Annotated in this window: 47 protein-coding genes and 1 tRNA gene (1 of these 48 only partly in view); 31 read left to right on the top strand and 17 right to left on the bottom strand. The window is 72.0% G+C overall.

Annotated features, from left to right (window positions below):
• Positions 1 to 585: 585 nt before the first annotated feature.
• The 6 genes from OXR63_RS09470 to OXR63_RS09445 form a co-directional block, all read right to left on the bottom strand.
• Complete coding sequence (locus tag OXR63_RS09470) at positions 586 to 1,344, bottom strand: ABC transporter ATP-binding protein (protein ID WP_267422270.1); 759 nt, start codon at positions 1,342 to 1,344, stop codon at positions 586 to 588.
• Complete coding sequence (locus OXR63_RS09465; protein WP_267422268.1) at positions 1,341 to 2,150, bottom strand: ATP-binding cassette domain-containing protein; 810 nt, start codon at positions 2,148 to 2,150, stop codon at positions 1,341 to 1,343. Before OXR63_RS09465 ends, OXR63_RS09470 begins: the two co-directional genes overlap by 4 nt.
• The gene (locus OXR63_RS09460; protein ID WP_267422266.1) at positions 2,147 to 3,079 is read right to left on the bottom strand and encodes an ABC transporter permease; all 933 of its coding nucleotides are present in this window, start codon (positions 3,077 to 3,079) and stop codon (positions 2,147 to 2,149) included. The genes OXR63_RS09465 and OXR63_RS09460 overlap by 4 nt, the downstream gene beginning before the upstream one ends.
• Positions 3,076 to 4,038, bottom strand: coding sequence for an ABC transporter permease (locus OXR63_RS09455; RefSeq protein ID WP_194661327.1), 963 nt, complete (start codon positions 4,036 to 4,038; stop codon positions 3,076 to 3,078). Before OXR63_RS09455 ends, OXR63_RS09460 begins: the two co-directional genes overlap by 4 nt.
• A gap of 61 nt (positions 4,039 to 4,099) precedes the next feature.
• The gene (locus OXR63_RS09450) at positions 4,100 to 5,602 is read right to left on the bottom strand and encodes an ABC transporter substrate-binding protein (RefSeq protein WP_267422263.1); all 1,503 of its coding nucleotides are present in this window, start codon (positions 5,600 to 5,602) and stop codon (positions 4,100 to 4,102) included.
• An 88-nt stretch (positions 5,603 to 5,690) separates the two neighbouring features.
• Entirely contained in the window at positions 5,691 to 6,431 is a 741-nt protein-coding gene (locus OXR63_RS09445; protein WP_267422261.1) for a DUF1684 domain-containing protein, read from the bottom strand.
• A 233-nt stretch (positions 6,432 to 6,664) separates the two neighbouring features.
• Here OXR63_RS09445 and OXR63_RS09440 point away from each other — a divergent pair, with 233 nt between their 5' ends.
• Complete coding sequence (locus OXR63_RS09440) at positions 6,665 to 7,675, top strand: SPFH domain-containing protein (protein WP_267422258.1); 1,011 nt, start codon at positions 6,665 to 6,667, stop codon at positions 7,673 to 7,675.
• Between the two features lie 74 nt (positions 7,676 to 7,749).
• On the opposite strand, the gene OXR63_RS09435 is transcribed toward OXR63_RS09440, so the two are convergent.
• Positions 7,750 to 8,331: a TetR/AcrR family transcriptional regulator gene (locus OXR63_RS09435; RefSeq protein WP_267422255.1), complete on the bottom strand. Its 582-nt coding sequence runs from the start codon at positions 8,329 to 8,331 to the stop codon at positions 7,750 to 7,752.
• Between the two features lie 93 nt (positions 8,332 to 8,424).
• On the opposite strand from OXR63_RS09435, the gene OXR63_RS09430 reads away from it, so the two are divergent.
• The 7 genes from OXR63_RS09430 (at position 8,425) to OXR63_RS09400 (ending at position 14,176) form a co-directional block, all read left to right on the top strand.
• Positions 8,425 to 8,739 carry a hypothetical protein gene (locus OXR63_RS09430; protein WP_267422253.1) on the top strand — a complete coding sequence of 105 codons (315 nt, stop codon included), beginning with the start codon at positions 8,425 to 8,427 and terminating at the stop codon, positions 8,737 to 8,739.
• A 51-nt stretch (positions 8,740 to 8,790) separates the two neighbouring features.
• Entirely contained in the window at positions 8,791 to 9,243 is a 453-nt protein-coding gene (locus OXR63_RS09425; protein ID WP_267422251.1) for a nuclear transport factor 2 family protein, read from the top strand.
• Positions 9,244 to 9,383: 140 nt separating this feature from the next.
• Entirely contained in the window at positions 9,384 to 9,812 is a 429-nt protein-coding gene (locus OXR63_RS09420) for a DoxX family protein (RefSeq protein WP_267422249.1), read from the top strand.
• 145 nt (positions 9,813 to 9,957) lie between these two features.
• Entirely contained in the window at positions 9,958 to 10,938 is a 981-nt protein-coding gene (gene phnD / locus OXR63_RS09415) for a phosphate/phosphite/phosphonate ABC transporter substrate-binding protein (protein WP_267422247.1), read from the top strand.
• A 30-nt stretch (positions 10,939 to 10,968) separates the two neighbouring features.
• Positions 10,969 to 11,814, top strand: coding sequence for a phosphonate ABC transporter ATP-binding protein (gene phnC, locus OXR63_RS09410; RefSeq protein WP_267422245.1), 846 nt, complete (start codon positions 10,969 to 10,971; stop codon positions 11,812 to 11,814).
• Complete coding sequence (locus tag OXR63_RS09405; RefSeq protein WP_267422243.1) at positions 11,811 to 13,535, top strand: PhnE/PtxC family ABC transporter permease; 1,725 nt, start codon at positions 11,811 to 11,813, stop codon at positions 13,533 to 13,535. Before phnC ends, OXR63_RS09405 begins: the two co-directional genes overlap by 4 nt.
• The gene (locus OXR63_RS09400; RefSeq protein WP_267422241.1) at positions 13,532 to 14,176 is read left to right on the top strand and encodes a DapH/DapD/GlmU-related protein; all 645 of its coding nucleotides are present in this window, start codon (positions 13,532 to 13,534) and stop codon (positions 14,174 to 14,176) included. The genes OXR63_RS09405 and OXR63_RS09400 overlap by 4 nt, the downstream gene beginning before the upstream one ends.
• Positions 14,177 to 14,199: 23 nt before the next feature.
• Here OXR63_RS09400 and phnF read toward each other — a convergent pair whose 3' ends face one another.
• The gene (gene phnF, locus OXR63_RS09395; protein WP_267422239.1) at positions 14,200 to 14,955 is read right to left on the bottom strand and encodes a phosphonate metabolism transcriptional regulator PhnF; all 756 of its coding nucleotides are present in this window, start codon (positions 14,953 to 14,955) and stop codon (positions 14,200 to 14,202) included.
• 153 nt (positions 14,956 to 15,108) lie between these two features.
• On the opposite strand from phnF, the gene phnG reads away from it, so the two are divergent.
• From phnG to OXR63_RS09345, 10 genes are read left to right on the top strand one after another with little or no spacing between them, the layout of a single operon-like run.
• A complete protein-coding gene (gene phnG, locus OXR63_RS09390; protein WP_267422237.1) occupies positions 15,109 to 15,591 on the top strand; it encodes a phosphonate C-P lyase system protein PhnG in 483 nt (160 codons plus the stop codon).
• Positions 15,588 to 16,208, top strand: a complete 621-nt coding sequence (gene phnH / locus OXR63_RS09385) for a phosphonate C-P lyase system protein PhnH (protein WP_267422235.1) — start codon at positions 15,588 to 15,590, stop codon at positions 16,206 to 16,208. The genes phnG and phnH overlap by 4 nt, the downstream gene beginning before the upstream one ends.
• Positions 16,208 to 17,347, top strand: a complete 1,140-nt coding sequence (locus OXR63_RS09380) for a carbon-phosphorus lyase complex subunit PhnI (RefSeq protein WP_267422233.1) — start codon at positions 16,208 to 16,210, stop codon at positions 17,345 to 17,347. Before phnH ends, OXR63_RS09380 begins: the two co-directional genes overlap by 1 nt.
• Complete coding sequence (locus OXR63_RS09375; protein WP_267422231.1) at positions 17,344 to 18,264, top strand: alpha-D-ribose 1-methylphosphonate 5-phosphate C-P-lyase PhnJ; 921 nt, start codon at positions 17,344 to 17,346, stop codon at positions 18,262 to 18,264. The genes OXR63_RS09380 and OXR63_RS09375 overlap by 4 nt, the downstream gene beginning before the upstream one ends.
• Positions 18,261 to 19,040: a phosphonate C-P lyase system protein PhnK gene (gene phnK / locus OXR63_RS09370; RefSeq protein WP_194661344.1), complete on the top strand. Its 780-nt coding sequence runs from the start codon at positions 18,261 to 18,263 to the stop codon at positions 19,038 to 19,040. The genes OXR63_RS09375 and phnK overlap by 4 nt, the downstream gene beginning before the upstream one ends.
• Positions 19,041 to 19,047: 7 nt before the next feature.
• Complete coding sequence (gene phnL, locus OXR63_RS09365) at positions 19,048 to 19,773, top strand: phosphonate C-P lyase system protein PhnL (RefSeq protein ID WP_267422228.1); 726 nt, start codon at positions 19,048 to 19,050, stop codon at positions 19,771 to 19,773.
• Positions 19,770 to 20,519 carry a DUF1045 domain-containing protein gene (locus OXR63_RS09360; RefSeq protein WP_267422227.1) on the top strand — a complete coding sequence of 250 codons (750 nt, stop codon included), beginning with the start codon at positions 19,770 to 19,772 and terminating at the stop codon, positions 20,517 to 20,519. Before phnL ends, OXR63_RS09360 begins: the two co-directional genes overlap by 4 nt.
• Positions 20,516 to 21,691 carry an alpha-D-ribose 1-methylphosphonate 5-triphosphate diphosphatase gene (locus OXR63_RS09355; protein ID WP_267422226.1) on the top strand — a complete coding sequence of 392 codons (1,176 nt, stop codon included), beginning with the start codon at positions 20,516 to 20,518 and terminating at the stop codon, positions 21,689 to 21,691. Before OXR63_RS09360 ends, OXR63_RS09355 begins: the two co-directional genes overlap by 4 nt.
• Complete coding sequence (phnN, locus tag OXR63_RS09350) at positions 21,688 to 22,278, top strand: phosphonate metabolism protein/1,5-bisphosphokinase (PRPP-forming) PhnN (protein WP_267422225.1); 591 nt, start codon at positions 21,688 to 21,690, stop codon at positions 22,276 to 22,278. The genes OXR63_RS09355 and phnN overlap by 4 nt, the downstream gene beginning before the upstream one ends.
• Positions 22,275 to 23,159 (top strand): oxidoreductase, encoded by an 885-nt coding sequence (locus OXR63_RS09345; protein WP_267422224.1) that lies wholly within the window; start codon positions 22,275 to 22,277, stop codon positions 23,157 to 23,159. Before phnN ends, OXR63_RS09345 begins: the two co-directional genes overlap by 4 nt.
• A 40-nt stretch (positions 23,160 to 23,199) precedes the next feature.
• On the opposite strand, the gene OXR63_RS09340 is transcribed toward OXR63_RS09345, so the two are convergent.
• Both OXR63_RS09340 and OXR63_RS09335 read right to left on the bottom strand, forming a co-directional pair.
• Positions 23,200 to 24,414, bottom strand: coding sequence for an MFS transporter (locus OXR63_RS09340; RefSeq protein ID WP_267422223.1), 1,215 nt, complete (start codon positions 24,412 to 24,414; stop codon positions 23,200 to 23,202).
• Between the two features lie 65 nt (positions 24,415 to 24,479).
• Positions 24,480 to 24,896, bottom strand: coding sequence for an arsenate reductase ArsC (locus OXR63_RS09335; protein ID WP_267422222.1), 417 nt, complete (start codon positions 24,894 to 24,896; stop codon positions 24,480 to 24,482).
• Between the two features lie 78 nt (positions 24,897 to 24,974).
• Here OXR63_RS09335 and OXR63_RS09330 point away from each other — a divergent pair, with 78 nt between their 5' ends.
• Positions 24,975 to 25,328 (top strand): ArsR/SmtB family transcription factor, encoded by a 354-nt coding sequence (locus tag OXR63_RS09330; protein WP_267422221.1) that lies wholly within the window; start codon positions 24,975 to 24,977, stop codon positions 25,326 to 25,328.
• Positions 25,329 to 25,350: 22 nt separating this feature from the next.
• Here OXR63_RS09330 and OXR63_RS09325 read toward each other — a convergent pair whose 3' ends face one another.
• Complete coding sequence (locus tag OXR63_RS09325; protein ID WP_267422220.1) at positions 25,351 to 26,049, bottom strand: HAD family hydrolase; 699 nt, start codon at positions 26,047 to 26,049, stop codon at positions 25,351 to 25,353.
• 83 nt (positions 26,050 to 26,132) lie between these two features.
• On the opposite strand from OXR63_RS09325, the gene OXR63_RS09320 reads away from it, so the two are divergent.
• The 10 genes from OXR63_RS09320 to OXR63_RS09275 all read left to right on the top strand — a co-directional run bounded on the left by OXR63_RS09320 (position 26,133) and on the right by OXR63_RS09275 (position 36,364).
• The gene (locus tag OXR63_RS09320; RefSeq protein ID WP_267422218.1) at positions 26,133 to 27,002 is read left to right on the top strand and encodes an alpha/beta fold hydrolase; all 870 of its coding nucleotides are present in this window, start codon (positions 26,133 to 26,135) and stop codon (positions 27,000 to 27,002) included.
• A 148-nt stretch (positions 27,003 to 27,150) separates the two neighbouring features.
• The gene (locus OXR63_RS09315) at positions 27,151 to 28,056 is read left to right on the top strand and encodes a carbon-nitrogen hydrolase family protein (protein WP_267422217.1); all 906 of its coding nucleotides are present in this window, start codon (positions 27,151 to 27,153) and stop codon (positions 28,054 to 28,056) included.
• Positions 28,049 to 28,348, top strand: coding sequence for an MSMEG_0570 family nitrogen starvation response protein (locus OXR63_RS09310; protein ID WP_267422215.1), 300 nt, complete (start codon positions 28,049 to 28,051; stop codon positions 28,346 to 28,348). Before OXR63_RS09315 ends, OXR63_RS09310 begins: the two co-directional genes overlap by 8 nt.
• On the top strand, positions 28,345 to 29,640 hold the full coding sequence (locus OXR63_RS09305; RefSeq protein WP_267422214.1) for an MSMEG_0569 family flavin-dependent oxidoreductase: 1,296 nt from the start codon (positions 28,345 to 28,347) through the stop codon (positions 29,638 to 29,640). The genes OXR63_RS09310 and OXR63_RS09305 overlap by 4 nt, the downstream gene beginning before the upstream one ends.
• Positions 29,641 to 29,665: 25 nt before the next feature.
• Positions 29,666 to 30,514, top strand: a complete 849-nt coding sequence (locus OXR63_RS09300) for a carbon-nitrogen hydrolase family protein (RefSeq protein ID WP_267422213.1) — start codon at positions 29,666 to 29,668, stop codon at positions 30,512 to 30,514.
• A 203-nt stretch (positions 30,515 to 30,717) separates the two neighbouring features.
• Positions 30,718 to 31,266 (top strand): MSMEG_0572/Sll0783 family nitrogen starvation response protein, encoded by a 549-nt coding sequence (locus OXR63_RS09295; protein WP_267422211.1) that lies wholly within the window; start codon positions 30,718 to 30,720, stop codon positions 31,264 to 31,266.
• A 3-nt stretch (positions 31,267 to 31,269) separates the two neighbouring features.
• A complete protein-coding gene (locus tag OXR63_RS09290) occupies positions 31,270 to 32,343 on the top strand; it encodes an MSMEG_0568 family radical SAM protein (RefSeq protein ID WP_267422209.1) in 1,074 nt (357 codons plus the stop codon).
• A 1-nt stretch (position 32,344) separates the two neighbouring features.
• Positions 32,345 to 33,784, top strand: coding sequence for an MSMEG_0567/sll0787 family protein (locus OXR63_RS09285; protein ID WP_267422207.1), 1,440 nt, complete (start codon positions 32,345 to 32,347; stop codon positions 33,782 to 33,784).
• 13 nt (positions 33,785 to 33,797) lie between these two features.
• Complete coding sequence (locus OXR63_RS09280) at positions 33,798 to 34,943, top strand: MSMEG_0565 family glycosyltransferase (RefSeq protein ID WP_267422206.1); 1,146 nt, start codon at positions 33,798 to 33,800, stop codon at positions 34,941 to 34,943.
• Positions 34,943 to 36,364: an AMP-binding protein gene (locus tag OXR63_RS09275; RefSeq protein ID WP_267422205.1), complete on the top strand. Its 1,422-nt coding sequence runs from the start codon at positions 34,943 to 34,945 to the stop codon at positions 36,362 to 36,364. Before OXR63_RS09280 ends, OXR63_RS09275 begins: the two co-directional genes overlap by 1 nt.
• A gap of 16 nt (positions 36,365 to 36,380) precedes the next feature.
• On the opposite strand, the gene OXR63_RS09270 is transcribed toward OXR63_RS09275, so the two are convergent.
• From OXR63_RS09270 to OXR63_RS09245, 6 genes are all read right to left on the bottom strand, one after another.
• On the bottom strand, positions 36,381 to 37,022 hold the full coding sequence (locus tag OXR63_RS09270) for a hypothetical protein (RefSeq protein ID WP_267422203.1): 642 nt from the start codon (positions 37,020 to 37,022) through the stop codon (positions 36,381 to 36,383).
• 79 nt (positions 37,023 to 37,101) lie between these two features.
• Complete coding sequence (locus OXR63_RS09265) at positions 37,102 to 37,971, bottom strand: SMP-30/gluconolactonase/LRE family protein (RefSeq protein ID WP_267422202.1); 870 nt, start codon at positions 37,969 to 37,971, stop codon at positions 37,102 to 37,104.
• A 99-nt stretch (positions 37,972 to 38,070) separates the two neighbouring features.
• Entirely contained in the window at positions 38,071 to 39,348 is a 1,278-nt protein-coding gene (locus OXR63_RS09260; protein ID WP_267422201.1) for an FAD-binding oxidoreductase, read from the bottom strand.
• A 17-nt stretch (positions 39,349 to 39,365) separates the two neighbouring features.
• Positions 39,366 to 40,142, bottom strand: coding sequence for an SDR family NAD(P)-dependent oxidoreductase (locus OXR63_RS09255; protein WP_267422199.1), 777 nt, complete (start codon positions 40,140 to 40,142; stop codon positions 39,366 to 39,368).
• Positions 40,139 to 40,642, bottom strand: a complete 504-nt coding sequence (locus OXR63_RS09250) for a MarR family winged helix-turn-helix transcriptional regulator (RefSeq protein WP_267422196.1) — start codon at positions 40,640 to 40,642, stop codon at positions 40,139 to 40,141. The genes OXR63_RS09255 and OXR63_RS09250 overlap by 4 nt, the downstream gene beginning before the upstream one ends.
• A 297-nt stretch (positions 40,643 to 40,939) precedes the next feature.
• Positions 40,940 to 41,011 (bottom strand) — tRNA-Gln (locus tag OXR63_RS09245).
• A 520-nt stretch (positions 41,012 to 41,531) separates the two neighbouring features.
• Here OXR63_RS09245 and OXR63_RS09240 point away from each other — a divergent pair.
• Positions 41,532 to 42,152 carry a hypothetical protein gene (locus OXR63_RS09240; RefSeq protein ID WP_267422193.1) on the top strand — a complete coding sequence of 207 codons (621 nt, stop codon included), beginning with the start codon at positions 41,532 to 41,534 and terminating at the stop codon, positions 42,150 to 42,152.
• Positions 42,153 to 42,184: 32 nt separating this feature from the next.
• Positions 42,185 to 42,348 carry the start of a MarR family winged helix-turn-helix transcriptional regulator gene (locus OXR63_RS09235; RefSeq protein ID WP_267422190.1) on the top strand. The gene runs 331 nt beyond the window's last position, so only the first 164 of its 495 coding nucleotides appear in the window; it begins with the start codon at positions 42,185 to 42,187; the stop codon falls past the right edge of the window.

Here is a 42,348-nt window from a genome sequence, read left to right as displayed (position 1 = left end):
GAAGGCGCTGCAGCTCGAGGGTGACAACGCGATCCTGACCGGCACCACCGTCCACATCTCCGCCGACGCCGCGAAGCTGCTCAACAGCACCTTCAAGACCGACGCCGTCAAGGCAGGCCTGCTCGTCGGGACCGCCACCATCACCGCCCAGATCAAGTAACACCCCCGCACCACAGCAGCACAGAACCACACACGAGAACGCCGTCCCCGGTCGGGGGCGGCGTTCTCTGCGTTGCGCAGGAGTTCGGGCGGTACAGGCGCACCGGATGCTGGTTTCCCTCCGCGGCGATGACGGATCCGGTCGTCTCGGCCCGACGTTCCCGAACCAGATCCGTCACCCCGCCGACAACGAACCACCGCACCCACAGGTCAGCGCGGAGACCGAAGGACCCACCACGCTCGAATCAACCCATCACGGGCGCGATGGGAAGCGGAAACGCGCGTCGGGGGTCGGAACGAACGACCTCCTACGCGCGAAACGACCTCCTACGCGCGAAACGACCTTCCATGCGCGGAACGACCTTCCACGCGCCCAACAACTCACGACGCGCGGAACCACCCGCCCGCGTCAGCGCGGAACGCGCGTCAGCGCGGCACCGCGTCGAGCAGCGCCCGCGTGTAGTCCGACTCCGGAGCGGCCAGCACCCGGGCCGTGTCACCCTGCTCCACGACGCGCCCGCCACGGAGCACCACGGTCGCCGCACACAGCCGCGCGACCACGGCCAGGTCGTGGGAGACGAGCACGATCGTCATGCCGTGCTCCTCGGCGAGCCGCTCGAACAGCTCGAGCACCGCGACCCTCGTCGTCAGGTCGAGCGCGCTGACGGGTTCGTCGGCCACGAGCACGCGCGGCCCGGACACCACGGCGCGGGCGATGGCGATGCGCTGGCGCTGTCCGCCGGAGAACTCGTGCGGGTAGCGACGGCCGGCATCGGCGTCGAGCCCGACGTCACGCAGGGCTGCGGCGACGCGGTCGGTGGCCTCGGAGCCGGAGGCCACGCCGAGGGACCGGAGCGGCTCCCCCACGATGCGGTCGACGCGCTGCCGTGGGTCGAGGGAGGAGTACGGGTCCTGGAACACCGGCTGCACGGCCGTGCGGAAGCGGTGCATGCCGGCGCGGTCCCGCAGGTCGAGCGCCGAGCCGTCGAAGGACACCGTGCCGGAGTCGGGCGATGCGAGCCCGAGGAGCATCCGGAGGACCGTGGTCTTGCCGGCGCCGGACTCCCCGACGATGCCGAGGTGCTGCCCGGGCTGGACGGCGAACGACACGGCGTCGAGGGCGAGCCCGGCGTGGCGCCCCGGGTACCGGAACGCGACGTCGTCGAGGGCGAGCAGGGCGGTCACCGGGGACCTCCTCGGCCGCGGTCGAGCGCGTCCTGCAGGGTCCGGGCGCTGCCGACGAGCCGCTGCGTGTACGGGTGGCTCGGCGCGGCGATGACGTCCCGCACGGGTCCCTGCTCGACGGCACGCCCGTGCTCGAGCACGAGCACCCGGTCGACCGTGCGTGCGACGACGGACAGGTCGTGGCTGATGAAGAGCATGCCCATGCCGCGGTCGGCGACGGCGCGGTCGAGCAGGTCGAGCACCTCCGCCTGCACCGTGACGTCGAGCGCCGTGGTGGGCTCGTCGGCGATGAGGACCCGTGGTCGACAGGCCAGCGCCATCGCGATCGCCACGCGCTGCCGCTGTCCGCCGGAGAGCTCCCACGGGAACGCACGGGACACCCGGTCGGGGTCCGGCAGGGCGACGTCGACGACGGCCTCGCGCACGGCGGAGCGCAGGGCCTCACCACGCAGCCCCCGGTGTCGCCGCAGCGGCTCGGCGATCTGGTCGCCCGCGCGCATGATCGGGTCGAGCGCGGTCATCGGCTCCTGGAACACGGGCGCGACCACAGCCCCGCGCACGCCACGCAGCGCACGCTCGGAGGCTCCGACCACCTCGACCTCGCCGACCCGGATGGACCCGGTGACCGTCAACGCGGACGGCAGCAGCCCGAGCACGGCGAGCGCGGTGAGCGACTTGCCGCTGCCGGACTCCCCGACGATGCCGAGGCGGCCGCCGTCCTCGACGGCGAAGGAGACGCCGTCGACGAGTGCCACACCGTCGGCGGTGGTGATGCGCAGGTCGGTGACCTCGATGGCGGGGCTCATCCGAGCCTCCTGTCCGTGTCGTCGGGGGTGGCCGCGACCGGCGCGACGGTCCCGACTCCGTCACCACCCACCGTCGTCCCGGCCGGGAGGCTCGGTGCGGCTCCGCGCGTCGCTCGCCGTCCGCGGCGGGTCGGGTCCGCGACGTCGCGCAGGCCGTCCGCCAGGAGGTTCGCGCCGATGACCAGCGCGACGAGCGCGAGGCCGGGGGCGAGGACGCCGGCCGGCGCCTCGAAGGCGGTCTGCTGGGCGTCCTGGAGCATGCGGCCCCACGACGCGTTGGGCGGCGGGGCGCCGAGGCCGAGGTAGGACAGGCTCGCCTCGGCGAGGACCGCGAGCCCGAACTGCAGCGCGAGGTTGACGGCCAGGGTCGGCCAGATGTTCGGCAGCACGTGTTCGGTGACCACGCGCGCCCACGAGGTTCCGGAGGTCCTGGACGCGGTGACGTACTCCTGTCGGAGGACCCGTCGGGCCAGGATCCGGACCAGTCGGGCGACGACGGCGGTCATCACGAGGCCGATGGCGATGATCGCGGTGCCGAGGGAGGCGCCCCGGGCGGCGACGAGGAGCATCGCGACGAGCAGCGTCGGGAACGCGATCACGATGTCGAGGACGGCGGACAGGGTGTCGTCGAGCCAGGGTCGCGCGAACGCGGCGGCCAGGCCGACGGCGGTGCCGAGGACGCCGCCGACCAGGACCGCGCCGAGCCCGGTGGCGAGGGCGATCCGCGCGCCGATGAGCAGCTGGGTGGCGAGGTCGCGGCCGAGGGTGTCGGTGCCGAGCCAGTGCGCGCCGCCGGGCGGGGTGAGCCGTCCGCCGGACGTGTCGTACAGCGAGTACGGCAGCCAGATGAGCGAGACGACCGCGGCGACGACGACCAGGCCGACGAGCACGATGCCCACGGTCAGGGACACCGAGCGGCGGGCGTTCATCGGTTCCCCGAGACGCTCGAGCGCAGGCGCGGGTCGACGATGCGCTGCACGACGTCGGCGATGAAGCCGATCACGAGCACGGCGACGGTGGACACCAGGAGCACGCCCTGGATGCTCGGGTAGTCGTGCTGCTCGATCCCGGTGATGAGCATGCTGCCGAGACCGGGCAGGGCGAAGACGCTCTCGACGACGACCGCGCCGAGGAACGTCGACGCGAGCTCGATGCCGAGGACCGCGATGACGGGGACGACCGCGGACCGGACGCCGTGGCGCAGGAACGCCGATGCGGTGGAGGCCCCGAGCGCCCTGGCGGTGCGGATGTGGTCGGCGCCGAGGACGTCGAGCACCGCGCTCCGGACGTAGCGGGCGATCGACGCGGTCATCACGACGGCCACGGTGATGATCGGCAGCGCCAGCGACTGGAGCGCGTCGCCGGGGTACGTCCAGTCGTCGCGGGGGAAGCCGCTCGACGGCAGGAGCCCCCACTGCAGCGACACGACCTGCACGAGCAGGATGCCGATCCAGAAGACGGGCACCGCGATGCCGAGCTGCGTGATGCCGGAGAGCAGCACCCCGTACCAGCGGTCGGCGCGGGCAGCGGCGACGAACCCGACGACGCTGGCCACCACCACGGCGACGACGAACGCGATGAGCGTCAGCGGCACGGTGACGACCAGGCGCTGCGCGAGGTCCGGCAGCACCGGCAGGCCGCTCGTGAAGGACGTCCCGAGGTCGAGGTGCAGCATCTGCCCGAACCAGTGCACGAACTGCTGCGCAAGCGGCTGGTCGGAGCCGACCGCCCGCCGTGCCGCTGCGACCTGGTCGGGTGTGGCGTTCGCCGCGAGGAGGGCGTTCGCCGGGTCACCGGGCAGGATCCGCAGGAGCGCGAACACCACGACCAGGGACGCCGCGAGCGACAGCACGAGGATGCCGAGGCGGCGGAGGACGTACGCGGTCATGGGGTGGTGCGGATCCTGCCTGGTGGGTGTCGGTGCGGGTCGGCGCGTTGGCCGTCCGCGACTAGGAGACGGTGATGCCGGAGACGGGGAACTGCGAGTTCAGCCCGTTCTTCCAGTATCCCGTGACGTCCTTGTCCGACACGACGATCTGCGGGTACAGGTACAGCCAGTCGCTCGCCGCGTCCTTGGCGATCTGCTCGTTCGCCTGCTTGAGCAGCTCGGTCTGCTGATCCTCGGACGTGGCCTGCTCGGCGTCGGCGATGTCCTGCTGCACGTCGGCGTTGTCGTACCCGAAGTAGAAGTCCGGGTCACCGTAGAAGACGACGTCACGGTCGTTGACGTGCTCCTGCAGCGTCGCCTCGAAGTCGTGCTGCTGGTACACCTTCGTGTACCACTCGTCGGCGCTGATCGTGTTGATGTCGACGGTCACGCCGACCTTCTTCAGCGCGCTCTGCAGGTACTGCGCGACCGCGGGGTGCGGGTCGTACGAGGGGGTGTCGAGCGTGAACGTGAAGCCGTCGGCGTGACCGGCCTGCGCGAGGAGGTCCTTCGCCTTGGCCGGGTCGTACGCGTTGACGCTCGTCAGGTCCTGGTACCAGGGGTCGGTCGGCGGGACCATCGACCCGTTCACCGTGCCGTAGTCACCCCAGATCGCCTTGAGCAGGGCCTTGCGGTCGACGGCGGCCGAGATCGCCTGGCGGAGCTTGACGTCCGTGAACGGCCCCTTCGCGTCGTTGAACGCCAGGAGCTCCTTCGTGGTCGAGTCACCCTCGCTCACCGTGTACTTGGACTTGTCTGCCGTGAACCGGGAGAGCGCGTCCGGGGACTGGATGCTCGTGACGACGTCGACGCGGCCGCTGGCCAGGGCGTTCGAGAGCGTGGAGGCGCTGGTGAAGTAGTCGAACTCGACGCCGCCGTTCGCGGGCTTCTTCCCCCAGTAGTCCGTGAAGGGCACGAGGGTGAGCGACGAACCGCGCTTGAACGTGCCCAGCGTGTACGGCCCGGTGCCGTTCTCCTCGGTCTTGAGCTTCGTCGCGTCCGCCGGCACGATCCACACGTACGACAGGTTGTAGACGAACGAGATCGAACGCTTCGCGAGCGTGACCTCGACGGTGTCGTCGTCCGGGGTGGCGATCGACTTCACCACGGACAGGCTCGACTTCCGCGACGACTGCGAGTCCTCGGCGGTCACGCGCTCGATCGAGCTCTTGACGTCGGCGCTGGTCAGCGTGCCACCGTCGTGGAACTTCACGCCCTTGCGGAGCGTGAACGTGTAGGTCAGGCCGTCGGAGGACGTCTTGTACGCCGTGGCGAGCAGCGGGGTGACCTTGCCGTCGTCGCCGAGGCGGAACAGGCCCTCGTAGACGTTGTCCTGGAAGGCCTCGTTGACGCCCTGGCCACCGCCGTCGACGTTGGAGAGGTTGGTCGGCTCGTAGAGGGAGCCGATCGCAACGGTGGCGTCGGCGCCGGAGGACGAGCCGCCGTTCGAGGACGAGCAGCCGGCGAGGGCGAGGCTCAGGGCGATGCCGGATGCGACGAGCGCGGCTGCGGTGCGGGACTTCACGGGACTCCTGGTCGTTCGGGGTCGGGTTCGGGGTGTGGGGATGGTGCTCGGTGGGGCGACGGCCGGTGCCGGGGTCGCTCCCGGTCGGTCAGGCCTGGTGCGCGACGTACCGTTCGCCGGCGTGGACCGGCACGTGCAGGCGGTTCTGGAACGGCGGCAACGGGCAGTTGTACTGGTCGCTGAACCCGCACGGCGGCACGAAGGCCTGGTTGAAGTCGAGGACGACGTCGGACTCCTCGCCCGTCGACGACCCGGCCGGACGCTCCACGAACAGGAAGCGGCCGGTGCCGTAGGTCCGGTCGGCGTCGTCGGTGCTGCGGTTCGTCGGGTCGCCGAAGACCAGGAGCAGGGTGCCGTCGTCGTCGAAGGCACTCAGTGTGTACGAGCGGCCGTCGATCGTCGCCGTGATGTCGCCGGGGACGACCAGGTCCCGCGTGGCACCGGCGGCGTCGCGGAGGTGCTCGTAGGGGATGGTGCGACCGGGCTCGGCGGGCGTGAAGTGCGCCGTGATGCGCCAGGCCGGGTCGTACGGGAAGACCGGGACCTCGACGAACGACCGGTTCGCCGGGGACTCGGCGTCCCACAGGCGGTAGCCGTGCTCGGGTGCCCCGGTGTCGAGGTCCTTCCGGTGCACCACGGTCGCGACGACGCTCGCCGGCTGGCCGTCGAGCACCGCCTCGAGGTCGGGCTCGGCGCCGTCCGGCAGCCACACCGTGGACACGAGTGCGAGGTCACCCTGCGGGCCGGTCACCCGCTGGCGGCGGGCCTCACGCCAGGCGTGCCAGGAGTCGGGGGCGTCGTTCGTCGTGTGCGCGTCGGTGATGCTCATCGGGATCGACAATCGCAGAGTGGCGTTCGGTATTCCCCCGTCGCGTCACACGGAGCAACACGTGTCGGGCGCCGAGTCTCGCTCGGGCGGACAGGTTGCGGGCGCCGGCCGGCGCAGAGTGTCCGCCTGGCCGAGTCTCGCCGGTGGCGCTTCTCGCCGTCGGCCGCACTGGGGTCACGGCGGGCCGCTCGGCTGCGGCAGACTGCAGGGACCCGAATCCAGGAGTGTTCTTCATGTTCGTCGCCGCCATCGTCTTCCTCGTCGCCGCGCTCGTCGCGCTGTCCTTCCGGGGGCGGACCTACACGACCCCGGAGCGCCCGGCCACCCCCGGCCGCGAGGCCCGCCCCGCGCTCACCACCCGTCGCCCGAACACGGTCGCCACGTGGACCGCCGTCAGCGCCGGTGTGCTGTTCGTCGGGTTCACCATCGCGAGCACCGTCTACGCGCAGGACACGGGCGAGTCGAAGGTGCAGGTCGACATCTCCGGCAACATCGTCGGGCAGACCACGGACTCCGGGTTCCACTTCAAGGCCCCGTGGGCGACGCTGCACACGTTCAACATCCGCAACCAGACCGTCACGTACATCAACTCCGTGAACGGCTCCGAGTCGGACAACAACGGCAACATCCGCTCCGGCCCCTTCGTCACCGTGCAGGACCAGGACGGTGTCTCCTCGAACGTCAGCCTGAACCTGCAGTACAGCATCGACGCCAAGTCGGTCACCGACATCTACCGGTCCTACAAGACCGAGGAGAACTTCAAGACGCAGTTCATCGGCAACTCCGTGCGCAGCGTCGTCCGCCAGGTGCCGAACGACTTCACCACCATCGAGCTCATCACCAAGCGCGGCTCGGTCGAGAAGTCGATGATCCAGGCGCTCGAGAAGCGCTGGAAGGGCTCCGGCGTGCACGTCGACAACTTCTCGCTGCAGGAGATCACGCCGCCGAAGGCCGTCACCGACTCGTACGCCGCGGCGCAGCAGGCCCAGATCCAGGTGACGAAGGAGCGCGCGCTGCTCGACGCCAAGAAGGTGCAGGCACAGCAGCAGGTCGCCGAGGCGCAGGGTCAGGCCGACGCGAACAAGGTGCTCAACGCACAGCCGCTCTCCGACGCCGCGCTGAAGCAACGCGAGATCGAGGCCCTGAAGAGCGCGGGCGACAACGGCTCGCTCATCGTGGTGCCGCAGGGCAGCGACAACATCCTCAGCCTGCCGGGGACCGACCGGGGATCGTCGACCAAGTGACGGTCGGGCCCGTCCCGGCCCGCTGACGGACAGGAGGCTCGTGGCGGCGCCGCCACGAGCCTCCTGTCCGCCGCTCACCGGACGACCCGATCGAAGACCCCGACGAGCTGGTCGGCGAGCGCCGTGGCATCGGCGCCGCCACCGAGTGACTGCAGCGCGCCGTCGCGCACGAGGGCGACCAGGCCGTGCGCGAACGCCCAGCTGACCAGCGCCATGACCGGCGGCACGCCGTCGGGCTGCCCCTCGACGGCGATGGTCGTGGTCGCCGACGCCAGGACCCCGATGCTCTCGGCCTGCGCCGCCTGCAGGGCCGGGTCGTCGGGGTGGAGCTCGTCCGGGCGGAACATCAGCTCGAACAGCGCCGGGTGCTCGAGCCCGAAGTGCACGTAGGCGCGTCCGAGGTCCCCGAGGCCGGGTGCGTCGCCCGCGCCGACCGCGCGCAGTCGGCCGGTCAGCTCGGTGAACCCCGCGGTCGCGATCGCCGTCAGCAGCCCGGCGCGGTCACCGAAGAAGTACTTCGGCGCGGCGTGGGAGACCTCCGCCCGCCGCGCGATGCCCCGCAGGCTGACGCCCGCGAGCCCCCGCTCGGTCAGCTCGGCCCGTGCGGCGGCGACGAGCCGGTCGCGTGCGTCCCCTGGAGTGCTGTCGTCGGTCATGGAACGATCTTGACGATTGTGGTTGACAGTGTCAAGCGAGGGGTGCATGCTGGTGTCACTTGACAGCGTCAACCACACTGAAGGAAGCAGCACATGTCGAACACCGCCACCACCTCCATCGCCTCCCGCGGCAGCATCCGCTCGATCGCCTCGGCCGCATCCCGTGAGTCGATCGCCTCAGCGGCCAGCGCCGGCTCCGCCGCCAGCGCCGCGTCGTTCGGGTCCGCCTTCAGCGCCGCGTCGTTTGCCTCGGCGTTCTCCTTCGGGTCTGCGTTCTCGTTCGGCTCGCTGTTCTCCATCGGGTCCGTCGGCTCCGTGCTCTCCATCGGATCAGTCGGGGAGTTCGGTGCCGTGTTCGGCGTCCCGGTCCTGCCGACCCTGCTCCGCGCCGCCGGCCTGGTCGCCTGACCTCCGCCCACCAGCCACCCGACCCCCACGACCCCGACAGGACTCGCCACCATGTACCACGCACTCGTGAAGCGCCTCGCCGCGAAGAACTTCGAGCTCATCAACACCAAGGGCCACGCCGAACTCCTCGCCTCCTGCACCCCGGACATCAGCCACCGGTTCGGCGGCGACCACGCCCTCGGGGGTCAGCGCCACACCCGGGACGCCCTGGCGACGTGGCTCGACCGCCTCGGCCGGCTCGTCCCCTCCCTGCGCCTGACGATCACCGACATGTGGGTCAAGGGCTGGCCCTGGGACACCACCGTCATCATCCGCTGGACCGGTACCGCGACCTTCCCGGACGGCTCCCCGTACCACCAGCACGGCGTCCACGTCGTGTCGCTCCGCTGGGGCAAGGTCACCGCGATCGACGCCAACGAGGACTCCCAGGCCGTCACCGAACTCATGGCAGCCCTCGCCGCCTCCGGCGTCGAGGAGGCTGCCGCAGCCCCCGTGCTCAGCTGAGCCGGTGGCGGACTGGAGGCTCGTGGCGGCGCCGCCACGAGCCTCCAGTCCGGCACTGACCGGCCCCGGCGCCCACGGCGGCCCGTGTTAGGTTGTGCACAACCTTGTTCTGGTCCTCCCCGTGAAAGGCGCTGCCCCTGATGTCGTCCCGACTCCGCCCCACCCGCTCGACGAAGCCCCGAACCGTGGTGCGCATCCTGCTCGGCGCGGCCATCACCTGGGCCGGGATCAGCCACCTGACGGTCGCGCGGCAGGAGTTCCGGGCGCAGGTGCCCGAGTTCGTGCCCCTCGACCCCGACGTCACCGTCCTGGCGTCGGGCATCGCGGAGATCTCCCTCGGCGCCGCGCTCGTGCTCCTGGTCCGCCGACAGGCCACGGTCGGCTGGGTCGCGGCCGCGTTCTTCGCCGCGGTCTTCCCGGGGAACATCGCGCAGTGGATGCACCACCGCGACGGCTTCGGCCTGGACACCGACACCAAGCGGTTCGTCCGGCTCCTGTTCCAGCCCGTCCTGATCGCCGTCGTGCTCTGGGCCACGAACGCCCTCCGGACCGGACGCCGGAAGCGCTGACCGCAGGGGGAGTTGTCCAGATTTCTGGACTGGTTCACGGATTCGTCACTGAGCCGGTGGTTGCGCTCCACCTCCCGTCCTTACCGTCACCGTGACACGCATGCGGACCCACCGCGGCGCGTGCACGACCGGAAGGCCCTCCCCCATGCATCTGTCCCGAAGCACGCGCATCGGCATCGTCGGCTCTGTCCTGACCCTCGCGGTGGTCGCCCTGACCGGGTGCTCCGCGAGCAGCACCGCCGCCACCGGCGACGGCACGGCCGCCGCCGCCTCGTCCGGCACCTGGGCCAAGGCGAAGGGCACGCTCGTGTTCGGCGCGGTCCCCGACCAGGCCGGCTCCGACGCGAACAACAAGCCGCTCGAGGAGTACATCGCCAAGAAGACCGGCTACCAGGTCGAGTACTACCCCACCGCCGACTACACGGCCCTCATCGCAGCAGCGGTCGCCGGCAAGGTCGACGTGATGTCCTCCGGCGGGCTGCAGTACGTGCAGGCCACGAACAAGGGCGCGTCGCTCGCGCCGGTGGCCGCGACGCTCAGCTCCCCCGACGTGAAGGACCCCGGGTACTACTCCGAGGCCATCACCAAGGCCGGCTCGTCGGTCACCTCGCTGAAGCAGGCGAAGGGCAAGACGGTCTGCTTCGTCGACCCGAACTCGACCTCGGGCTTCCTGTTCGGGCTGTACCAGCTGAACAAGGCCGGGGTGGACGTCTCGACCTCGGGCACGGACGCCAGCGGCAACCCGAAGTTCACCGCATTCACCGCGTACTTCGCCGGTGCCCACGACAAGTCCGAGCAGGCCGTGGCATCGGGGCAGTGCGATGTCGGGTTCGCCGAGGACTCGATCGCGGAGCCCGCCGCCAAGAAGGGCGACATCACGGTCCTCGGCAAGCAGTACGTGCCCGGCGGCCCGCTCTCGATCTCGACGAAGCTGCCGAAGGACGTGCAGACGAAGCTCGCCGGCGTCCTGGCGGGCGCATCGCCGGAGGCCATCAAGAAGGCCGGGATCACGATGACGGACGGCTTCACCGAGGGGTACTTCGGCGCCCAGGCCGAGGACGCGTCGTACTACAAGTCGATCCGCGACCTCTGCTCCACCATCCCGAGCGCCGACTGCGCCAAGTGACGCGCAGGACCTGGACGAGGGACTGACACCATGCAGCACACGACGACCTCCCCCGTGATCTCGGTCACCGGGGTCACGAAGGACTTCGGCACCACGAGGGCCCTCGACGGCATCGACCTGACCGTCGAGCAGGGGGAGGTCGTCGTGCTGCTCGGGCTGTCCGGCTCCGGCAAGTCGACGCTGCTGCGGCACGTCAACGGGCTCGAGCTCCCGACCTCCGGTTCCGTCCGGGTGCTCGGCGAGGAGCTCACCACGCTCCGACCGCGCGCCCTCCGCACGATGCGCGGCCGGGTCGCGATGGTCTTCCAGCAGTTCGAACTGGTGCCGGCGCTGACGGTGCTCGAGAACGTCCTGACCGGGGCGCTGTCCCGGCTGTCGGGTCCGCGGCTCGGCATCTGGTCGTACCCGCGGGCCGTCCGGACCGCGGCGCTGACCCACCTGGACCGCGTGGGGCTGCTCGAGAAGGCCTACCAGCGTGCCGACGAGCTCTCCGGCGGCCAGCAGCAGCGCGTCGCGATCGCCCGGGCACTCATGCAGGACCCGGAGGTGCTGCTCGCCGACGAGCCCGTCGCGTCGCTCGACCCGGAGTCGAGTGCGCAGGTGATGCGGCTCATCCGGGAGATCGCCGCCGACGACGGCCTGACGGTCGTCTGCAGCCTGCACCAGGTCGACATCGCGCTCGGCTGGGGCGACCGCATCGTCGGGCTCCGGCACGGCGAGGTCGTCCTGGACCTGCCGACGGCCGGCATCAGCAAGGCCCAGGTCATGGAGATCTACGGCCGCGTGAGCACGTCCTCGGCCGAGATGCGGGTCATCGAGACGGAGCTCGCCGGCGTCGGCCTGCTCGACCCGGCACGCGCAGCGGGCGACCGATGACGGCCCTCGGGGCACCGCGCGTCAGCCGGGCCGGCGACGTCGACGCCCGCGCGCCCCGCCGACCGGTCGCGGTCCAGCGGATCGTCGCCGGGGTCGTGGTGCTCGCCATGGTCGCCTTCGGGGCGTGGTCGCTGTCCGAGCTCGACTTCGGCTGGAGCGCCGTCCCGACGAGCATCGCCAACGCAGCGCGGGTGTTCTCCCAGATGGACCCGATCAGCTTCCCCGCGCCGGGCGACCTGGTCTACCTCATCGGCCTCACGATCGGCATCGTCATCCTCGGCACCGTCGTCGCCGCGCTGATCTCGGTGCCGGTCGCCTGGCTCGCCGCGGCCAACACGACGCCCGTCGGCTGGTCGCGCTGGGTCGGACGGGCGATCGGTGCGCTGACCCGCGCGGTGCCGGACGTCGTGATCGCGCTGGCCTTCTCGCTCACCTTCGCGCTGGGCAGCCCGCTGCCGGGCATCCTGGCGCTCGGCATCCACTCGATCGGGATGATCTCCAAGCTCTTCGCCGACGCCGTCGAGCAGATCGACGACGGGCCCCGGCTCGCGATCAGGGCCGCCGGTGGCTCCCGCGCCCAGGAGTTCTGGTCCGGCGTCGTCCCGCAGGTGCTCCCCGCGTGGATCGCGATCGTCCTGCACCGGTTCGACATCAACCTCCGCGGCTCCGCCATCCTCGGGTACGCCGGGGTCGGCGGGCTCGGGTACGCGATGAAGATCGCGTTCGGGCAGTTCCCGACCGGGTACGGACGCGGACTCGGCATCGCGATCGTCATCTTCGCGCTCTGCGTCGTGCTCGAGGTCGTCTCGTCGACGATCCGCCGCACCCTGCTCGGCGTCGAGCCGTCCGGCCGCGGCCTCGGTGACCGGATCGTCCGCCGCGCGACCAGGAACCGGCCAGCTCCGACCGGACGCGTCGCCGGCGGTGTCACCGTGGACTCGATGTCCCGCCGACCGTGGACACCCCGTCGGGTGCGGAACACCGTGTGGTCGCTCGCGGCCGTCGCGCTCGTGGTCTCGAGCTGGTGGATGGCCGGCGTCGACTTCGACGACATCGCGTGGAACCAGGTGGTGCCCACGCTGCAGAGCTTCTGGCCGCCGAACCTCGGCAGCCACACGTTCGGCGAGTTCGCGCAGGCGCTGCTCGTGACGGTGCAGGTCGCCTTCGCGGCCGCGCTCCTCTCGCTCGTCCTGTCGCTGGTCATCGGGTCGCTCGCGGCACGCAACGTCGCGCCGAACGGTGCCGTCCGGAGCGTGTTCCGGGTCGTGCTCGTCGTGTTCCGCGGTGTCCCCGAACTCGTGCTGGCGATCTTCCTGATCATGGTGACGGGGCTCGGCAACCAGGCCGGCGTCGTCGCGCTCGCGTTCGGTGGGATCGGGCTGCTCGGCAAGCTCGTCGCCGACTCCTTCGAGGAGGTGCCGTCCGGACCGGAGCAGGCCCTCACGGCCGCCGGGGCGACGCGTGGGCAGCGGTACCTCGCGGCCACGCTCCCCCAGGGGCTGCCGTCGTTGGTGGGCAACTCGCTGTACCTCGTCGACACGAACATCCGCGCGGCGACGCTGCTCGGGATCGTCGGCGGCGGCGGGGTCGGCTTCTACCTGACGAACGCGTCCACCGTCCTCACCCTGCACGGTCAGGTGACGACCCTCGTGGCCATGGTGCTCGTCGCCGTGCTCGCGGTCGAGGGCCTGGCGGCGTGGATGCGGCGGGTGTACCGGTGAGCGGGCACGGCCTGCCGACGGCCGGAGGACTCCGGCTGACCGAGGAGCCCGCCGTCGGTCCGGGCACGGTGATGACCGGCAGCACCCTCGGGCGCTGGGTCGAGATCGGCGACGACTGCCGCCTCACCGACAGCGACGTGGGCGACTACAGCTACTGCGACCGGCTCTGCGACATCGCGAACACCTCCGTCGGCCGCTTCGCGAACATCGCCAGCTCCGTGCGGATCGGCGCGACCGACCACCCGCTCGACCGGGCGACCCTGCACCACTTCATGTACCGCAGCAGCCACTACTGGGACGACGCGCAGGACGACGAGGCGTGGTTCGAGCAACGCCGTGCCCGTCGGACACGGATCGGGCACGACACCTGGATCGGGCACGGTGCCCTCGTCAAACCCGAGGTGACCGTGGGCGACGGCGCCGTGGTGGCCTCCGGCGCGGTCGTGACGAAGGACGTCCCTGCGTACACCGTCGTCGCCGGCGTGCCGGCACGGGTCATCCGCGTCCGGCAGCCCCCGGAGACCGCTGAACGGCTGCAGCGCCTGGCCTGGTGGGACTGGGACCACGCGACGCTCCGGGCCCGGCTCGACGACTTCCGCACCCTGTCGGTGGAGGACTTCCTCACCAGGTACGGCGCGTAGGCATCGACCCCGGTGCCGGGACGCTACGGCGTGCCGGCACCGGCGTCGGGGGGCTCGACGTCGAGCTCGACCCGGTCCGCCCGGAAGCGGGTGGTCCCGGCCTGCAGCGGCGTGCCGTCGGGCAGGGCGTCGACGGCGTGGACGACGAGCACGACCGTCCCCATCGGCAGCGCCATGTCCGACGACTCGGCGCCGCTCGCGATGCGGGCTCCGACCGTCGTGTGCGCACGGAGGTAGTCCTCGATGCCCACGGCCCGGAGCGCGGCGGTCATCGACCCGGTGCGGGCGAAGTGCGCGTCGATCCCGGCCACCCGCTCGGCGTCGAACCAGTGCGTGCCGCGGGAGATGGTGACGCCGTCGACGGACCGCGCCGACTCCATCAGCAGCGCGGGGCGGCCGTCGAGCCGGAGCTGCTCGTCGACCTCGGCCGGCGGCACGGGCACCGTCCGGGACTCCAGCAACCGGCCGGACACGGCGGACCCGCGTCGGCCGAGGCTGTCGCTGAGGCGGGTGCGGAGGCCGATCCGGTGCACGATCACGGAGTGCTCGACGACGAAGGTGCCGCTGCCGCGACGGGAGCGGACGAGGTCCTCGGACGCGAGCGCCGCGACCGCCTGGCGGACGGTGTTCCGGTGCACGCCGAAGCGTTCGGCGAGCGCCCCCTCGGTCGGCAGCTTGGCCGCGGGCGGCAGCGACCCGTCGAAGATCTCGCGGCGGAGCTCGTCGGCGATGAGTCGCCAGGCCGAGTACCCGCTCGCCGATCGCCCCTGCACCGTCATGCGACCGCACTCTACCGTCGGCGGTGAACGGGCCAGTTCCCCGGATGTTCACCCGCTGTCGTGCTGCTCGTCGCCCCGCGCGGTCGTGCTGCTCGACCGGCAGCGCTACGGTCAAGTTATCCAGAAACACAGACAACTTGATCGGAGGACGTGATGTCCACGAACCCAGCAGCACCGGCGGCCGTCGTCGAGCGGCAGCGGTGGATGCGCACGCTCGCGCTCGCCCCGACCGCCGCACTCGACGCCGCGTGGCGACGGCTCGAACCGAAGCCAGACGTGCAGGCGATCCGCGGTCCGGAGACCGGGCTCGTCATGGTCCGCGCCCGGGTCGACGCCGGCGGGGACCGCTTCAACATGGGCGAGGCGACGGTGAGCCGAGCGACGGTCCGGCTGCACGGCGCCCCGCTCGACGCCGACGTCGTCGGGACGTCGTACCTGCTCGGCACCGACCTCGAGCACGCACGGCTCGCCGCCGTGTTCGACGGGCTGCTCGCCGATGCCGGGCTGCGCGAGCGCCTGCTCACCGAGGTGGTCGGCCCGCTCGAGGACGCCCAGGCCGAGCGCGACGAGGCGCGGCGCGTCGAGGCCCGCAGCACGCTGGTCGACTTCTTCACGATCTCGCGGGAGCACGCATGAGCACCACGACCCCGATCCCCGCTCCCGGGTTCGACGACCCCACCCGCGGCGCGCAGCGCGTGTTCCGCGCCGTCCTCGACGCGCTCGCCCACCCCGGTCGGCGGTACCCGCTGGCCGTGCCGCCGGAGGCACCGGAGGCGTTCGGCCCCGGGCTCGCCGCCGTCGCCCTGACGCTGTTCGACGAGGAGTGCTCGGTCTGGATCGCCGGCACCGCCGGTGACGACCCGGACCTCGCGGCCTGGCTGGCGTTCCACACGGGCGTGACGCGGGCCGCCCACCCGGCCGACGCCGACTTCGTCGTGGTGACCCGAGCCTCCCGTCCGGCCCTGGCCGACCTGGCCCAGGGCACCGACATGGACCCGCACCGTTCCGCGACCCTCGTGCTCGACGTCCGCGACCTCGACGGCCCGCTGCGGCTCACCGCGAGCGGCCCCGGCATCGACGGCAGCGTCGACGTCGACGCCCCGTGGGCCGACGCCGCGTTCCTCGAGGAGTGGCGGCAGAACGGCGCGCGCTTCCCGCGGGGCGTGGACCTGCTGCTCGTCGAGCGCGACCACGTCGCCGCACTCCCCAGGACCACGCGGCTCGCCGCGTCCGACACCGCACAGGAGGCCTGATGTACGTCGCAGTCAAGGGCGGCGAGAAGGCGATCGCCAACGCGCACGCCCTGCTCGCCAAGGAGGGCCGGGGCGACCCCGAGACGCCCAGGATCAGCATCGAGGCGGTCGCCGGCCAGCTCTCCGTGCTCGTGGCCCGCGTCATGAACGAGGGCTCGCTGTACGACCCCGAGCTCGCTGCGCGAGCCGTCCTGCAGGCGCAGGGCGACGTGCTCGAAGCCGTCACCCTCGTGCGGTCCTACCGCACCACCCTCCCCCGCCTCGGCTACACGCTGCCGCTCGACACTGCGTCGCTCCCCCCGCAGCGACGGATCTCGGCGACCTTCAAGGACCTGCCCGGCGGGCAGCAGCTCGGCGTGACGTTCGACTACACGCACCGGCTGTTCGCCGACGCCGCGACGGACGGTGCCGTCGCCACGGAGACCGCGGCGGAGCCGTCCGGGCCGATGCCGCGCGTGAACGACCTGCTCGGCGACGCGTCGCTCATCGAGCCGGAGCGGTCGCCGGACTCGACCGACCCGGAGCCGGCCGACCTGACGCGCGACCCGACGATGTTCCCGATGAGCCGGGCCGAACGGCTGCAGGCGCTGGCGCGGGGCGACGAGGGCTTCCTGCTGTCCCTCGGGTACTCCACGCAACGCGGGTTCGGGCGCACCCACCCCTTCGCCGGCGAGGTCCGGGTCGGTGAGGTCGAGGTCGAGTTCGACGCCCCCGACCTCGGCTTCCCGGCGCCGCTCGGCCGGCTCGAGGTCACCGAGTGCCAGATGATCAACCAGTTCACCGGCAATGCCGACAAGCCCGCCCAGTTCACCCGCGGCTACGGCCTGGCCTTCGGGCGGAGCGAGCGCAAGGCGATGTCGATGTCGCTGCTCGACCGGGCACTGCGCGCCGACGAGTTCGGCGAACGACGCGTCGCACCGGCGCAGGACGAGGAGTTCGTGGTGAGCCACAGCGACAACGTGCAGGCGACGGGCTTCGTCGAGCACCTCAAACTGCCGCACTACGTCGACTTCCAGGCGGAACTCGGCCTGGTCCGGCGGCTGCGCGAGGAGCACGGGGGACGCGCGGCTGCTGCGGCGAGCGCCGCTGCGACGGCCCCCGCGTCGACCGCTGCCGACACCGAGGCGGTGCCCGCATGAGCGGCGAGCTGGTCTACAACGTCGGCTACCTCGACGAGCAGACCAAGCGGATGATCCGCCGCGCACTGCTGAAGGCCGTCGCGATCCCCGGGTTCCAGGTGCCGTTCGCCTCCCGCGAGGTCCCGATGCCCCGCGGCTGGGGAACGGGTGGCGTGCAGGTGACGGCGGCGGTCCTCGGCGACGACGACGTCCTCAAGGTGATCGACCAGGGCGCCGACGACACCACCAACGCCGTGTCCATCCGGCAGTTCTTCGCCCGGGTGAGCGGCGCCGCGACCACGACCCGCACGGACGAGGCCACGGTGATCCAGACCCGGCACCGGATCCCGGAGACGCCGCTGCACGACGGGCAGGTCATGGTCTACCAGGTGCCGATCCCCGAGCCGCTGCGCTTCCTGGAGCCGCGGGAGACCGAGACGCGGCGGATGCACGCGCTCGAGGAGTACGGCCTGGTCTACGTGAAGCTCTACGAGGACATCGCGCGGTACGGGCACATCGCCACGACGTACGCGTACCCGGTGATGGTCAACGGGCGGTACCTGATGGACCCGTCCCCGACGCCGAGCTTCGACAACCCGAAGCTGCACCGGAGTCCGGCGCTGCACCTGTACGGCGCCGGCCGCGAGAAGCGCATCTACGCGGTCCCGCCCTTCACCGACGTCGTGAGCCTGGGGTTCGAGGACCACCCGTTCGAGCCCCAGCGGTTCGAGCACCCGTGTGCGATCTGCGGGTCGACGGGCGTGTACCTCGACGAGATCATCACCGACGACGCGGGCGGCGTGCTGTTCGCCTGCTCGGACACCGACCACTGCGAGCGGACGGTCGCCGCGGGCGGCGGGGCCGCGACTCGCAGCGGCGCCGCCGCCGACGCCACCGGCCCGGCCGCGGACACGACGACCGAGGAGGTCACCGCATGAGCGAACCACGTCCCCTGCTCCAGGTCCGGGGCGCCGGCCACCGCTACGGCGACCGGTACGGCTGCCGCGACGTCGACTTCGAGCTGTGGCCGGGCGAGGTGCTCGCCGTCGTCGGTGAGTCGGGCTCCGGCAAGTCCACGCTGCTCGGCACCCTGTCCCGGCGTCTGTCCCTGACCGAGGGCTCCATCCGCTACGGCACGGCCGACGGCGAGACCGTCGAGCTCGGCGACCTCAGCGAGACCGCGCTCCGCCGGCTCTGGCGCTCCGAGTGGGGCTTCGTGCACCAGGACGCCGCCGACGGCCTGCGGATGCACGTCAGCGCCGGCGGCAACGTCGGGGAACCGCTCATGGCGACGGGCTGGCGGCACTACGGACAGATCCGGGCCGCGGCCGCCGAGTGGCTCGAGCGCGTCGAGATCCCGGTGGACCGCATCGACGACACCCCGGCCACGTTCTCCGGCGGCATGCGCCAGCGCCTGCAGATCGCCAGGAACCTCGTGGTGTCGCCCCGGCTGGTCTTCATGGACGAGCCGACCAGCGGGCTCGACGTGTCGGTGCAGGCCCGTCTGCTCGACCTGATCCGCTCCCTCGTCGCCGAGCTCGGGCTGGCCGTCGTGATCGTCACGCACGACCTCGCGGTCGCCCGGCTCATCTCCCACCGCACGCTCGTGATGCAGGGCGGTCGGGTCATCGAGTCCGGTCTGACCGACCGGGTGCTCGACGACCCGCAGGCCGCGTACACGCAGCTCCTCGTCTCCTCGATCCTCCAGGGGTGAACCGACCATGACCGATCCGATCCTCACCGTCTCCGAGGTCGAGAAGACCTTCACCATGCACCTGCAGGGCGGCCAGCGCATCGAGGTGCTCCGTGGACTCAGCTTCCACGTGCACCCCGGCGAGTGCGTCGTCCTCGGGGGCGCGTCCGGCGCCGGCAAGAGCTCCGTCCTGAAGATGGTCTACGGCAACTACGCCGTCGACCGGGGCAGCGTCCTGCTCGGCACCGACCCGCCCCTGGACCTCGCCACCGCCGACCCACGACAGGTCATCGCCGCACGCCGCGACACGATGGGCTACGTCAGCCAGTTCCTCCGCTGCGTCCCCCGCGTCCCCGCGATCCAGGTGGTCGCCGAGCCGCTGCTGGAGCGCGGCGTCGACCGCCTGGAGGCTCGTGACCGGGCCGCCACGCTGCTCACCCGGGTGCACATCCCGGAACGCCTGTGGTCGCTGCCGCCCGCCACCTTCTCCGGCGGCGAGCAGCAGCGCGTGAACATCGCGCGCGGCTTCATCGCGGACCTGCCGCTGCTGCTGCTCGACGAGCCGACCGCGTCCCTCGACGCACGGAACCGCGACGTCGTCGTCGAGCTCATCGCCGAGAAGCGGCGCACCGGCACCGCGATGCTCGGGATCTTCCACGACGCCGCGGTCCGGGACGCGGTCGCCGACCGCGTGGTCGACGTCGCGGTGTCCTCGCCGGCCGCGGCCCGGGAACTCGAGCGGGCCGACGCATGAGAGCAGCCGTCTACGCCGCACCGGGGACACCGTCGGTCCACCCCGGCGCTGCGCGGCTCCGCACCCTCGCGGAACAGTGGCTCGGGCGGAGCATCGCCGGTGACCCGGTCGAGCCCGCGGCGCCACTCGGGCACAGCCGGTCGTCCATCGACGCGATCACCCGGGATGCGCGACGGTACGGCTTCCACGGGACGCTCAAGGCCCCGTTCCGGCTCGCACGGGGACACAGCCTCGACGAGCTCGACGGTGCCGTGGCCCGGTTCGCCGCCCGTCGACCGCTCGTGGTGCTGCCGGCGCTCACGCTGGCGCGGATCGACGGCTTCTTCGCCCTGGTCCCCGGCGTCTCAGCACCGCGGCTCGACGCGATCGCGAACGACGTGGTGATGCGGTTCGACCGGTTCCGGGCACCGCTCTCCGACCCGGACCGTGCGCGACGCGACCCGGCCGCACTCACCGAGCGGCAGCAGGAGCTGCTGGACACCTACGGCTACCCGTTCGTGCTCGAGGAGTTCCGGTTCCACCTGACACTCACCGACCGCATCCCCCCGGGGCAGCAGCCCGAGGTCGAGCGCATGCTCCGCAGCTGGTTCGACGAGGTGCTCGGACACGACGTCCCGCTGGACGCCCTCGCGGTGTTCGTCGAACCCGAGCCCGGCGCCCCGTTCGTCCTGCACGCAGCACACCGGCTGCACCCCACCCTCACCTCCCGTACCGCCGAATCCCCAGCCAGCGAAGGACCACGATGACCCGCGAGACCGTCTTCACCAACACCCGCGTCGTGCTCGGCGACGAGACCGTGCTCGGCTCCGTCCTGGTCCGCGACGGCGTCATCGCCGACATCGCGACCGGCCCGGCGGCGACCGTCGGGCACGACCTCGACGGCGACCACCTCATGCCGGGCGTCGTCGAGCTGCACACCGACCACCTCGAGTACCACTTCAGCCCGCGGCCCGGGGTCTCCTGGGACCCGCTGCCCGCCGTGCTCGCGCACGACGCACAGCTCTCCGCAGCCGGCGCGACCACCGTGTTCGACGCGGTCCGCATCGGCTCCGAGCCTGACGGGCGCGACGGCGCCGCGGCCGCGGCCCACCGCCTGGCCGGAGCGGTCGAGTCCGCGATGGGCGCAGGGCTGCTCCGCGCCGAGCACGCCGTGCACCTGCGCTGCGAGGTGTCGTCCGCCGACTGCCTCGACGCCTTCCACGAGTTCGACGACGACCCGTTCGTGCGGTTGGCTTCACTCATGGACCACACGCCCGGACAGCGGCAGTACGCCGACGTCGAGGACTTCAAGCGCTACTACCTCGCCAAGCGCCGGGTGAGCGAGGCGGACTTCGAGCAGTACGTGCAGCTGCTCCACGAGCAGTCGGCCCTGCACGCGGACCGCAACCGACGGGCCATCGCCGCCCTGGCCTCCGAACGCGGCATCACCCTCGCCGCCCACGACGACGCGACGCCCGAGCACGTGGCCGAGTCCGTCGCCCTCGGCGTGCACATCTCGGAGTTCCCGACGACGGTCGTGGCCGCGCGTGCCGCCGTCGACCAGGGGCTGCACGTCGTGATGGGTGCGCCGAACATCGTCCGTGGCGGCAGCCAGTCCGGCAACGTGGCGGCGTCGGAGCTGCTCGACCTGGGCCTCCTCGACGTGCTGTCGTCGGACTACGTGCCGTCGAGCCCGCTGCACGCCGTGTTCCAGCTCGCGGCCGACGGCGTGATCAGCATGTCCGAGGGCGCCCGGCTCATCAGCACGAACCCGGCACGCGCGGTCGGGCTCGACGACCGGGGCGAGATCGCCGTCGGCAAGCGCGCGGACCTGGTGCGGGTCGCCACGCACGCGCTGCCCGCGGACGAGCGCCGTCCCAACGGTCGGAGCATGCCCGTCGTCCGCGGCGTGTACCGCAGCGGGGAACGCGTCTCGTGACCTCGACCCGGATCGGCCCCGGGGCGTTCGTCGCCGTCGTCGGCGCGAGTGGCGTCGGCAAGGACGCCCTCATCACCTACGCGCACGACCGGACACCCGACACCGTGCGGTACCCGCGGCGGACGGTCACGAGGCCGTCCGGTCCGGGTGAGGACCACGACCCGCTCGGTCCGGACGCCTTCGCCACTGCGACACGAGCGGGCGCGTTCGCCGTCCACTGGCACGCGCACGGGCTCGGCTACGGCATCCCCGCGCAGGTCGACGACGACGTCCGCGCGGGCAGGACGGTCGTCGTGAACGTCTCCCGCGGTGTCCTCGAGGAGCTCGCGGAGCGCTACGACCGCCTCGTCGTGGTCCGCGTGACCGTGCCGGACGCGGTCCGCGCCGAGCGAGTCCGGTCCCGCCGTCGGGAGTCCGGCGACGCGGTCACCGCCCGGCTGCAGCGCCCCGACCCCGCGCCCGACCACCAGGTCGACGTGGAGATCCGCAACGACGGCCCCCTCGAGGTCGGTGGCGAGGCACTGCTCGCCACCGTCCTGCGTGCGCATGCCGCGGCACGGTCCACTGCCTCGGGACGGCCACGATGAGCCCGAGGGTCGCGGTGATCGGGCCCGGCGCGATCGGCACGACCATCGCTGCGGCGCTGCACCAGGCCGGTCGCACCCCGGTCGTCGTCGGGCGGTCGGCGCGCGACGAGCTCCGCTTCCGCAGGGGTTCGGAGCGGGTCGTCGTACCGGGCCCCGTCCGGACGGGCACCGACCCCGTCGACGGCCCGTTCGACCTGGTGTTCCTGGCGGTCAAGACCACCCAGGTGGCCGGCGTCACCCCGCTGCTACAGGCGTCCTGCGGACCGGACACCGTCGTGTGCGTGCTGCAGAACGGCATCGAGCAGGTCGAGACGATCGCGCCGCTCGTCCCGGGAGCAACGGTCGTCCCCGCGGTCGTCTGGTTCCCCGCGGTCCGACAGCCCGACGGCGAGGTGCTCCTCCGTGGACCCGCACGGCTCACCCTCCCCACCGGGACGGCGTCCGACCGTGCCGCCGCTGCCCTCGACGGGTCGTGGTGCACGGTCGAGACGAGCGAGGACTTCCACAGCACGGCGTGGCGCAAGCTGCTGCAGAACGCGGTCGCGGGGCTGATGGTCCTGACCGGTCGCCGCTCGGGCATGTACACCCGAGACGACGTCGCCGGCCTCGCCGCGGCCTACCTCCGCGAGTGCCTGGTCGTGGCCCGCGCCGACGGCGCCGTGCTCGACGACGCCGTGGTCGAGGCGGTCCTCGACGGCTTCCGGACGCGGCCCGCCGACCTCGGGACGTCCATCCTCGCGGACCGCGTCGCCGGGCTCCCGCTCGAGTGGGACGCCAGGAACGGCGTCGTGCAGCGCCGTGCTCGGGTGCACGGGATCCCGACGCCGGTGTCCGACGTCGTCGTGCCGCTCCTGGCGGCGGCGAGCGACGGGCCCGGGTAGTCGCAGCGCGGGACGCCGCGGAGCTCGGCGGCACACGCCGTCAGGACACCGCGGCCTCGACGGGTGTCGTGGTCGCCGAGCGCTCGTGCCGGACCGTCGCGGCGAGCACGGCCCCCACGGCGCAGACGACGGCGAGGACCACGATGGCGGTGCGTGGCGAGGCGAGCTCCACCACCCAGACTCCGACCGCGGGTGCGACGGCCGACGCGATGGTGACCGGGGCCGCGAAGACCCCGGCGAGGAACCCGGCGTGCTGGGCCCCCCATCGATCGACGACCGCCGAGGCCTGCACGAGCGTGACGGCACCGCGGGCGGCACCTGCGACGACCGCGCTGGTGATCGCGACGCCGGCCAGCCCCGGGAGGAACGCGAGGGCGAGCAGCGATGCGACGGCTGCGAGTCCGACGGCGATGTCCTGACCGGGCCCGCGAGCGGCAGGGCCGAAGGTGAACAGCACGCGGCCGAGGACCTGTCCGACCCCGACGAGGCCGAACGCGGTCGCGGCGAGCGCGGCACCGTGCCCGGCGTCCGTGAGGATCGGGACGAGGTTGACGGTGACCGCGTAGAGCCCCAGTGTGACGAGCGTGACTCCGGCTTGCAGACGTCGGAACGGCGCCGACCGGGCGATCTCACGAGCCTGTCGAGGATCCGTGCTCGCAGTCGTCACCCGTGCTGTCGTGGGCCATCGCGCCGGGAGCAGCACGAGGTGGATCGGCGCGACGGTGACGACGAGGACGCCGGCGAGCACGAGGAACGCCCGTCGCCAGTCGAGCTGCGCTGTCAGGGCCACGGCGAGTGGAGCGAACACGGTGGAAGCGAGTCCCGCCATGAGGGTGACGACGGTGATGCCGAGTCGCCGCCGCGCTGCGGGGAGGGTCTTGTTGACCACGGTGAACGCCGCCTGGTACAGCGACGCCGACTGCCCGACCCCGGTCAACGCCCAGGCCGCGACGAACATCGGCATTGACGGGGCGAGTGCCACGGCGACCAGTCCGAGGGCGCCGAGGAGCGTCCCGGAGGTGAGCACGAGACGCGCGTTCGTGCGGTCCAGGAGGCGGCCGACCGGGATGCCGGCGAGCGCGGAGAGGACCAGCCCGACGGAGAACGCGCTCGTGATGGTCGGGACGGACCATCCGGTGTCCCGGGCGATGCTCGTGCTCGTCGCCGGGAGGGCGTAGTAGAGCACACCCCACGAGATGACCTGCGAGATGCTCAGCCCGGCGATCAGACCGACGGCGCCGTGGCGCTCCGTCACGGGCAGGCCGTCCCCGCCCTGGGTGGGACGGTGAGCGTGGACGTCATGATCGTGGTCCTCCGCGGCTACGCGGTTGCGCCGCCGGGCAGCAGCTCGGCGAGGAGCGTCTGGACGCGGTGCTTGACGTCGTCGCGGATGGGGCGGACGTCGTCCAGGCTGCGGCCGGCGGGGTCGGTGAGGTCCCAGTCCTCGTACCGCTTGCCGGGGAAGACCGGACACGCGTCGCCGCAGCCCATCGTGATCACGGCGTCGGCGTCGCGGACGGCGTCGGTGGTGAGGACCTTCGGCTGGTTGCCGGTGATGTCGATGCCGTCTTCAGCCATCGCCTGGATCGCGATCGGGTTGATCTGGTCCTTCGGCTCGCTGCCGGCCGAGAGGACCTCGACGCGGTCACCGCCGAGGGCCAGGGCGTACCCGGCGGCCATCTGGGAGCGTCCGGCGTTGTGCACGCAGACGAACAGGATCGTGGGCTTGTCGCTCATGGTGGGCCTTTCGAGGACACCGAAACATCGATGAACGTAAATATAGACGCTCGTCGAAGTCCATGGGATGCTGGGCGCGTGACGATCGAGCTGCTCCCCCTCCAGGACGTCCCTGCGTGCTGCTCGCCCGTCACCACGGAGGCGATGGACCAGGCGTCCGCCGAGGTCCTCGCGAAGTCCCTCAAGGCGATCGCTGACCCGGCCCGACTGCGGCTCATCTCGATGGTCGCCGCTCACGACGGCGCCGAAGCGTGCGTCTGTGACCTGCAGGAACCGCTCGGCCTGTCACAGCCGACCGTGTCGCACCACCTCAAGGTCCTCGTCGATGCCGGCATCCTGCACCGTGAGAAGCGCGGCACGTGGGCCTACTTCTCGCTCGTGCCCGGCGCACTCCCGACGCTCGCCGGGCTCATCAGCACACCGGTGACCTGACCTCCTCGGGTTGGGCCCGTCCTCACGCCGGTCGACCGCTCCGACGCGGGTCGAGCACGGGCCAGCCGGACGCGCGGGCATGGGCGGCGAGCTGCCGGTCCGGGTTCACCACGACGGGGTGCCCGACCAGGGAGAGCAGCGGGATGTCGTGCCGGGAGTCCGAGTAGGCCCAGCACGCAGCGGGGTCGGCGCCCGTCCGGTCGAGCAGCCGTCGCGCCGCGGCCGCCTTGTGCGTCCCGTGCAGGAACTCGCCGTCGGGGCGTCCGGTGTAGATGCCGTCGTGCACCTCGAGGCCGCTGGCGAGCGCACCGGTCAGACCGAGGCGCTCGGCGATGACCTCGGCGAGGAACGCCGGCGACGCGGTCACGAGCCACACCTGGTGGCCCTGCTCGAGGTGGTCCCGCGCCACGCGCGCCATCTCCGGCCAGACCGCCGCCTCGGTGTGACGGTCGTAGACCTGGTCGGCGAGTCGCGCCATGTCGGCGACCGGGACGCCCGTGAGCACCTCGAGCCCGCGGACCCGGGCGGAGGCGAGGTGCCGGTCGTTCTCGCCGCGGACCTTGAACCGCGCCTGCTTCCACACGGCACCGACGATGTCGCGCACGGTGATCAGTCCGGCGGCCCGCAGGCCCCGCACGAGGTGGAACACGCTCGCGCCGTGGATGAGCGTGTTGTCCACGTCGAAGAACGCGATGACCGAGGTGCTCGCCTGCTCGTCCATGATCGGCTCAGGCTACGCGACTGGTCCGTCCGACCCGTGGTTCGCCATGATGGACACCACCTCGCGACCCGAAAGGCACGTCCATGCCGCTGGTGCACACCCGTTCCACCGAGATCGAGTACCTCGACGAGGGCCCAGGGACCGGCACACCCGTCGTGTTGGTGCACGGCTTCCCCGACCACCCGGGCACCTGGGACGACGTCGTCGCCGCCCTGCCGAGCGGCCTCAGGGTCATCCGCCCGTTCCTCCGCGGCGTCGGGGGGACCCGCGTGGTCGACCCGGAGGCCCGGTCGGCGCAGGTCGCCGCGCTCGCGACGGACCTCCTCGACCTCCTCCACGAGCTCGACCTGGGACCCGTCGTCCTGGTCGGCCACGACTGGGGTGCCCGGACGTCGCACGCCCTGGCCGCGCTGGCACCCGAAGCCGTCTCGGGCCTGGTGACGATCGCCACGGCGTACGGCCCGTCCTCGCTGCTGCACGGGGAGGCGGCGCTCGACGAGGTCGCCGGAGCCTGGTACCGCTACTGGCTCTGCACCGAGACAGGAGCAGCGGCCTTCCGACAGTCGCCGGAGGACCTGGTTCGGTGGGCATGGAAGCACTGGTCGCCGTCCCTCCCACTGTCCGCTGACGCGCTCGACCACATCCTCCGATCGGTCGACACCGACGACTTCGCCGACCTCGTCGTCCACTACTACCGCCACGGCACGGGTGAGGCGCCGGGCAGCCCCCGGTACGAGGCGACCCAGGCCGTCCTCGACACCTGGCCGGAGATCACCGTCCCGACCACGTTCCTCATCGGGCTGGAGGACGGCTGCGAGACACCGACCATGGCCCGCGCGAACGCCCGGTGGTTCCCAGCGGGACGTCGCCTGGTCGAGCTCGACGGGGTCGGCCACTTCGTGCAGCGCGAGGACCCGCGCGCGGTCGCCGACGCGATCATGCAGTACCTCTGAGCCACCCGCGGTGGCGGACCGGCCCGGCTGGCCGCACCACGGCCTCCCGGCTGTCAGCTCGGACTGCCGGAGGCGGAGGCGGACCGTCGTAACGATCTCTCATTCCGACGGAAACCAATCCGTAACACCCGCTGCTCAGACTGGCTGCATGTCCCCCATCACCGTCGCGGCGGTCTCGGCGAACTTCACCCGCGACCTCGACCAGAACTACGCGCTCATCGAGCAGACGATCGCGGAGGCCCGAGCACGGGGCGTCCAGTTCGTGGCGTTCCCGGAGGCCTCGATCGGTGGCTACCTCTCCTCGCTCGGGAACCACGGCGACACCGTGGCCACGACCAAGCGGTCGCTCCCCCCGGCGGTGCGGCTCGACGGTCCGGAGATCCGGCGGGTGCAGGAGCTCGCCGGCGACATGCTCGTCGCGATCGGGTTCTGCGAACTCGGCGACGACGGCGAGACGCGGTACAACGCGGCGGTCTGCCTCGACGGCGGCCAGGTGTACGGCTCGTACCGCAAGGTGCACCAGCCGCTCGGGGAGCACATGTCCTACGCCGCGGGTGACTCCTACGCAGCCTTCGACACCCCGCTCGCCCGCGTCGGCCTGCAGATCTGCTACGACAAGGCGTTCCCCGAGGCAGCTCGCATGCTCGCGCTCGACGGCGCCGAGGTCATCGTGAGCCTCTCCGCCTGGCCCGCCGCCCGCACCGCCACGGCCGAGGACCTGCAGGAGGACCGCTGGACCTACCGGCACAACACCTTCGACGTCGCACGGGCGCTCGACAACCAGGTGTTCTGGATGGCGTCGAACCAGTCGGGCACCTTCGGGTCGCTCCGCTACGTCGGCAACGCGAAGGTCGTCGACCCCGGTGGCAACGTCCTCGCGAACACGTTCCTGGAGTCGGGGCTGGCGGTCGCCGAGATCGACATCGCCGAGACGTTCCGCGGCATGCGCGGCGGGATGTTCCACCTGCGGGACCGTCGGCCGGACCTCTACGGCCCGGTGAGCGAGTCCGACAGCGCGTCCGTCACCGGCTGGCAGGAGCTCGCACATGCCTGAGATGCAGTTCGCGGTCCGCTGGCCGGACGGCACCGAGTCGTCCTACTACTCACCGAGCCTCGTCATGCACGACTTCCTCGACGCGGGATCGACCTACCCGGTCGACGAGTTCGTCCGTCGGGCCACCGAAGCGCTCGACATCGCGAGCGAACGGGTCCGCGCGAAGTACGGCTTCGCGTGCACGTCCGCGATGCACACGCAGGAGTCGATCGCCCTGGCCGCCACTCGGACCCCGCTCGGGGACGTGACGGTCACCGCGCTCGAACCGCCCGTCGCAGGGGCACCCGCGTGATCCCGACCACGATCCGGGACGGCGACCACTTCGAGGCGGTCGTCGTCGGCGCTGGGCAGGCGGGCCTGTCCGTCAGCCACGGTCTCGTCGAAGCGGGCGTGCGCCACGTCGTCATCGAGCGGGACTCGGTCGCCCACGAGTGGCGCGACGGGCGCTGGGACGCCTTCACCCTCGTCACCCCGAACTGGCACTGCCGCCTGCCGGGGTACCCGTACGACGGTGACGACCCGGACGGCTTCATGACCCGCGACGAGACCCACGCCTGGGTGCGCCGCTACGCCGACACGTTCGACGCGCCGGTCGCCGAGGGCGTCGCCGTGCAGCTCGTGACCCGGCGTCCCGACGGGGTGTTCGTCGTCACCACGTCCGCGGGCACGATCACGGCGGACACCGTGACGGCGGCGACGGGCGGCTACCACCGCCCCGTCGTGCCGACGTGGGCCGCCCAGGTGCCGGCACACGTCCACCAGGTCCACTCACACGAGTACCGCAACGCCGCAGCACTGCCGGGAGGCCCGGTGCTCGTCATCGGGACCGGGCAGTCCGGCACGCAGATCGCCGAGGACCTGCACCTCGAGGGCCGCCAGGTGCACCTCGCCGTCGGTCGGGCGCCGCGGGTCGCCCGGTTCCACCGTGGCAGGGACTGCATGACGTGGCTCGCCGAGATGGGTGTCTACGACATCCCGATCGCCACACGCGGTATCGCAAAGCGGGAGTCCACCAACCACTACGTCACCGGGCGCGACGGTGGACGGGACGTCGACCTGCGCGCCTTCGCCCGCGACGGCATGGGGCTGCACGGCCGCGCCACGGGAATCGAGGACGGCGTCGTGCGCTTCGACGACAGCCTGGCGGCGAACCTCGCGCACGCGGACTCCGTCGCCGACTCCATCAAGGACGACATCGACGCGTACATCGCCCGCGAGGGCATCGACGCTCCGTCCGAGGCCCGCTACGTGCCCGTGTGGCAGCCGCAGCCCGGGCCGTCGGCGCTGCCGCTCGACGAGGTCGCGACGATCATCTGGGCCATCGGCTTCCGCGCCGACTGGTCCTGGCTCGGCGCGCTCGACGTCCTCGACCCCGAGGGCCTCCCCCTGCAGGACCGGGGCGAGACCAGCGTCCCCGGGTTCCGGTTCATCGGGCTGCCGTGGATGCACACGTGGGGCTCCGGACGCTTCCACGCCGTCGCGCGGGACGCCGAGCACGTCGCGGACGGGATCGCGCGGACCGTCAGGACCCCGCCCGTCGGGACCCCGCCCGTCAGGACGGCGGTCCCCGAGCCAGCGCCCTGAGCCGGCCACGGCCTACGCTGGGGCCGTGACCACCGTGACGATGGCAGCCGTCGCCGCGCACTTCGGGCGGGACGTCAGCCGCACGCTCGCGAAGCTCCCCGGGATCATCGAGCAGGGCCGTGAGCGCGGCGTCGACCTCCTGGTGCTGCCCGACGCCACGATCGGCGGCTACCTCCTCGACCTGCACCACCCGGCGTCCGCCGCCGACGGCATCCCCGAGGCGATCGACCTCGACGGCCCCGAGGTCCGCACGGTCGCCGCGATGGCCGGCGACATGACCGTCGCGTTCGGGATCTCCGAGCGGGGCGTCGTCGACGGCGTGCCCGTCCGGTACAACACCGCGGTGTGCGTCACCGGCGACGGGGTCCTCGGCACCCACCGCAAGGTGCACCTCCCCCTCGGCGAGTCCGAGGCGTACGTCGCGGGTGACTCCTTCCGGGCCTTCGACACCCCCGTCGGCCGCATCGGGATGCTCATCGACTTCGACAAGACCTTCCCGGAGTCCGCCAGGACCCTGGCGCTCGACGGAGCAGCGGTCATCGCGTGCCTCAGCGCCTGGCCGGCCAGCGTCACCGACCGCTCGGACCGCATCCGGACGGACCGCCAGGCGCACCTGTTCGACCTCTACGACTGCGCGCGCGCGGCGGAGAACCAGGTGTTCGTCGTCTCCTCGAACCAGACCGGCGTGCTCGGGGACCTGCGGTTCCTCGGGCAGGCGAAGATCGTCGACCCCGGCGGGGAGATCATCGCGAAGACCTGGGCGAAGGGCGGGATGGCGGTCGCCGAGGTGGACGTCGACGCGACGATCACCCGGGCCAGGCGGTCGCTCGACCACGCGGCGCAGCGGGTCACCGGCGCGTACCGGCTGAGCTGACAGCTGGGCGACGGCACCGAGCGGGCGAGGCGTCACCCGGCCGTCATCCGGCCACCACCAGGGCCAGAAACCAGAACGTCATCGACGAAACGCATCGTTGTTCCAGGTGAAACCAGTCCGAAACGGGCCTCGACACAGACTTGGACCACCGCCAGGAGCACCCGCCGGGCGGCACCACCGACGCTGAGCCCTGGGAGCACCCGATGACCGATGCAACGACCGCCGAGACGCCGGACTACGACACCCTGGTCGCGGAGAACGCGGAGAAGTCCCGGAACGAGATCGCGCACCCGTCCCTGCCGAAGGGCAGCAACATCTACGGCTCGACGAAGGTCTTCCCGGACTACACCGCGACGCCGGACCAGTACTACTTCCAGCTCGTCCATGGCATCGCGCACGAGTCCTCGGTGTCGTTCGTCGCCGTGCTGCAGGCCACGCGCGCGCTCCGCAAGGGCTTCACGAGCGTCCTGTACTTCTACGGCCCCGGTGCGATGAACTGCATCGCGAACCGCGGCTTCCCGACCACGGGGTCCGACGGGTTCCCGGGCGAGAACAACATCAACAACGCCCTCGAGACCTTCCTCGCCGAGGGCGGCACGGTGTTCTGCTGCCGGTTCGGCCTGGCGCTGCACGGCAACCGCGAGGAGGACCTCATCGCGGGCGTGACCCCGTGCCACCCTCTCGACGTCCAGGACGCCGTCATCCACTACGCCCGCAAGGGCGCGATCATCAACAGCACGTACATGGTCTGACCCGTGACGATCACGAACAACGGGGCCGTCGGTCACCGCGTCGCCCTCTCGCTGCTCGGGGTCCGTGTCGCCGCCCCCGTCCACCGAGAGGGCGGCGCCGGACCCTCGGACGACGGCCACGTCCTGTTCGAGGGCCTGCAGGCCGCACTGCCCGTCAACGCCACGAGCCCGTACACCGTCGCCGACGGCAAGCTCCTGCTCGAGGGCGCCGACCTCGGTCTGTCGGTCGAACCGGTCGCACGCCCGCGCTTCTACGACCTGGCGACGGCCGACGGCACCCCGTACGAGCAGATCGCCCGTCTGCATGGTGCCGAGGTCCTCGCGACGACCGTCGTGCAGACCTGCATGCGGTACGACGAGGCGGAACGCTGCCGCTTCTGCTCCATCGAGGAGTCCCTGCGTGCGGGCAGCACGATCGCGGTGAAGACACCGGCGATGCTCGCAGAGGTCGCCGAGGCAGCGGTCCGGCTCGACGGCGTCACGCAGATGGTGATGACGACCGGCACGTCGAAGGGGCGCGACCGCGGCGCCACACACCTGGCGCGGTGCGTCCGCGCGATCAAGGAGCGCGTTCCCGAACTCGGCATCCAGGTGCAGTGCGAGCCGCCGGCCGACCTGTCGACGATCACCGACCTGTACGAGGCGGGTGCGCGGAGCATCGGCATCCACGTCGAGTCGATGGACGACGACGTCCGGCGCCGGTGGACACCCGGCAAGGCCCGGGTCCCGCTCGACGAGTACCGCGCCGCCTGGCGTGAGGCGGTCCGGGTCTTCGGCTGGAACCAGGTCTCGACCTACCTCATCGTCGGCATGGGCGAGGACCCCGACGAGCTGGTCGCGTCCGCCGCGGAGCTCATCGACATGGGCGTCTACCCGTTCATCGTGCCGTTCCGTCCGATCCGCGGGACGCTCGCGGTCGACGTCGACGGCGCGACCACCCCGCCGCGCGACGTCATGCACGACGTCACCCGTCGTGTCTCCGACCTCCTCCTCGCCGCCGGGATGCGCGGCGCCGACCAGGCCGCCGGCTGCGCCGCGTGCGGAGCGTGCTCGGTCCTCAGCACGACGGGGGCCTGACGTGCCGGTCTTCGACGTCCCCGCCCTGACGGGTCCCGCACAGGTCCGACCGGGTCCGACCGCCGACCCCGCCTGGGTGGTCGGCATCGCGGACGGCCGCGAGGTCGCCGAGCACCGCCGGCTGCGTCGCGACGCCTTCGTCGGTGAGCAGGGCCTCTTCGCGGGCACCGACCACGACGACCTCGACGACGACCACCGCACGGTGGTGCTCGTCGCGCGCGCCACCGACGGCAGCGGGACGGTGCTCGGCGGCGTCCGCATCGCGCCCGCCACGATCCGGGACACGGGATGGTGGACCGGCAGCCGGCTCGTCGTCGCGCCGACCGCCCGCAACGCCTCCGGGATCGGGCCCGCCCTGGTGCGAGCGGCCTGCGCCCTCGCGGAACAGCGCGGGGTCCTCCGCTTCGACGCCGTCGTGCAGGAGCACGCGGCCGTGCTGTTCCGACGGATCGGCTGGCAGGTCACCGGCACCGACGTCATCGGCGGTGTGCCGCACCTCCGGATGCGCTGGCCCATCGACCGGTACCAGCGGCTCGTCGACACCACCAAGGCACACCTCGCCGGGCTCTTCGGCGACGACCGGCCGGGCGGCCAGGGGTGGGTCGGCGACGACGGCGCCCCGGTCAGCGGGACCGACGTGGTGGCGGCCTGCGACGCGATCCTGCCGAGCATGGTCGAACGCGACCCCGAGTGGGCCGGGTGGTGCGGCGTCCTCGTCAACGTCAACGACCTCTCCGCCATGGGCGCGACCCCCACGGCACTCCTCGACGCCGTCGCCGGCCGCGACGCGTCCTTCGTCGCCCGGGTCGTCCGCGGACTCCGCCGGGCAGCCGACGCGTGGGGCGTCCCGATCATCGGCGGCCACACCCAGCTCGGCGTCCCCGCGGCGCTGTCGGTCACCGCGCTCGGCCGCACCACCGACCCGGTGCCGGGTGGCGGCGGACGGGCCGGACAGCGTCTGACGCTCACCGCCGACCTGACCGGAGGATGGCGCACCGGACACCGCGGTGCGCAGTGGAACAGCACCGAGGGCCGCGACCGGGCAGCGCTCCGCGACCTCGCCGAGACAGTCGCCCGCGCACGACCCGCGGCGGCGAAGGACGTCAGCATGGCCGGCATCGTCGGGACCGCGGGCATGCTCGCCGAGGCATCCGGCTGCGGTGCGGTCCTCGACGTGGCCGACGTCCCGACCCCGCGGCTCGCCACCACCGCCGACTGGCTCGGCTGCTTCCCCGGGTTCGCCATGCTCACCGCCGACGACCCCGGCGCCGGACGGATGCGCTCGGCCGCCGCCGTCACCGCCGAGTGCGGCGAACTCACCGCCACCCCCGGCGTCCGGCTGCGGTGGCCCGACGGTGAGGAGACCGTCGCGGTCACCGGCTCGGTCACCGGGCTCGGACCCGCCACGGGGACCACCGCGAGCACCGCCCTCGCCGGCTGACCGCGCGCCGCCGATGCGCATCGCCCTGCTCACCTACTCCACGAAGCCCCGCGGCGGGGTGGTCCACACGCTCGCGCTCGCCGAGGCCCTCGCCGCGTCCGGCCACGACGTGACCGTCGGCACGCTCGGCCGAGGCGGGGACGAGGTGTTCTTCCGTGCCGTCGACCGGAGGGTGACCATGCAGGTCGTCCCGTTCCCCGACGCATCCCCCGACGAGACCGTCGGGGAACGCATCGTCCGGTCGATCGAGGCGCTCCGTACCGGACTCGACCTGTCCGGCTTCGACGTCGTCCACGCGCAGGACTGCATCTCGTCGAACGCCTGCGCGGGCGCCGTCCGCACCGTCCACCACCTCGACACGTTCACGACCGCGCAGCTCGTCGCCTGCCACGACCGGGCCGTCCGCGAACCGGCCGCCCTGGTCTGCGTGTCCCGATCGGTCGCCGACGAGGTCACGGCGTCCTACGACCGGTCGGCCACCGTCATCCCGAACGGCGTCGACGCCGCCCGGTTCACCGATGCCGCCGCCGGCACCCCCGCGGCCGTGGCAGCCCGGGCAGCGTGGACCGACCGTCTCGGCCGGTACGTCCTCGCCGTCGGCGGCATCGAACCGCGCAAGGGCACCATCGACCTGCTCCGCGCCTACGACCTCCTCCGGACCCGCGGCCACGACGACGTCACGCTCGTCCTCGCCGGCGGCGAGACCCTGTTCGACTACCGGCCCTACCGCGCCGAGTTCGACGCCGTGGTCCGGGACCGCGGGGTCCCGGTCACGGAACTCGGCGTCGTCGACGACCCGAGCCTCCCGGCCCTGGTCGCCGGCGCAGCCGCCTTCTCCTTCGTCTCCACCAAGGAGGGCTTCGGCCTGGCGGCCATGGAGGCACTCGCCGCCGGCGTCCCGGTCGTCGCGCGGGACCTCCCCGTCCTCCGCGAGGTGTTCGGCGACACCGTCGCCTTCGCCGCGGACATCGACGGCATCGCCGACGCGCTCGAGTCCGCGCTGCGCGACCCGGTCGACCCACTGTCGGGACGAGCGCTCGCATCGAGCTACTCGTGGACCGCCGCCGCAGCCGCGCACGTCGAGCTGTACGGTCGGCTCCTCGACCGCTCCGGCGGTGCACCGATCGGCCGGGTCCGGTCCGACGCGGTCCCCGCCTGATGCGCGTCTCGATCTCGCGGGCCTTCACCGCGCTCGCGGCGGAGGACCCGGACCGGCTCGCCGTCGACGACGGCGTCACCCGGCTGGACCGACGAGCGCTCGAGGAACGGTCGAACCGGTTGGCCTGGCTCCTCCTGGAGGCCGGGGTCACGCCCGACGCGTTCGTGACGGTCATCGGGTCCAACAGCGTGGACACCGTGGTCGCCACCGTCGCGGCGTGGAAGGCCGGTGCGACGCCCCAGCCGCTGTCACCCCGACTGCCGCCGCACGACCGCGACGCCGTGCTGGACCTCGTCCGACCGGCACTGGTCCTGACCGATCAGCCGATGGCGCGGCACCGGTCGATGCCCCTCACCGGCTGTGGTTCCGGGGCCGGGGACGTCGCCGTGCTCCCGGACGCCGCCGCGCGGTCCTGGAAGGCGCCGACCTCCAGCGGGAGCACCGGCACCCCCAAGGTCGTCGTCGCGGCGGCCTCGGCCCACGTCGACCGGGAGGGCCGGGTCGCCGCGTTCGTCCCCCGGCACGCGACGCAGCTCGTCGCCGGTCCGCTGCACCACGCGGCGCCCTTCGTCTACGCGATGCGCGGCCTGATGACCGGGCACGAACTGGTCCTGCTCCCCCGCTTCGACGCCGGAGCCTGGCTGGCGGCCGTCGAGCGGCACCGGGTCACGTGGGGCATGGTCGTGCCGACGATGATGTCGCGCATCACGGCGCTCGGCCCGGACCAGCTGGCGAGCGCCGACGTGTCCTCGCTCGAGTCGGTCCTGCACATCGGGTCCACCTGCCCGCCGCACGTGAAGCGCGCGTGGATCGAGTGGCTCGGCCCCGACCGGGTCGTCGAGGTGTACTCCGGCACCGAGTCGAACGGACTGACGATGATCACCGGCGGGGAGTGGGTCGAGCGGCCGGGCTCCGTCGGGCGGGCGGCCGGCGGCTCCTCCGTCCGCATCCTCCGACCGGACGACACCCTCGCCGGACCGGGCGAGATCGGGCGCATCGAGTTCACCCGACCAGGGCCAGCGACCTACCGGTACCTCGGGCGACCGGAACCTGCCGCCGACGCCTGGCACGGGCTCGGCGACATCGGCCACCTCGACGACGAGGGCTACCTGTACCTGGCCGACCGCGCCGACGACCGCATCGTCTCCGGCGGCGTCGACGTCTGGCCGGCCGCGATCGAGTCCGTGCTCGAGACCCACCCCGCCGTCCGGTCGTGCGTCGTCGTCGGGGTGCCGGACGACGACCTCGGCGAGCGGGTCCGCGCGGTCGTCGACATCGGGGACGGGAACCTCGACGAGACGGACCTGGGCCGGTGGGCCGCCGAGCGCCTGGACCCCGAGCGGCGGCCACGCGAATGGGTCATCGTCCGCGAACCCCTGCGTGACGACACCGGGAAGGTCCGCCGTTCCCGATGGCGCTGAGCTGCGGTCGCCCGGATCAGCCCTGCACGGTCGGCCGCGGCGGGGCGACCGCCGACGCGGCACCCGCGGACCTGGCCAGCAGCCGCTGCCCGAACCCGGTCATGTAGACGCCGTAGGAAAGCGTCGCCGCTGCGGCACCAGCACCGACCCACGACCACGCGAGCGGCCACGCCGTACCGTCGGCGAGCACCGCGACCACGCCGGCGAGCCCCACGAGGGTGGTCCACGTCGCGATCCAGGTGTCGATCGACCGCCGGAAGACCCGCGCCATCGGGTAGAAGTGCAGCCCGACGATGACCGCGATGGTCGGCACGATGAACCGGTCGAGGCCGTTCGCCCCGAGGACCCCGACCGCGATGCCGATGAGCAGCCCCTCCGCGCCGAAGACCACCCCGAACAGCGCACCGTTCGGCTTCCGCGCCTGGTCCGACGTGCTGAGCACCGTGGCCATGCGACGACCGGCGACGAGGAGCCGGACCGCCTGCACGAGGAACACGACCGCCGCGGCCGCGCTGACCACCATGACCACCGTCGCGACCGGCGCCGGCCACCCGGTGAAGGTGTCGCTCGCCCACCAGAGGGAGAAGACGGCCATCAGGAACAGCCCCGACGCGACCCCGGTGGCCAGGGCTCGGGGTGGACGCGTCTCATCGCTCATGGTCGCGATCCTAGGGCCCAGAGGAGCCGGACGGGAGGCTCGTGACGGCGCCGCCACGAGCCTCCAGACCGTCGATCGGTCAGGGACCAGGAACGGTCACCCGGACCGCACTGATGCGCCCGGCGCGCGTCTGCGCGGTGGTCGCCGGGTCGTAGCTGTCGGCGGTGGCCAGGTAGAGGGTGCGCCCGTCGGGGCCACCGAGGGCGCAGTCGATCGCGCAGCGTCCCGGTGCGTCGATGCGGTCGGTGACCTCGCCGCCCTCGACCACCCGGAGGAACTCGCCGGTGTCGACGGAGCACACCCAGACGGCGCCCTCGGCGTCGACCGTGCTGCCGTCCGGCGTGACGCCCTGCGGCAGTGCCGCCCACTCGCGGCGTCCGGTGAGGGAGCCGTCGGCCTCGATGTCGAACGCAGTCAGGCGGCCGCCCCAGGTCTCGCTGACGACCAGGGTGCGGGTGCCCGGCAGGACGCTGGCGCTGTTCGGGAAGACCAGACCGTCGGCGGCCAGGCGGGCCGAGCCGTCGGGTTCGACGACGTAGAGCGGGCCGGGGCGGAGTTCCTCGCCGCCGTACAGGTCGTAGCCGAAGGCTCCGACGTAGGTGCGACCGGTGGCGGCGTCGACGACCAGGTCGTTGATCAGGGACGACTCCATCGGGGACAGGTCGGCGAACACGCTCTGCGATCCGTCGGCCTGCACGGCCACGATCGTGCGGGCCTCCATCGCGCTGACGATCAGGCGGCCGTCCTGCAGCCAGCCGAGGCCCGACGACTGGCCGTCGACCGTCGTCTCGAGGTGTGGTCCTTCGTCGGTTGTCGGGTCGAGCGAGAAGACCTCGCCCGTGTGCATGTCCGAGTACCAGAGCCGGCCGTCGTGCCAGCGGTTGCCCTCGGGGAAGCGGATGCCGGTGACGACGTCGGTCGCGGTGGTGGAGTCCAGGGTGATGTGCACGGTGATCAGCCTGCCAGGCGAGGCCGGGCGGACGTACGGCGGACGACGCTGACGCGGCAGCGGGCAGCGACCGCCGCCGGACAGAGGCTCGGTGGACGCTCAGCGGTCGGAGCGCGCCGTCTCCGTCACGTCGAAGTTCTGGTCGAACACGTCGTCCGGGTCGAACCGCGCCTTCAGCGTGCGGAGCCGCGCGAGTGTCCGCGGTGGGAACGCCTCGGCGACGGCCTCCGCCCGGTGGTCGCTCTCGAAGCTGAGGTACATGCCGTCCATGCGCTCGTGCACCGGCTCCCACGCCCGGTGGAACGCCGGGCCACCGTCCACCGACACTGCCGTGACCGAGAAGTTCTGGTGGCGGTGCGCGTAGGCGGTGGCATCCGGGTCGACGTCGTTGATCGCTCCGCCGACGGACCGGATCTGGACCATCTCCGCACCGCCCGCCAGGAGCAGCACGGCGATCCGTGCGGACAGGTCCCCGTCGAGGTGGACGGCCAGGCCGGTGTGGGCCGCCGCGCGCTGCTGCCCGGTGTGCGGAGCGCCGCTGGTGAGCGGGACCGCGGAGTACGGCACGACCATCGACCGCTGGCCTGCGGTGCCGGGCAGCCGGACGAACCGCTCCAGCTCCGGGACCGCCACACCCAGGTCGTCGCCGGCGTACACCACGGTCGCCTGGGCGAACGGCCTCGGCCCCGCGCCGATGTAGAGGAACGCCGAGACCTCGCTCGCGGCCTCCTCGACGGTCCGTCCCCACGCGACGAGGAACGCCGCGAGGTCGGTGGGCTGGTACGCGACGGTCGCCTGGACGACGTCGGACGTCTCGGCGGCCTCGAAGTCGAAGGACGTGACGACGCCGAAGTTGGCACCGGCGCCGCGGACCGCCCAGAACAGGTCCGGGTCCTCCGTCTCGGAGACGCGGTGGACGCGGCCGTCCGCGGTGACGATCTCCGCCGAGCGGAGACGGTCGATGGTCAGACCGTGCGCGCGACCCATGAGCCCGACGCCCCCGGTGGTGGCGAGTCCGCCGACGCCGACGTCGCCGGAGTCACCGGAGCTGATGGCGAGTCCGAGCGGCGAGAGCTCGTGCGCCACGGCACTCCACCGTGCCCCGGGTCCGATCCGGACGTGCGTGCCGCCGCGGTGCTCGACGGACGCCATCCACCGGAGGTCGATGACGTCACCGCCGTCGTTCGTCGCGATGCTGCTGATCCCGTGGCCGCCGCTCCGGACCGAGAAGGGACGCCCCGAGGACCGGACGATCCCGATGGCCTCTACGACCTCGTCGGTCGACCGCGGCAGGAGCACCGAGCCGGGCTGACCAGTGCGTGAGTAGACGTGTCGCAGGGCTGCGTACCCGCGGTCTGCGGGTCGGGTGATCTCCATGGTCCCGGTTCCTCGGTTCAGCGGAGCCCGGGTCCGGCGATCGGACCCTCGGCTCGGTCGGTGAAGTACTGCAGGGGTGTGTTCGCGAGCTGGCTCGTGCCGGCGACGAGTCCAGCGACGTGGTCGCCGATCTGCGTGGCGTCGATCCAGCGGAGGTCGTCGATGCCGGCCTGCTGGCGTGCGCGGGTGCGGACCACGCCGAGCACGAGCTGCACGACGCGCGGGCCCCGACCACCGAGCTCCGCGGCGAGCGTGAGGGTGAGCGACTTCGTCGCGGCCGCACTGAGCGCCACACCCGCGCTGCCGGGGAACGGGATGTCCGCACTCATCCCGTTGAGCTGCACGAGCACACCACCCGGCGCGGTCACCGGCAGGAACGCCCGGAACAACCGGAACACGCTCGTCAGGTTGCCGTCGAGCAGACGCTGCCACTCGTCGTCGTCGAGGGCGAGCGCGGGCTTCCGCCCCTGGTCACCCCAGGACGCGACGGAGACGACGACCCCGTCGAGGGCACCGAACTCGCCCGCCAGCGACCGGACGTCGTCATCGAGCCCCGGGCTCATCGCGTCGAGGACGCGGGTGTGCAGCGTCCCGGGGAGTCCCTCGTCCACCAGCCGCTCCACGAGCGCCGCGAGTCTGGCGTCGTCCCGTCCAGTCGCGACCACCGTTGCACCGGCCGCGAGCACGGACCGGACCACTCCCTCACCCACTCCCCCGGAACCGCCGAGGACCACGACGGTCCTTCCGGTCAGGTCTGCCGTGCCGGTCGTCCAGGTGTCCGTCGTGCTGGTCATCGTTCCTGCTCCTGTCCCTCCGGGCGAGGGTCGCCCGGGTCATCACCGTCGAGGCGACGGATGTGGTGGTCGAGTGCGCGCAGCGCTGCGTCGAGTCCGGTGAGCTCGGTGTCGTCGAGCGCATCGCCGAACCAGGTGGCTGCTGCGCGCAGGTGCGAACCGACTGCCGCCCGGTGCGCCGCCCGCCCCGTGGCGGTGATCGCGATGGACGAACCGCGTGCGTCCCCGTCCGGGTCTGGTTGCCGCTCCACCAGCGCCCGGCGCTCGAGCCGCCGCAACTGGTGCGCGAGGCGGCTGGAGTCCCAGCCGATCGCTGCGGCGCACGCCGTGGGACGAGCGGTACCGCCCATGTCGACGAGGTGCGCCAGGACCGTGAACTCCGGTTCGGACAGGTCGGCGTCGGACCGGAGGTCCGCACCGACCCGACGCCGGAGCCGTTCGGTCACCACCTGGAGTCGTTGCCAGGTGTCGAGTTGCTGATCACTGAGTCGTTGCTGCACGACGCAGTTCAACTACCTGACGCGTCAGGTATTCCGGGTTGCCGAGAAATCCACGGACGGGAGGCACGGTGCGGGCCCGCCCCGCGCCTCCCGTCCGTCCCGCGGCGGCGCACCGCGGCGAGGGTGTCCCGGTCAGGGCAGGCGCCCGGACGGGCGCGCAGCGCCGTGCGCAGCCACTCGGCGTGATCGACTCCGCAACAGCACCTTGCGGCGTCGCAGGAGGTTCGCGCCCTGCGTGGAGGCAGGTCCGGCCGGAGACACCGACCCGATCCCGTCAACAGGCCGATCGGCCGGAAGCTCCGCCTCCAGGATTCGAACCCAGACCTAACGGCACCAAAGGCCGTCGTGCTGCCATTACACCAAGGCGGAACGCGCACGGAGGCGCGGCAATATCTTCCCACGTCTTGTCGACGTCAGGGGCAACGCGTATGTTTACCACATGTGGAGTATCAGTTGGAGGTGTCGCGCTAACCGGGTGAGAGCGGCCCCACCCCTGTTCGAAGAGATGGTTACGAGCGCCGCTTTCACGTTGCGGACACCCTGGGCACATGAGGGTGTCCGAGTCTCGATTGTTGCAACGGCACTCGTTCTTCTTGGTGTATCCGCGGCGCTGATCCTCGCCATTCTGGTAGGGGCACTCAGTGCTCCGGTCTCCGGCCTACTTCAAAGGTCATTGCTCGCTGGAAGCCCAACCATCCTCAGCGTCTGGGCAATAGGTCAGTGCACTTCGAAATCGATGTACCGCCGGGTGTCCCGGTGCCTCGACTCAATCAGTCGCATCTTGGTCTTTTCTACGTCTTTGTTCGGTGTGTTATGTGCTGGAGTAGGTGCCACGTTCATTGCAGCACTGGGCATTCGTCCGTTGGCTCGATGGCTGCATACGGATACAATGAAGGAGGGGTCCGTCATTGCCTTCGGGATTGCGTTCGCGTACATCGCAGCGCTGTTCCTGATCCAGGGGTTTGCTGCTCGAACCACCCTCGTCGGGACCGGCATCGTGACTCGGGCCCACCGGGCTCTCATACCAGGATATGCGGCGCTCGCGGCGATGGTCGCCTATGCCATAGGCGTCGTTGCCGCTGTTTCACCGCTCGGCGTATCGACTGTCAGCGTCACCGTCACGCTGGTCTTGTTCAGCGTGAGCGCTTTCGGCCGCCTGCTGCATGGAGCGCGACTTCAGATTGCGACCGCCCGCACAGATCTCCTTGAATCTATCGACGCACTTCAGCTCGCTCTCGATCTAGGCGACAGTATTGACGTTCGCACGACAGGTCTCTGTTTGAGCCGAACAGCGTCGGCGAAACGCGCGATGGGAATTCGCCTCCTCTCGGCACCAGCAACGGAAGTCGTCGACGCGCTCATCTCCCATATTGTAGGAGTACCCCTTCCGCACGTGAGACCACTCGATGTGATTGCTCACGGGGAGTTTCGCTCACTCACCGTCTCAGAAGGTCGCTTGATCCTCCAAGAGGGCTGCACCAGAATCAGGACCGATCTCGTTCATTCCTGAGCGACCCGGGCGGCATGGGCCATGATGGACGGATGCCGGACCAGGACGAAGTCGATCGGATCGTCGCTGCCTGGGGGCGGCAGCGGGACGACCTCGACTTCGCGCCGCTACAGGTGCTCTCCCGCGTGGACCGGCTCGCCCGACACCTCGACCGGGCACGACGGGCGGCGTTCGACGCGAGCGGCATGGAGCCGTG

It is taken from the genome of Curtobacterium sp. GC_Cur_3 (genome assembly GCF_026544205.1).
In the GTDB taxonomy this organism is placed as follows: domain Bacteria; phylum Actinomycetota; class Actinomycetes; order Actinomycetales; family Microbacteriaceae; genus Curtobacterium.
Note: the sequence above shows the minus strand (reverse complement) of the source record. Positions and strands in the feature narration are given on the sequence as shown.

Bases quoted from the DNA above. Each gene is read 5' to 3' on its own strand.
- OXR63_RS09360 (WP_267422227.1), top strand. From the start codon at position 19,770: ATGAGAGCAGCCGTCTACGCCGCACCGGGGACACCGTCGGTCCACCCC.
- OXR63_RS09455 (WP_194661327.1), bottom strand. From the start codon at position 4,038: ATGACCGCGTACGTCCTCCGCCGCCTCGGCATCCTCGTGCTGTCGCTC.
- OXR63_RS09240 (WP_267422193.1), top strand. From the start codon at position 41,532: ATGAAGGAGGGGTCCGTCATTGCCTTCGGGATTGCGTTCGCGTACATC.
- OXR63_RS09275 (WP_267422205.1), top strand. From the start codon at position 34,943: ATGCGCGTCTCGATCTCGCGGGCCTTCACCGCGCTCGCGGCGGAGGAC.
- OXR63_RS09310 (WP_267422215.1), top strand. From the start codon at position 28,049: ATGCCTGAGATGCAGTTCGCGGTCCGCTGGCCGGACGGCACCGAGTCG.
- OXR63_RS09435 (WP_267422255.1), bottom strand. From the start codon at position 8,331: ATGACCGACGACAGCACTCCAGGGGACGCACGCGACCGGCTCGTCGCC.
- OXR63_RS09345 (WP_267422224.1), top strand. From the start codon at position 22,275: ATGAGCCCGAGGGTCGCGGTGATCGGGCCCGGCGCGATCGGCACGACC.
- phnH (WP_267422235.1), top strand. From the start codon at position 15,588: ATGAGCACCACGACCCCGATCCCCGCTCCCGGGTTCGACGACCCCACC.
- OXR63_RS09335 (WP_267422222.1), bottom strand. From the start codon at position 24,896: ATGAGCGACAAGCCCACGATCCTGTTCGTCTGCGTGCACAACGCCGGA.
- phnC (WP_267422245.1), top strand. From the start codon at position 10,969: ATGCAGCACACGACGACCTCCCCCGTGATCTCGGTCACCGGGGTCACG.
- OXR63_RS09315 (WP_267422217.1), top strand. From the start codon at position 27,151: ATGTCCCCCATCACCGTCGCGGCGGTCTCGGCGAACTTCACCCGCGAC.
- OXR63_RS09460 (WP_267422266.1), bottom strand. From the start codon at position 3,079: ATGAACGCCCGCCGCTCGGTGTCCCTGACCGTGGGCATCGTGCTCGTC.
- OXR63_RS09355 (WP_267422226.1), top strand. From the start codon at position 20,516: ATGACCCGCGAGACCGTCTTCACCAACACCCGCGTCGTGCTCGGCGAC.
- OXR63_RS09465 (WP_267422268.1), bottom strand. From the start codon at position 2,150: ATGAGCCCCGCCATCGAGGTCACCGACCTGCGCATCACCACCGCCGAC.
- OXR63_RS09425 (WP_267422251.1), top strand. From the start codon at position 8,791: ATGTACCACGCACTCGTGAAGCGCCTCGCCGCGAAGAACTTCGAGCTC.
- OXR63_RS09420 (WP_267422249.1), top strand. From the start codon at position 9,384: ATGTCGTCCCGACTCCGCCCCACCCGCTCGACGAAGCCCCGAACCGTG.
- phnG (WP_267422237.1), top strand. From the start codon at position 15,109: ATGTCCACGAACCCAGCAGCACCGGCGGCCGTCGTCGAGCGGCAGCGG.
- phnK (WP_194661344.1), top strand. From the start codon at position 18,261: ATGAGCGAACCACGTCCCCTGCTCCAGGTCCGGGGCGCCGGCCACCGC.
- OXR63_RS09375 (WP_267422231.1), top strand. From the start codon at position 17,344: ATGAGCGGCGAGCTGGTCTACAACGTCGGCTACCTCGACGAGCAGACC.
- OXR63_RS09440 (WP_267422258.1), top strand. From the start codon at position 6,665: ATGTTCGTCGCCGCCATCGTCTTCCTCGTCGCCGCGCTCGTCGCGCTG.
- OXR63_RS09445 (WP_267422261.1), bottom strand. From the start codon at position 6,431: ATGAGCATCACCGACGCGCACACGACGAACGACGCCCCCGACTCCTGG.
- OXR63_RS09320 (WP_267422218.1), top strand. From the start codon at position 26,133: ATGCCGCTGGTGCACACCCGTTCCACCGAGATCGAGTACCTCGACGAG.
- OXR63_RS09295 (WP_267422211.1), top strand. From the start codon at position 30,718: ATGACCGATGCAACGACCGCCGAGACGCCGGACTACGACACCCTGGTC.
- OXR63_RS09405 (WP_267422243.1), top strand. From the start codon at position 11,811: ATGACGGCCCTCGGGGCACCGCGCGTCAGCCGGGCCGGCGACGTCGAC.
- OXR63_RS09280 (WP_267422206.1), top strand. From the start codon at position 33,798: ATGCGCATCGCCCTGCTCACCTACTCCACGAAGCCCCGCGGCGGGGTG.
- OXR63_RS09270 (WP_267422203.1), bottom strand. From the start codon at position 37,022: ATGAGCGATGAGACGCGTCCACCCCGAGCCCTGGCCACCGGGGTCGCG.
- OXR63_RS09325 (WP_267422220.1), bottom strand. From the start codon at position 26,049: ATGGACGAGCAGGCGAGCACCTCGGTCATCGCGTTCTTCGACGTGGAC.
- OXR63_RS09380 (WP_267422233.1), top strand. From the start codon at position 16,208: ATGTACGTCGCAGTCAAGGGCGGCGAGAAGGCGATCGCCAACGCGCAC.
- OXR63_RS09255 (WP_267422199.1), bottom strand. From the start codon at position 40,142: ATGACCAGCACGACGGACACCTGGACGACCGGCACGGCAGACCTGACC.
- OXR63_RS09260 (WP_267422201.1), bottom strand. From the start codon at position 39,348: ATGGAGATCACCCGACCCGCAGACCGCGGGTACGCAGCCCTGCGACAC.
- OXR63_RS09430 (WP_267422253.1), top strand. From the start codon at position 8,425: ATGTCGAACACCGCCACCACCTCCATCGCCTCCCGCGGCAGCATCCGC.
- phnL (WP_267422228.1), top strand. From the start codon at position 19,048: ATGACCGATCCGATCCTCACCGTCTCCGAGGTCGAGAAGACCTTCACC.
- phnF (WP_267422239.1), bottom strand. From the start codon at position 14,955: ATGACGGTGCAGGGGCGATCGGCGAGCGGGTACTCGGCCTGGCGACTC.
- phnD (WP_267422247.1), top strand. From the start codon at position 9,958: ATGCATCTGTCCCGAAGCACGCGCATCGGCATCGTCGGCTCTGTCCTG.